Source organism: Amycolatopsis sp. 2-15, from assembly GCF_030285625.1.
Classification (GTDB): domain Bacteria; phylum Actinomycetota; class Actinomycetes; order Mycobacteriales; family Pseudonocardiaceae; genus Amycolatopsis; species Amycolatopsis carbonis.
In genome coordinates this window covers 9,108,367-9,164,613 of sequence record NZ_CP127294.1, presented here as the reverse complement: position 1 = coordinate 9,164,613, position 56,247 = coordinate 9,108,367, and the positions used below count along the sequence as shown (strand labels likewise).

At 71.2% G+C, this 56,247-nt stretch carries 54 protein-coding genes (2 of these 54 cut by a window edge); 32 read left to right on the top strand and 22 right to left on the bottom strand.

Going from position 1 to position 56,247, the window contains the following annotated elements; genetic code table 11:
* The 5 genes from QRX50_RS45220 to QRX50_RS45200 all read left to right on the top strand — a co-directional run.
* Positions 1 to 1,539 carry the 3' portion of a fumarate reductase/succinate dehydrogenase flavoprotein subunit gene (locus tag QRX50_RS45220; protein WP_285969196.1) on the top strand. Its footprint begins 381 nt before the window's first position, so 1,539 of the gene's 1,920 nt are visible here — the last part of the coding sequence; the start codon falls outside the window, past its left edge; the stop codon is at positions 1,537 to 1,539.
* Positions 1,536 to 2,282 (top strand): succinate dehydrogenase/fumarate reductase iron-sulfur subunit, encoded by a 747-nt coding sequence (locus QRX50_RS45215; protein ID WP_285969195.1) that lies wholly within the window; start codon positions 1,536 to 1,538, stop codon positions 2,280 to 2,282. Before QRX50_RS45220 ends, QRX50_RS45215 begins: the two co-directional genes overlap by 4 nt.
* Entirely contained in the window at positions 2,279 to 2,740 is a 462-nt protein-coding gene (locus tag QRX50_RS45210; protein WP_285969194.1) for a hypothetical protein, read from the top strand. Before QRX50_RS45215 ends, QRX50_RS45210 begins: the two co-directional genes overlap by 4 nt.
* A 376-nt stretch (positions 2,741 to 3,116) precedes the next feature.
* Complete coding sequence (locus QRX50_RS45205; RefSeq protein ID WP_285969193.1) at positions 3,117 to 4,229, top strand: amidohydrolase family protein; 1,113 nt, start codon at positions 3,117 to 3,119, stop codon at positions 4,227 to 4,229.
* A 43-nt stretch (positions 4,230 to 4,272) separates the two neighbouring features.
* Positions 4,273 to 4,596, top strand: a complete 324-nt coding sequence (locus QRX50_RS45200; protein ID WP_285969192.1) for a DUF4037 domain-containing protein — start codon at positions 4,273 to 4,275, stop codon at positions 4,594 to 4,596.
* Positions 4,597 to 4,795: 199 nt separating this feature from the next.
* On the opposite strand, the gene QRX50_RS45195 is transcribed toward QRX50_RS45200, so the two are convergent.
* The 5 genes from QRX50_RS45195 to QRX50_RS45175 form a co-directional block, all read right to left on the bottom strand.
* Positions 4,796 to 5,467: a class I SAM-dependent methyltransferase gene (locus QRX50_RS45195; protein WP_285969191.1), complete on the bottom strand. Its 672-nt coding sequence runs from the start codon at positions 5,465 to 5,467 to the stop codon at positions 4,796 to 4,798.
* A 128-nt stretch (positions 5,468 to 5,595) separates the two neighbouring features.
* Entirely contained in the window at positions 5,596 to 6,483 is an 888-nt protein-coding gene (locus QRX50_RS45190; protein ID WP_285969190.1) for an amino acid ABC transporter permease, read from the bottom strand.
* A complete protein-coding gene (locus QRX50_RS45185; protein WP_285969189.1) occupies positions 6,480 to 7,127 on the bottom strand; it encodes an amino acid ABC transporter permease in 648 nt (215 codons plus the stop codon). The genes QRX50_RS45190 and QRX50_RS45185 overlap by 4 nt, the downstream gene beginning before the upstream one ends.
* A gap of 84 nt (positions 7,128 to 7,211) precedes the next feature.
* Positions 7,212 to 8,126 (bottom strand): glutamate ABC transporter substrate-binding protein, encoded by a 915-nt coding sequence (locus QRX50_RS45180; protein ID WP_285969188.1) that lies wholly within the window; start codon positions 8,124 to 8,126, stop codon positions 7,212 to 7,214.
* Positions 8,127 to 8,205: 79 nt separating this feature from the next.
* A complete protein-coding gene (locus QRX50_RS45175) occupies positions 8,206 to 8,934 on the bottom strand; it encodes an amino acid ABC transporter ATP-binding protein (protein ID WP_285974730.1) in 729 nt (242 codons plus the stop codon).
* A gap of 345 nt (positions 8,935 to 9,279) precedes the next feature.
* Between QRX50_RS45175 and QRX50_RS45170 the strand changes: the two genes are divergently transcribed.
* Together QRX50_RS45170 and QRX50_RS45165 are read left to right on the top strand one after the other, a co-directional pair.
* A complete protein-coding gene (locus QRX50_RS45170; protein WP_285969187.1) occupies positions 9,280 to 9,948 on the top strand; it encodes a response regulator transcription factor in 669 nt (222 codons plus the stop codon).
* Positions 9,949 to 9,951: 3 nt separating this feature from the next.
* Positions 9,952 to 11,349: a sensor histidine kinase gene (locus QRX50_RS45165; protein WP_285969186.1), complete on the top strand. Its 1,398-nt coding sequence runs from the start codon at positions 9,952 to 9,954 to the stop codon at positions 11,347 to 11,349.
* On the opposite strand, the gene QRX50_RS45160 is transcribed toward QRX50_RS45165, so the two are convergent.
* Positions 11,346 to 12,275, bottom strand: a complete 930-nt coding sequence (locus tag QRX50_RS45160; RefSeq protein WP_285969185.1) for a TAXI family TRAP transporter solute-binding subunit — start codon at positions 12,273 to 12,275, stop codon at positions 11,346 to 11,348. The genes QRX50_RS45165 and QRX50_RS45160 overlap by 4 nt on opposite strands.
* A 41-nt stretch (positions 12,276 to 12,316) precedes the next feature.
* On the bottom strand, positions 12,317 to 12,418 hold the full coding sequence (locus tag QRX50_RS45155) for a DUF1963 domain-containing protein (protein WP_285969184.1): 102 nt from the start codon (positions 12,416 to 12,418) through the stop codon (positions 12,317 to 12,319).
* Positions 12,419 to 12,646: 228 nt separating this feature from the next.
* Here QRX50_RS45155 and QRX50_RS45150 point away from each other — a divergent pair, with 228 nt between their 5' ends.
* The 3 genes from QRX50_RS45150 (at position 12,647) to QRX50_RS45140 (ending at position 15,060) form a co-directional block, all read left to right on the top strand.
* A complete protein-coding gene (locus QRX50_RS45150; RefSeq protein ID WP_285969183.1) occupies positions 12,647 to 12,958 on the top strand; it encodes a hypothetical protein in 312 nt (103 codons plus the stop codon).
* A gap of 135 nt (positions 12,959 to 13,093) precedes the next feature.
* Positions 13,094 to 14,587, top strand: coding sequence for a tRNA (N6-isopentenyl adenosine(37)-C2)-methylthiotransferase MiaB (gene miaB / locus QRX50_RS45145; RefSeq protein WP_285969182.1), 1,494 nt, complete (start codon positions 13,094 to 13,096; stop codon positions 14,585 to 14,587).
* Positions 14,584 to 15,060, top strand: a complete 477-nt coding sequence (locus tag QRX50_RS45140) for an Rv2732c family membrane protein (protein WP_285969181.1) — start codon at positions 14,584 to 14,586, stop codon at positions 15,058 to 15,060. Before miaB ends, QRX50_RS45140 begins: the two co-directional genes overlap by 4 nt.
* Before the next feature lie 115 nt (positions 15,061 to 15,175).
* On the opposite strand, the gene QRX50_RS45135 is transcribed toward QRX50_RS45140, so the two are convergent.
* The gene (locus tag QRX50_RS45135; protein ID WP_285969180.1) at positions 15,176 to 16,489 is read right to left on the bottom strand and encodes a DUF349 domain-containing protein; all 1,314 of its coding nucleotides are present in this window, start codon (positions 16,487 to 16,489) and stop codon (positions 15,176 to 15,178) included.
* A gap of 218 nt (positions 16,490 to 16,707) precedes the next feature.
* Here QRX50_RS45135 and miaA point away from each other — a divergent pair, with 218 nt between their 5' ends.
* Positions 16,708 to 17,628: a tRNA (adenosine(37)-N6)-dimethylallyltransferase MiaA gene (gene miaA / locus QRX50_RS45130; protein ID WP_285969179.1), complete on the top strand. Its 921-nt coding sequence runs from the start codon at positions 16,708 to 16,710 to the stop codon at positions 17,626 to 17,628.
* A 10-nt stretch (positions 17,629 to 17,638) separates the two neighbouring features.
* Entirely contained in the window at positions 17,639 to 18,466 is an 828-nt protein-coding gene (gene dapF, locus QRX50_RS45125; protein WP_285969178.1) for a diaminopimelate epimerase, read from the top strand.
* Positions 18,467 to 18,554: 88 nt separating this feature from the next.
* On the opposite strand, the gene valS is transcribed toward dapF, so the two are convergent.
* Together valS and QRX50_RS45115 are read right to left on the bottom strand one after the other, a co-directional pair.
* Positions 18,555 to 21,086: a valine--tRNA ligase gene (gene valS, locus QRX50_RS45120; protein ID WP_285969177.1), complete on the bottom strand. Its 2,532-nt coding sequence runs from the start codon at positions 21,084 to 21,086 to the stop codon at positions 18,555 to 18,557.
* Between the two features lie 9 nt (positions 21,087 to 21,095).
* Entirely contained in the window at positions 21,096 to 22,349 is a 1,254-nt protein-coding gene (locus QRX50_RS45115; RefSeq protein ID WP_285969176.1) for an MFS transporter, read from the bottom strand.
* A gap of 63 nt (positions 22,350 to 22,412) precedes the next feature.
* Between QRX50_RS45115 and QRX50_RS45110 the strand changes: the two genes are divergently transcribed.
* From QRX50_RS45110 to QRX50_RS45100, 3 genes are read left to right on the top strand one after another with little or no spacing between them, the layout of a single operon-like run.
* The gene (locus QRX50_RS45110) at positions 22,413 to 22,916 is read left to right on the top strand and encodes an ArsR/SmtB family transcription factor (protein WP_285969175.1); all 504 of its coding nucleotides are present in this window, start codon (positions 22,413 to 22,415) and stop codon (positions 22,914 to 22,916) included.
* A 42-nt stretch (positions 22,917 to 22,958) separates the two neighbouring features.
* Entirely contained in the window at positions 22,959 to 24,392 is a 1,434-nt protein-coding gene (hflX, locus tag QRX50_RS45105; RefSeq protein WP_285969174.1) for a GTPase HflX, read from the top strand.
* 53 nt (positions 24,393 to 24,445) lie between these two features.
* Positions 24,446 to 25,471 carry an SdiA-regulated/phytase-like domain-containing protein gene (locus QRX50_RS45100; protein WP_285969173.1) on the top strand — a complete coding sequence of 342 codons (1,026 nt, stop codon included), beginning with the start codon at positions 24,446 to 24,448 and terminating at the stop codon, positions 25,469 to 25,471.
* 239 nt (positions 25,472 to 25,710) lie between these two features.
* On the opposite strand, the gene lexA is transcribed toward QRX50_RS45100, so the two are convergent.
* The gene (gene lexA / locus QRX50_RS45095) at positions 25,711 to 26,427 is read right to left on the bottom strand and encodes a transcriptional repressor LexA (RefSeq protein ID WP_285969172.1); all 717 of its coding nucleotides are present in this window, start codon (positions 26,425 to 26,427) and stop codon (positions 25,711 to 25,713) included.
* 349 nt (positions 26,428 to 26,776) lie between these two features.
* Between lexA and QRX50_RS45090 the strand changes: the two genes are divergently transcribed.
* The 4 genes from QRX50_RS45090 to QRX50_RS45075 all read left to right on the top strand — a co-directional run bounded on the left by QRX50_RS45090 (position 26,777) and on the right by QRX50_RS45075 (position 31,796).
* Entirely contained in the window at positions 26,777 to 27,292 is a 516-nt protein-coding gene (locus QRX50_RS45090; RefSeq protein ID WP_285969171.1) for a LysM peptidoglycan-binding domain-containing protein, read from the top strand.
* Positions 27,293 to 27,600: 308 nt separating this feature from the next.
* Entirely contained in the window at positions 27,601 to 28,092 is a 492-nt protein-coding gene (gene nrdR, locus QRX50_RS45085) for a transcriptional regulator NrdR (protein ID WP_220238112.1), read from the top strand.
* A 39-nt stretch (positions 28,093 to 28,131) separates the two neighbouring features.
* Positions 28,132 to 30,945, top strand: coding sequence for a vitamin B12-dependent ribonucleotide reductase (locus tag QRX50_RS45080; RefSeq protein ID WP_285969170.1), 2,814 nt, complete (start codon positions 28,132 to 28,134; stop codon positions 30,943 to 30,945).
* A gap of 131 nt (positions 30,946 to 31,076) precedes the next feature.
* Positions 31,077 to 31,796: a ferritin-like domain-containing protein gene (locus QRX50_RS45075; protein ID WP_285969169.1), complete on the top strand. Its 720-nt coding sequence runs from the start codon at positions 31,077 to 31,079 to the stop codon at positions 31,794 to 31,796.
* Here the strand turns inward: QRX50_RS45075 and QRX50_RS45070 are convergent.
* On the bottom strand, positions 31,768 to 32,394 hold the full coding sequence (locus tag QRX50_RS45070) for a TetR/AcrR family transcriptional regulator (protein WP_285969168.1): 627 nt from the start codon (positions 32,392 to 32,394) through the stop codon (positions 31,768 to 31,770). The two genes, QRX50_RS45075 and QRX50_RS45070, sit on opposite strands and share 29 nt — an antisense overlap.
* Positions 32,395 to 32,465: 71 nt before the next feature.
* On the opposite strand from QRX50_RS45070, the gene QRX50_RS45065 reads away from it, so the two are divergent.
* Together QRX50_RS45065 and QRX50_RS45060 are read left to right on the top strand one after the other, a co-directional pair.
* Positions 32,466 to 32,723: a hypothetical protein gene (locus QRX50_RS45065; RefSeq protein ID WP_285969167.1), complete on the top strand. Its 258-nt coding sequence runs from the start codon at positions 32,466 to 32,468 to the stop codon at positions 32,721 to 32,723.
* Positions 32,720 to 32,845 (top strand): hypothetical protein, encoded by a 126-nt coding sequence (locus QRX50_RS45060; protein WP_285969166.1) that lies wholly within the window; start codon positions 32,720 to 32,722, stop codon positions 32,843 to 32,845. Before QRX50_RS45065 ends, QRX50_RS45060 begins: the two co-directional genes overlap by 4 nt.
* Positions 32,846 to 32,876: 31 nt before the next feature.
* Here the strand turns inward: QRX50_RS45060 and QRX50_RS45055 are convergent, their stop codons facing one another.
* A complete protein-coding gene (locus QRX50_RS45055) occupies positions 32,877 to 34,886 on the bottom strand; it encodes a prolyl oligopeptidase family serine peptidase (RefSeq protein WP_285969165.1) in 2,010 nt (669 codons plus the stop codon).
* Positions 34,887 to 35,004: 118 nt separating this feature from the next.
* Between QRX50_RS45055 and QRX50_RS45050 the strand changes: the two genes are divergently transcribed.
* On the top strand, positions 35,005 to 35,997 hold the full coding sequence (locus QRX50_RS45050; RefSeq protein ID WP_285969164.1) for a neutral zinc metallopeptidase: 993 nt from the start codon (positions 35,005 to 35,007) through the stop codon (positions 35,995 to 35,997).
* Here QRX50_RS45050 and QRX50_RS45045 read toward each other — a convergent pair.
* Positions 35,990 to 36,568 carry a TIGR03086 family metal-binding protein gene (locus QRX50_RS45045; RefSeq protein ID WP_285969163.1) on the bottom strand — a complete coding sequence of 193 codons (579 nt, stop codon included), beginning with the start codon at positions 36,566 to 36,568 and terminating at the stop codon, positions 35,990 to 35,992. The genes QRX50_RS45050 and QRX50_RS45045 overlap by 8 nt on opposite strands.
* A gap of 81 nt (positions 36,569 to 36,649) precedes the next feature.
* On the opposite strand from QRX50_RS45045, the gene pdxR reads away from it, so the two are divergent.
* From pdxR to QRX50_RS45030, 3 genes are all read left to right on the top strand, one after another.
* Complete coding sequence (gene pdxR / locus QRX50_RS45040; protein ID WP_285969162.1) at positions 36,650 to 38,074, top strand: MocR-like pyridoxine biosynthesis transcription factor PdxR; 1,425 nt, start codon at positions 36,650 to 36,652, stop codon at positions 38,072 to 38,074.
* A complete protein-coding gene (locus QRX50_RS45035) occupies positions 38,071 to 38,517 on the top strand; it encodes a hypothetical protein (RefSeq protein WP_285969161.1) in 447 nt (148 codons plus the stop codon). Before pdxR ends, QRX50_RS45035 begins: the two co-directional genes overlap by 4 nt.
* A 100-nt stretch (positions 38,518 to 38,617) precedes the next feature.
* Positions 38,618 to 39,049, top strand: coding sequence for a CBS domain-containing protein (locus QRX50_RS45030; RefSeq protein WP_285969160.1), 432 nt, complete (start codon positions 38,618 to 38,620; stop codon positions 39,047 to 39,049).
* A 3-nt stretch (positions 39,050 to 39,052) separates the two neighbouring features.
* On the opposite strand, the gene QRX50_RS45025 is transcribed toward QRX50_RS45030, so the two are convergent.
* Positions 39,053 to 40,591: a DUF4139 domain-containing protein gene (locus QRX50_RS45025; protein WP_285969159.1), complete on the bottom strand. Its 1,539-nt coding sequence runs from the start codon at positions 40,589 to 40,591 to the stop codon at positions 39,053 to 39,055.
* A gap of 85 nt (positions 40,592 to 40,676) precedes the next feature.
* Between QRX50_RS45025 and QRX50_RS45020 the strand changes: the two genes are divergently transcribed.
* Positions 40,677 to 42,461 (top strand): Xaa-Pro dipeptidyl-peptidase, encoded by a 1,785-nt coding sequence (locus QRX50_RS45020; protein ID WP_285969158.1) that lies wholly within the window; start codon positions 40,677 to 40,679, stop codon positions 42,459 to 42,461.
* Here the strand turns inward: QRX50_RS45020 and QRX50_RS45015 are convergent.
* From QRX50_RS45015 to QRX50_RS45005, 3 genes are all read right to left on the bottom strand, one after another.
* A complete protein-coding gene (locus QRX50_RS45015) occupies positions 42,430 to 43,242 on the bottom strand; it encodes an alpha/beta fold hydrolase (RefSeq protein WP_285969157.1) in 813 nt (270 codons plus the stop codon). The genes QRX50_RS45020 and QRX50_RS45015 overlap by 32 nt on opposite strands.
* A 220-nt stretch (positions 43,243 to 43,462) precedes the next feature.
* The gene (locus QRX50_RS45010) at positions 43,463 to 44,104 is read right to left on the bottom strand and encodes a response regulator (protein ID WP_285974729.1); all 642 of its coding nucleotides are present in this window, start codon (positions 44,102 to 44,104) and stop codon (positions 43,463 to 43,465) included.
* Complete coding sequence (locus tag QRX50_RS45005; RefSeq protein WP_285969156.1) at positions 44,101 to 45,231, bottom strand: sensor histidine kinase; 1,131 nt, start codon at positions 45,229 to 45,231, stop codon at positions 44,101 to 44,103. Before QRX50_RS45005 ends, QRX50_RS45010 begins: the two co-directional genes overlap by 4 nt.
* Before the next feature lie 239 nt (positions 45,232 to 45,470).
* Here QRX50_RS45005 and QRX50_RS45000 point away from each other — a divergent pair, with 239 nt between their 5' ends.
* Together QRX50_RS45000 and QRX50_RS44995 are read left to right on the top strand one after the other, a co-directional pair.
* The gene (locus tag QRX50_RS45000) at positions 45,471 to 46,322 is read left to right on the top strand and encodes a M23 family metallopeptidase (RefSeq protein WP_285969155.1); all 852 of its coding nucleotides are present in this window, start codon (positions 45,471 to 45,473) and stop codon (positions 46,320 to 46,322) included.
* 147 nt (positions 46,323 to 46,469) lie between these two features.
* Positions 46,470 to 47,543, top strand: a complete 1,074-nt coding sequence (locus tag QRX50_RS44995) for a DUF4192 domain-containing protein (protein ID WP_285969154.1) — start codon at positions 46,470 to 46,472, stop codon at positions 47,541 to 47,543.
* Positions 47,544 to 47,825: 282 nt separating this feature from the next.
* Here QRX50_RS44995 and galE read toward each other — a convergent pair whose 3' ends face one another.
* From galE to QRX50_RS44980, 3 genes are all read right to left on the bottom strand, one after another.
* Complete coding sequence (galE, locus tag QRX50_RS44990; RefSeq protein WP_285969153.1) at positions 47,826 to 48,806, bottom strand: UDP-glucose 4-epimerase GalE; 981 nt, start codon at positions 48,804 to 48,806, stop codon at positions 47,826 to 47,828.
* 268 nt (positions 48,807 to 49,074) lie between these two features.
* The gene (gene galK / locus QRX50_RS44985; protein ID WP_285969152.1) at positions 49,075 to 50,259 is read right to left on the bottom strand and encodes a galactokinase; all 1,185 of its coding nucleotides are present in this window, start codon (positions 50,257 to 50,259) and stop codon (positions 49,075 to 49,077) included.
* Positions 50,256 to 50,978 carry an iron-dependent transcriptional repressor DtxR gene (locus QRX50_RS44980; protein WP_285969151.1) on the bottom strand — a complete coding sequence of 241 codons (723 nt, stop codon included), beginning with the start codon at positions 50,976 to 50,978 and terminating at the stop codon, positions 50,256 to 50,258. Before QRX50_RS44980 ends, galK begins: the two co-directional genes overlap by 4 nt.
* 110 nt (positions 50,979 to 51,088) lie before the next feature.
* On the opposite strand from QRX50_RS44980, the gene QRX50_RS44975 reads away from it, so the two are divergent.
* From QRX50_RS44975 to QRX50_RS44965, 3 genes are all read left to right on the top strand, one after another.
* Positions 51,089 to 51,928 (top strand): sulfurtransferase, encoded by an 840-nt coding sequence (locus tag QRX50_RS44975; protein ID WP_285969150.1) that lies wholly within the window; start codon positions 51,089 to 51,091, stop codon positions 51,926 to 51,928.
* Between the two features lie 63 nt (positions 51,929 to 51,991).
* Positions 51,992 to 53,164, top strand: coding sequence for an acetoin utilization protein AcuC (locus QRX50_RS44970; RefSeq protein WP_285969149.1), 1,173 nt, complete (start codon positions 51,992 to 51,994; stop codon positions 53,162 to 53,164).
* Positions 53,165 to 53,166: 2 nt separating this feature from the next.
* Positions 53,167 to 55,872, top strand: coding sequence for a bifunctional acetate--CoA ligase family protein/GNAT family N-acetyltransferase (locus QRX50_RS44965; protein WP_285969148.1), 2,706 nt, complete (start codon positions 53,167 to 53,169; stop codon positions 55,870 to 55,872).
* 9 nt (positions 55,873 to 55,881) lie between these two features.
* Here QRX50_RS44965 and QRX50_RS50165 read toward each other — a convergent pair whose 3' ends face one another.
* Positions 55,882 to 56,130 (bottom strand): carboxymuconolactone decarboxylase family protein, encoded by a 249-nt coding sequence (locus QRX50_RS50165; protein ID WP_353074196.1) that lies wholly within the window; start codon positions 56,128 to 56,130, stop codon positions 55,882 to 55,884.
* Between the two features lie 8 nt (positions 56,131 to 56,138).
* Here QRX50_RS50165 and QRX50_RS44960 point away from each other — a divergent pair, with 8 nt between their 5' ends.
* Positions 56,139 to 56,247, top strand: partial view of an SDR family oxidoreductase gene (locus QRX50_RS44960; protein ID WP_285969147.1) — the 5' end (the start) only. Its footprint extends 518 nt past the window's final position; 109 of the gene's 627 nt are visible here — the first part of the coding sequence; its start codon is at positions 56,139 to 56,141; its stop codon lies off the right edge, out of view.

The following is a 56,247-nucleotide window of genomic DNA, read 5'->3' as shown; positions in this document are numbered from 1 at the left end:
CGCCTCGCGCACGTCGGTGACCGCACGGGGCTCGAGCTGATCCGCACGATGCAGCAGAAGATCGTTTCGCTGCAGCAGGAGGATTTCGCGAAGTACGGTGACTACGAGGCGCGGATCAAGGTCTTCGCCGAGTGCACCGTCACGGAGCTGCTCCTGACCGACGGCAAGATCTCGGGCGCGTTCGGCTACTGGCGCGAGAGCGGGCGGTTCATCCTGTTCGACGCCCCCGCCGTGGTGCTCGCGACGGGGGGCATCGGCAAGTCGTTCAAGGTCACGTCGAACTCGTGGGAGTACACCGGTGACGGCCACGCGCTGGCCCTGCGTGCGGGCGCGAAGCTGATCAACATGGAGTTCGTGCAGTTCCACCCCACGGGGATGGTCTGGCCGCCGAGCGTGAAGGGCATCCTCGTCACCGAAGGCGTGCGCGGCGACGGCGGCGTGCTCAAGAACTCCGACGACAAGCGGTTCATGTTCGAGTACGTGCCCGACGTGTTCAAGGGCCAGTACGCGGACAGCGAGGACGAGGCCGACCGCTGGTACGCCGACGCCGACAACAACCGCCGCACCCCCGACCTGCTGCCGCGCGACGAGGTGGCGCGCGCGATCAACTCCGAGGTCAAGGAAGGCCGCGGCTCCCCGCACGGCGGCGTCTACCTCGACATCGCGAGCCGCCTGCCCGCCGAGGAGATCCGGCGCCGGCTGCCGTCGATGTACCACCAGTTCAAGGAGCTGGCCGACGTCGACATCACCAAGGAGGCCATGGAGGTCGGGCCCACCTGCCACTACGTGATGGGTGGCATCGAGGTCGACCCGGACACGGGCGCGGCGAGCGTGCCCGGCCTGTTCGCGGCGGGGGAGTGCTCCGGCGGGATGCACGGCTCCAACCGGCTCGGCGGCAACTCGCTGTCGGACCTGCTGGTGTTCGGCCGCCGGGCGGGCCTCGGCGCCGCGTCCTATGTGGACGGTCTCGGCGACTCGCGTCCGGCCGTGGCGGAGGCAGATGTGGACGCCGCCGCGAAGATGGCGCTGGAGCCGTTCGACCCGCCGGCCAAGGGCGTGGCCGAGAACCCGTACACGCTGCACACCGAGCTGCAGCAGTCGATGAACGACCTGGTCGGCATCATCCGCAAGGCCGGCGAGATCCGTCAGGCGCTGGAGAAGCTCGGCGAGATCCGGCAGCGCATGGCGCAGGTGACCGTGGAGGGCCACCGGCAGTTCAACCCCGGCTGGCACCTCGCTGTGGACCTGCGCAACATGCTGCTGGTGAGCGAGTGCGTCGCTCGCGCCGCGCTGCTGCGCACCGAAAGCCGCGGCGGCCACACGCGCGACGACTACCCCGGCATGGACGCCGATTGGCGGCACAAGCTGCTGGTGTGCTCGGCGAAGGCGGGGGACAATCCCGTGGTACCGGACGTCGACGTCGTGGAGAAGGAGCAGATCCCGCTCCGGGAGGACCTGCTCGAGCTGTTCGAGCTCGATGAGCTCGGGAAGTACTTCACCGACGCCGAGCTGGAGAACCACTCCGGGAGGAACACGTGAGCTACAAGGCCAGTTTCCGGGTGTGGCGCGGCGACGAGACCGGCGGCGAGCTGCAGGACTTCAAGGTGGAGGTGAACGAGGGCGAGGTGGTCCTCGACATCATTCACCGGTTGCAGGCCACGCAGGCCTCCGACCTCGCCGTGCGCTGGAACTGCAAGGCGGGCAAGTGCGGCTCCTGCTCGGCCGAGGTGAACGGCAAACCGCGCCTGATGTGCATGACCCGCATGTCGACGTTCACCGAGGACGAGGTCATCACGGTCACGCCGATGCGCACGTTCCCCGTGATCCGCGACCTCGTGACCGACGTGTCCTTCAACTACACCAAGGCGCGCGAGATCCCGTCGTTCACCCCGCCCCCGGATCTGAAGCCGGGGGAGTACCGGATGCAGCAGGTGGACGTCGAGCGCTCGCAGGAGTTCCGCAAGTGCATCGAGTGCTTCCTGTGCCAGAACACCTGCCACGTGGTGCGCGACCACGAGGAGAACAAGGAGTCGTTCGCCGGGCCGCGGTACCTGATGCGCATCGCCGAGCTGGAAATGCACCCGCTCGACGTGGCCGACCGTCGTGACGCCGCGCAGGAGGAACACGGGCTCGGGTACTGCAACATCACGAAGTGCTGCAGCGAGGTCTGCCCGGAAGGCATCCACATCACGGACAACGCGCTGATCCCGATGAAGGAGCGGGTCGCCGACCGCAAGTACGACCCGATCGTGTGGCTGGGCAACAAGCTCTTCCGCCGGTGACGCGGGCGCAGCTGGCCGACGCCGTCGTCACCGCGCTGGCCGCTGCGTGCCCTTCGTCGGTGGCCCGGCTGCGGGGCTCGCTCGCCGCCGGCACCGCCGACGCCTTCAGTGACATCGATGTGGAGTGGGTCGTGCGCGACGGCCGCTTGGTCTCGTGCGTCGCCGACGTCCGGGCGGTGCTGGAGCGAGTGCACCCGGTCGCCGCCGTGCGCACCTCGCCGGACTTCTTCCACTCGCCGCAACGGCGGCTGCTGTTCGTGCGGTTCTCGGACGTTCCGCTCTTCTGGTGGCTGGACCTGGCTGTGTGGGAAGCGTCGGCGGCAACCGGTCCCGATGACCCTTCCACGCACGCGCGTGACGACGAGTGGTCCCGCCCGGCGAGCGCCCTGGCCAACGCCCTCGGCGCGATCAAAGCCGTCGCCCGCGGCCACCTGGACGACGCGAACGGCTTGCTGTAGCGGGGTTTCGCGCGCATCGACGAACCGGACACCGCCACCGGACGCTGGGTCGACGACATCACCCGGCTCTCCCATACGGCCATTGCTCGCGAATCGGACCTCGGGCCATTGGCTGAAGAGACGATCGCGCTGGTCGCGGCGGAACTCGGCGCCTGAGCACCGAGCCCCACCGGTGCCGTCGGATCGAGTGGGTCACGTTCGCGACGGTCCTGTATCCGAACCTCCACAGTGGACGCTGTGTCGGCCGGCCGCTTGATGGTGCCCGTTCCCATGGTGCCGCGGCTGACGGAGCGCCAGGGGTCCGGGTTGCGGGCCTTGCCCATGGCTTTCACTGTTCCCGCGTTCCTACCCTTGATCCTTCGTTAAGGTCAGTGGTGTGCTCATCAAGAACGTCCGGGTGTTCCACCTCGATTCCGGCACCGCCGAAGCGACGAACGTGCTCGTCGAAGACCAGCGAATCACCGCGGTAGGGTCCGATGTGGATGGTCCCGACGCCTGTGACGGCAACGGTGGTCTCCTCATCCCCGGCCTGATCGACTGTCACGTCCACGTCGCTTTTCCCGGCGCGGAAGGACTTCCCCGAAGCACCAGGGTCCTCGAAGCCGTCGCCACGCTCAGCCGTCTGCGAGCGAGGGGGATCACGACCGTCCGTGACGCCTGGGGTGCCGACGCCGGGTTCAAGCACGCCCTCGGCGAAGGCTGGATCGAAGGCCCGGACCTGCTCGTCAGCCTGCGTCAGCTGTCGCCGACGGGTGGGCTCGGCGACTGGTGGGACGCGGACACCGGACGCCTCGATCGCATCGACGACCCCGCCCTGCCGGATGCCGTGTTCGACGGCCCGGACCAGGCGCGCGCGGCCGTGCGGCGGATGGTGCGCGCGGGCGCCGACTGGGTGAAGCTCGGCGCCGGCGCTGCCATGGCCGCGCTGGCCGAAGGGCGCGACGTCCGCCCCACCGACGAGGAGCTCCACGCCGTCACCGACGAGGCCCGCCGCGCCGGCCGTGACGTGATGGCCCACGCGCACACGGCCGCCGCTGCGACCGCCGCCGCGCGCGCCGGCGTGCGCAGTATCGAACACGGGGTGTTCCTCGACGAACAGGCCGTCGCCGCGATGCGTGAACACGGCTGCTGGTACGTCCCCACCCTCGCGCCGATCCCGGCTGAACACGGCGAAGCCCACCGGCGGTCCCTGGCGTTGGCCATGGAAGCGGGAATCCCGATCGCCGCCGGCTCGGACCTCGCGCCGCGTCCCCATGTCGACTTGCTGACCGAGCTGCGCCTGCTCGCCGCCGCCGGCCTCGGCCCCGCGGGCGCCCTGCGCGCCGCCACCAGCGACGCCGCCCGTCTGCTTCGTCTCGAAGACCGCGGCCGCGTCGCCCCAGGGCTGCGCGCGGACCTCGTGCTGCTCGACGGCCCCGCCCTGGACGTCACCGACCTCGCCGGCCGCATCCGCGCGGTCTGGCAAGCCGGACACCGGGTGCGGGGCTGAAACCGCTCGCGAAGCGGCGGCCGGGCGCGACACGCTCGCCGGCGTGGACACGTGGTTCACCGCCCGGCTCGGCTTCCTGCACGGGGAAAGCGTGTCCCGGGCCGACTGGCTCACCACCCCGACTCAGACCCTCGCCGAGCTCACCGGCGGCGCGGTGTTCCACGACGGCCTCGGTCGCCTCGACGCGCTCCGGGCCGCTCTCGCTTGGGACCCCGACGACGTGTGGCGCGAGGTCCTCGCCGGGCAGTGGCGCCGCATCGCGCAGGAGGAGGCGTTTGTCGGCCGCTGCGGCGAGGTCGGCGACGAACTCGAGTCCGCGGTCGTCGCCGCGCGGCCGTTGCGGCAAAACACAATCGACTCGGGCTGACCGAGCCCAACGACCCACGCACCCGCGGCTTCCACCACCGCCCTTACCGCGTTCTCGGCGGCGACCGCTTCGTCGCCGCGCTCCACCCGGGCGCGATCGGGGCGATCGACCAGTGGGTGGACCGCACCGACGTCCTCGGCCGCCCCGAACGGACCCGCACGGTCGGCCGAGGTCTCACGTGATGCCCGCAAGGAGATCTTCAGGGCCGCCGCGCGGTCAGCACCGCGAACGGCGGGTTCGCGACGAGAGGCCGCCAGGACTCGTCGTCAGCCGGCACCGTCACGGGCTGCTGTTCGATCGAGCGCAAACCCGCGGCAGCGAGGGCCGCCTCGACCGTCGCCGGCGCTCGGACGAACGACTCGAACGACACCGGCGGATCGGCCCCCACGCGGACCGACACCCGCGTGCCACCAGCTTCCTCGAAGTCCGGCGTCACGGCGAAACCCGGCCCGGCGCCGGCGAGCGCGGCCGGCGTCAGGTGCGTGAAGACGAGCAGCCCACCCGGCCGGACGTTCGCCGCCAGCCCCGCGACCAGCACGTCGAGCGGCCCCGCGACACCGAGGGCCGTGACCACGTCGAAGTCGCCGATCACCGGCAACTTCAGCGGCGAGTGCACCTCGTAGGAAATCCCCAGCGGGTCGCGTTCCTCCTGCCGCTGGGCGTACGCGATCAGCGAGCGGTCCGCGTCGACCCCGACCACCCGGGACGCGCCGGCCGTGCGGAACAGCCGAGGGTGAAAGCCCGTGCCACAGCCGACAACCAGCACCCAGCGTCCCGCGAGGGGACCGGCGGCCGCCATCACGGTCGAGGTCTCGGCGATACCGACGGGGCTGCGGTGGACCAGTTCGTGGCGTTCGGGGAGTTCCGGCACGGGCGGGCTCCTGCCTGGCGGCTGTGCCGTCGACGCTAATCCGCGGCACGGTGACCCGACAGGTGCATCCGGAGCAGCGCACGAAAAAGCCCCCGCGGGTGCGGGGGCTTTTTCGTGCACCTCGTTCGTCAGGCGCCGCCGACGAAACCACCGCCCGCGGCGTTGCCGAGCATGGCCTGCTCCGCCTTGTTGTCCGTGGTTTCGATGTGCTTCTTGCTTCGCCGGTTGCGCTTCTCCACCCACGTCGCGAGGGCGGTGAGCAGCAGGCACAGCACGATGTAGATGCCGGCCGCCACGAGGGTCGACGGCACGATCGGCCGCCCGAACACGCCCTGCGAACCGATGTAACGCGCGTAGTAGAGCAGTTCGGGATACGTGACCAGGAACCCGAGCGCGGTGTCCTTGAGCAGCACCACGAGCTGGCTGATGATCGTCGGCAGCATCGCCCGGATCGCCTGAGGCAGCAGCACCGTGAACATGACCTGCGTCTTGCGCATGCCCAGCGCGTACGCCGCTTCCGACTGGCCCTTCGGCAGCGAGTTGATACCGGCGCGGAACACCTCCGCGAGCACGGAACCGTTGTACAGCGTCAAGCCCAGCACCACGGCGAACAACGGCGAGGTGTCGACACCGAGTGTCGGCAGGCCGAAGTAGAAGAGGAACATCAGGATCAGCAGCGGGATCGCGCGGAAGAACTCCACGATGAACGTGGAGATCCGGCGAACCCACTTGTGCTCGGACAGCCGTCCGGCGGCGAAAACCGCGCCGAAGATCAGGGCGAACACCGCGCCGAGCGCGAACGCTTCGAGCGTGGCCACGATGGCGTTGACGAGGTCCGACTGCACCTGCGAGTACTCCAGCCACGCCCACTTCTGGGACGTGAACTGGCCGCTTTGGGCGAAGCTGTAGACCACGAAAGCGATCAGCGCGACGACCACGAGGATGCCGATCACGGCGTAGATCCGGTGGCGCACCCGCGACTTCGGGCCGGGGACGTCGAACAGGACGTTGGTCATCGGGCCACGCTCCAGCGCTTCTCCAGGCTGCGCTGCACGAACGACAGCACGGCGACCAGGATGATGAACCCGAGCGCCACCCACAGGAGGGCGACCAGCTGGTTGTCGCCGCGCTCGGAGATGTACTGGCGGATCGCACCCGCCTCGGCGACGGAGAACCCACCGGCGATCGTGCTGTTCTTCAGCAGCGCGATGAGGGTGCTGATCAGTGGCGGGACGACCGAACGCAGTGCCTGCGGCAGCACCACCTCGCCGAGGATCTGGCCGAAGGTGAGGCCGAGCGCGCGGCCCGCCTCGGCCTGGCCGACCGGCACCGTGTTGATGCCCGAGCGGACGACCTCGCAGATGAACGCCGACGTGTACACCGTCAGCGACACCACGGCGGCCGTGAAGTAGTCGATTTTGACGATTTCCAGCAACGGGTAGGCGAACACGAAAAACGCGAACACCAGGGTCAGCGGCGTGTTGCGGACGACGGTCACGTAGACCGTGCCGACCGCGCGGAACACCGGGACCGGGCTCACGCGCAGCATCGCCAGGATCGTGCCGAACACGAGGCTGCCGACGGCGGCGATGAGGAACAGTTCGATCGTGCGAAGGAAGAACGGACCGAAGAGGTCCAGATTGTCGAGCAGGACGTCCATGGAGCCTTCCCCGCGTCCGTGGGCCGGAAGATTACGTGGAGCGGCCGGTGGACGGAGACTCCGTCCACCGGCCGTGAAACCGAATCAGTAGCGCTGGATGGTCGGCTTGGTCGCGGTCGCACCGGACTGGCCGAGGGTGGCGTCGTAGATCTTCTGCCAGGTGCCGTCGTCGAGGCTGGCCTGCAGCAGGTCGTCGATCTTCGTGCGCAGCACCTTGTCGTCCTTGTTCAGGCCGATGCCGTAGGGCTCCTGCGAGAACGGCTTGCCGACGACCTTCAGGTTGTCCTTGTCCTGCGCCGCGTAGCCCTTGAGGATCGCGTCGTCCGTGGTGAGGGCGTCGACCTCCTTGGTCAGCAGCTTGTCCACGCACTGCGAGTACTTCTGGAACTCGACGATGTTGCTCGGCTCGGTCAGGCCCTGGTCACGCACGCGCTGGATCGGGGTCGACCCCGTCACCGAGCAGACCTTCTTGCCCTTCAACGTTTCCGGGCCGGTGATCGACGTGTCGTCCTTGCGCACCAGCAGGTCCTGGCCGGCCTGGAAGTACGGGCCGGCGAACGAGACCTGGGCCTTGCGCTTGTCGGTGATCGTGTAGGTGCCGACGTAGTAGTCGACCTGGCCGTTGGCGATGGCCTGCTCACGCGCGGCCGAGTCGACCGTGGTGAACTTGATCTTGTCCGGGGCGATGCCGAGACCGGCGGCCACCATCCGGGCGATCTCGATGTCGAAGCCCTCGAACTTGCCCGTCGTCGGGTCCTTCTGGCCGAGACCCGGCTGGTCGTCCTTCACACCGACGGTGACGGTGCCGGCGCCCTTGATCTTCGTGAAGACCGGCGAGCCGGCCAGGTCGACGTTCTGTGCCACGGTGTAGGTCGGCAGGGCGGCGGTGTTCGCGCCACTGGCGTCGCCACCAGGGGCCGCGGGCGTGCCTTCCTTGCCGCAAGCGGTCAGCAGCAGGCCGCCGGCGAGCAGCCCTACCGCGAGGGTGCGGATCCTCATTGCATGTCTCCTGTATCTGTCGTCGGTATGGCCGGTACGGCCACCGAGTACGGCAGGTGCCGGGGAAATCCGGTAATCGTCAGTGGGTGAGGATCTTGCCGAGGAAGTCCTTCGCCCGGTCGCTCTTCGGCTGGGTGAAGAAGTCGTCCGGCTTGGTGTCCTCGACGATCTCGCCGTCGTCCATGAAGATCACCCGATCGGCTGCCCGGCGGGCGAACCCCATTTCGTGGGTGACCACGAGCATGGTCATGCCGTCCTTGGCCAGGCCGGTCATCACGTCGAGCACCTCCTGGACCATCTCCGGGTCCAGTGCCGAGGTCGGCTCGTCGAACAGCATCACCTTGGGGCGCATCGCGAGCGCCCGGGCGATGGCCACGCGCTGCTGCTGGCCGCCCGAGAGCTGGGCCGGGTACTTGTCCGCCTGGTTCGCGATGCCGACCCGCTCCAGCAGTTCCATGGCGGTCTTGCGCGCGTCGGCCGAGGACATCTTGCGGACCTTCACCGGCGCGAGCATCACGTTCTCGAGGATCGTTTTGTGCGCGAACAGGTTGAACGACTGGAAGACCATGCCGACGTCCGCGCGCAGTGCCGCGAGCGCCTTGCCCTCGGCCGGCAGGGCCAGACCGTCGACGGCGATCTCTCCGGCGTTGATCGGTTCCAGCCGGTTGATGGCGCGGCACAGCGTCGACTTGCCCGACCCGGACGGCCCGAGCACGACCACCACTTGGCCGCGAGGCACCTCGAGGTTGATCTCCTTCAGCACGTGCAGGTCGCCGAAGAACTTGTTCACGGCGGTCGCCTTGATCATCGGCGCCGCCACCTCCGCGGTCATCTTGGCCTCCAGAGCTCCTTCACAACCGGCATCTGCGGGACCGGATCCCCCGTCGATGGCGGAAACCTACTCCCGTCGGACCCTTTGTAAAGGCGGCTTGAGCAATACTTAGGGTTTCAAGTACGTATCGACTTCCGATGCCGTCCTGGCAGGTCGACGGGCTTCCGTGCTGCTCAGCGTAGCCGCGACCGTATCCCGGATTCACGGACTGCGGGTCATGAGGGTGACGGAGGGTGATCCTTCGTGCCGTGTCGTGGTCGCGCTCGGGTGCCCCCTAGAGTTCCCCGCTACCGTGGGCTGGATCACCGGGGGAGGCGAGCGGTGCGGGTGCTGCTGGTGGAGGACGACGACCGGGTCGCGGGCGCCCTCGTGCCCGCGCTGACGCGGCGCGGCCTGGAGATGCAACGGCTGGCCTCGGGTGCCGGCGTGCTGGACCGCGTGCACGACGTGGACGTGGTGCTGCTCGACCTCGGGCTGCCCGACGTCGACGGCGTGGTGCTGTGCCGCCGCATCCGCGCGGTCAGCGACGTCGCCGTGATCGTGGTGTCGGCGCGCGGCGAGGTCGACGACCGGGTGCAGGGGCTGCGCGCCGGTGCCGACGACTACCTCGTGAAGCCCTACGACGTGGAGGAGCTGCTCGCGCGCGTCGAAGCCGTGCGACGCCGTCGTGGCGAGCGCACGGACGGGCCCGCGCCGGTGATCGAGGTCGGCGACGTGACCATCGACCTCGCGCGCCACGAGGTGCTCGTGGACGGACAGTCGATTGCCTTGTCCCGCAAGGAGTTCCAGGTCCTCGCGCTCGTCGCGGGCGCGCGCGGGTCGGTGTGCTCGCGTGAGCACGTACTCACGGAGGTGTGGGGGCATCGGGGCGCGGCGGAGAGCCGTTCGCTCGACGTCCACGTGGCCACGCTGCGCACGAAACTGGGACGCCCGGCGCTGATCGAGACCGTCCGCGGCGTCGGGTACCGCCTCGGCGGCGGGCGGGGCTGAGCCGTGCGCGTCCGCCTCCAGGGGATCGTGGTCACGCTCGTCGCGCTGCTGGTGTTCGGCCTCGGCATCCCCCTGGCGCTGACGATGGCGGGCAGCCTGCAGCAGAACCTGTTCCTCGACCGCCTCACCGACACCGCGCGGTTCGCCTCGCTCGCGCAGCGGCCGCTGATCGACAACCGGCCCGCGCTGCTGGAGCCGGAGCTGCGCCGCTACACCGAGGTCTACGGCGTGAAGGTCGTCGTGGTGAACCAGGACAGTGTGCCGGTGCTCAGCTCACTGGGCGGCACCGACGCGGCGCGAATCGACCGCACGGCCATCGCGGCGCCCGTGAACGAGGCGCTAGCCGGCCGCCACCCGGAGCCCGGCCCGCTGCTGATGCCGTGGTCGACGGCGCCGCTGGTGCTGGCCGAGCCGATCCTCATCGACGGTGAGGTGCGCGGCGTCGTCGTCACGGAGTCCTCGACCGACCACGTGCGCACGCGGCTGCTGTGGCAGTGGCTCGTGCTCGCGGCGGGTGCGGTCGTCGCGTTCGGGCTCGCGCTGCTGGTCGCGATCCCGGTGGTGCGCTGGACCCTGCGGCCCGTGCGCCGGCTCGACGAAGCGACGGGCGCGCTGGTGGCGGCCGTGGTGAGCGGGCGCGAGGCGGAGCCGGTGGGGGAGAGCGGCGGGCCGCCTGAGCTGCGGAAACTCGGCCGTTCCTTCGACCGGATGGCGGCGAGCGTGTCGGAGGCGCTGGCCGCGCAACGGGCGTTCGTCGCCGACGCGTCGCACCAGCTGCGCAACCCGCTGACCGCGTTGAAGCTGCGGCTGGGCAACCTCGAAGGCCACGTGGACGACGACGCCGCGGCCGCCGACCTCGACGCCGCCCGCGTGGACGCCGGCCGGCTCAACCAGATCCTCGACGAGCTGCTGTCGATGGCCCGCGCGGAGTCGGCGGGCGGTGAGCTCGTGGCGGAGGATCTCGGCGCCGTGGTAGCCGACCGCGTCGCCGACTGGAGCGTGGTGGGTGCGGCGCGTGACGTCGCGCTGGAAACCGACGCGGCCGTCAACGGCGCGCGCGTGCTGCTGCCGCCGCGCGGGCTCGAGGTCATCCTGGACGCGCTGATCGACAACGCGCTCAAGTTCACCGGCCAGGGCACTTCGGTGCACGTGTCGGCCGTGAACGGCGGTGATCGGGTGACCCTGGCGGTGCGCGACCACGGGCCCGGCCTGCGCGAGGACGAGCTCGAACGCGCCGTGGACCGCTTCTGGCGCAGCAGCGCGCACCAGAATGTGCCCGGCTCGGGCCTGGGGCTCGCGATCGTGCGCGAGATCGTCCGCCACTCCGGCGGCGACCTGCGCCTGTCGCTGCCGGACGGCGGCGGCCTGCGGATCGAGCTGGACCTGCGGGTCGCGCCCTAGACCTTGAGGCTGCGGTAATAGGTGAGCGCGCCCGGGTGCAGGGGGAGCGGCTCCGTCTCGATGCCCGGGTGGACGTCGATCGACAGGGCCGCGCGGTTGGCCTCCGCGAGGGCGGGCCGGGCGTCGTAGAGGCCGCGGGTGAGAGCTTCGGCGACGTCGTCGGCCATTTTCGCGGGGACGACGAGGAAGTTGGGGACCACGAGCGTGGTCACGGGGCCGGCCTGGTTGTAGGTGCTCCCCGGGATGGTGGCGGTGCTGTAGACGGGGCTGTAGGCCTGCATGCCCTCCTGCAGGCTGGCCATGTCGAGCAGCCGCAGGCCGACCTTCTGCGTGTACGTCGTGATCAGCGGCGTCGGCAGGCCGCCGGACCAGAACAGGGCGTCGAGCCGGTGGTTTTCGAGCGCCTTGAGGGAGTCTTCGAGGCCCAGCTGCTGCACGCTCACCGAATCGGTCAGCCCGGCGACCGCGAGCACGCGGTTGGCGATGTACTCGACCCCGGACTCGGGCGAACCGACCGCGATGTGGCGGCCCTTGAGCATCGACACCGACGTGTAAGGCGAGTCGGCCCGCACGACGATGTGCAGGTAGTCGTCGTGGATGCGCGCCAGCGCGGTCAGCCGCCCCGGGTGCTGCGCGGCGGACTCGGCGGCGAGGTCGGCCGCCACGAACGCCACGTCGGCGCTCCCGGAGAGCACGCGGTTGAGGTTGTCGCGCGAGCCCTGCGTCGCCAGGACCTCCGGCCGGGCGATGCCCAGGTCCCTGGCCCACGCGTCGGCGAGCGGCCGCGCGAGGTCGTTGTACACGCCGCCAACCGCGCCGGTCGCGACCCGCAGGCGCAGGCCTTCGAAGCTCGGCCCGCACGCGGCCGTGAGCCCCGCCACGAGCACCGCGACGAGCACCGCCGTGAGCCTCCGCCTCGCACGCATGGGGGCGATCGTGCCAGACGAGCGCGCCCTGCGTTCGCGGCTCAGGTGCACTGCATCGTGAACCGGGCCGCGTCGAACCTCCCCGCGGCGAGGTCGTCGGACCGGATCACCCAGTAGATCGTGCCGACGTCGCCCCACATCATGTCGACGTCGTCGTCGCTGTCACCCCGATCATTCGCGATCCACGCTCGCCTCCGTTGTCGAGCATGGTCGACGAGTGAACACTCTCAGTGGCGAGGGTGTTCGCAAGACCTTCCAGATCCGCGCCCAGGTCTGTGCGGATTTGCGATTTGCTTCGTGGCCCTGCCCACGGTCTGTGTGCTCTGCGAAAGGCTGTGCCCAAGGGCGTGCACATGAGCCACAATCGGCCGGTGAACCACTCAGATCCGCTGGCCGAATCACTGCGCGAGTCGGCTGTGGGAGCCGACCGCGAAATGACCGGCGCGCTCGTAGCAGCGGCGTACGCGGAACACGATCCTGATGCGCAGTTGGCCGGTATCGCCGTCTCGGCAGTCGCTGCTGGTACTGACCCGGAGGACATCCTCCGCGCCTGTGACGCGGCTCGCTTGGAGATCCGGACGAGAGCAGGCAGTGCACAGGGCTACGACGACCAGGCGGAGGACCGCGTGTTGGACGTGATGGACCGGCTCACAGAATGGTGTCATCCCGACTGCCGGATTTAGCTTGAAAGCCCGCCGAGTGGTCTCCCGCCGAATCATCGCTGGCGACATCACGGTTCGGGCACCGTGGTCGAAAGGTCCTGCACGAGCAAGGGCGCCAGGGAGTACCAGGTGGTAGCCGGTCTACCCTGTGTGGTGATGACCGAGAACCAGCAGCCCAAGACGTACAGCATCCGCACCTTCGGCTGCCAGATGAACGTGCACGACTCGGAACGGCTCGCCGGTCAGCTCGAGGAGGTCGGGTACGTCCCCGCGAGCGCGGAGGCGAAGCCGGACCTGGTCGTGTTCAACACCTGCGCCGTGCGGGAGAACGCGGACAACAAGCTGTACGGCACCCTGGGCCACCTGCGCCCGGACAAGGTGGCCAACCCGGACATGCAGATCGCCGTCGGCGGCTGCCTGGCGCAGAAGGACCGCGGGGAGATCGTCAAGCGCGCCCCGTGGGTCGACGTCGTGTTCGGGACGCACAACATCGGCTCGCTGCCGACGCTGCTGGAGCGCGCGCGGCACAACGCCGAGGCCGAGGTGGAGATCCTCGAGTCGCTCGAGACGTTCCCCTCCACGCTGCCCGCGCGCCGCGAGTCGTCGTACGCGAGCTGGGTGTCGGTTTCGGTGGGGTGCAACAACACCTGCACGTTCTGCATCGTGCCGTCGTTGCGGGGCAAGGAACGCGACCGCCGCCCGGGCGAGATCCTCGCCGAGGTCGAGGCGCTCGTGGCCGAGGGCGTGCTCGAAGTGACGTTGCTGGGGCAGAACGTGAACTCCTACGGCGTCGAGTTCGGCGACCGCCTGGCGTTCGGCAAGCTGCTGCGCGCGACCGGTGGGATCAGCGGTCTGGAGCGCGTGCGGTTCACCTCGCCGCACCCCGCGGCGTTCACCTCCGACGTGATCGACGCGATGGCCCAGACACCCAACGTCTGCCACCAGCTGCACATGCCGCTGCAGTCGGGCTCGGACCGGGTGCTGCGCGAGATGCGGCGTTCGTACCGCTCCGCGCGCTACCTGAAGATCCTCGACGAGGTCCGCGCCGCGATGCCCGACGCCGCGATCACCACGGACATCATCGTCGGCTTCCCCGGCGAGACCGAAGAGGACTTCCAGGCGACGCTCGACGTGGTGCGCGAGGCGCGGTTCTCCAGCGCGTTCACGTTCCAGTACTCGAAGCGCCCCGGCACGCCGGCCGCGACGATGGCCGACCAGCTGCCGAAGGAAGTCGTGCAGGAGCGCTACGACCGGCTCGTGGAGCTGCAGAACGAGATCTCCTGGGTGGAGAACAAGAAGCTGGTCGGGACCAAGGTCGAGCTGCTGGTGGCCGCGGGCGAGGGCCGCAAGGACGCCGAGACACACCGCATGAGCGGCCGCGCCCGCGACGGGCGGCTCGTGCACTTCACGCCCGCCGGGTCCGTTGTGGACCGTGCGGTGCGCCCGGGTGACGTCGTCGAGACGGTGATCACCTACGGCGCCCCGCACCACCTGGTCGCCGACGGCGACCTCCTGACACACCGCCGCACACGGGCGGGCGACAACGCCGAAGCGGGTCTTCGGCCCAAGACGAGCGGGGTCACGCTGGGACTGCCGGGCTTCGGAGCCCCGGCCGTCGAGCCGGCCCCGGTGAGTGGGTGTGCGCTGTGAGCGAGCCAGGAACGCCGGCCGAGGTCGACGAGGAGCTGACCGACCAGATCGACCAGGCGGGGGCGCGCGCGTCTCGCACGGTGGAACTCGGCCGTCGCGGCTTCTACATCGCCGTGTTCATCGTCGTGCTGCTCGTGGCGCAGTTCCTGCCGTGGGTCGGCGACCACGCGGGCTACCAGGTCCTCCAAGGCGCCGGCGGCGGCATCCCGCAGCTGTTCGCCGCGACGTCCACGGGCATCGGCGTCCTCGCCGGCGCGGTGGGCGTGGCGACGCGCCGCTGGTGGGTCGCCTGGTGCTGCGCCGCGGGCGGCTGGTTCGCCTCGGTGGACGGCCTGCTGTCGGTGTGGTCCCAGCAGTCGGCCCACGCGAACGGCGCCGTCGGCGGCGGCCCGGGGATCGGGATGATCGTCGCGTGGATCGCCACGATCGTCCTGGCGACGATGTGGATGAGGACGGCTTTCTCGCGGTCTTGAGGGCCACGGGCGGTCAGTGATCACCCATCGCGACCACGATCCACCCGAACGATCGAAAAAGGGCCGCTCCCCGGTACACCCCCGGGAAGCGGCCCTTTTCGGTCAAGCGAGACGATCAGCGATCCGCCACCGCGGCCTCCGCCGCTTCCATCCACTCGCGCCACTGCGCGGCCTGCTCGTCGGCCTTCTTCGCGCGGCGCTCGTCGCCCGCTGCGCGGGCCTTGGCGGCCTGTGACTCGAACTGTTCGACGCGCTCGCGGAACTGGGCGGCGCGGGCCTGGGCCTCGGGGTCGGTGCGGCGCCAGCGGCTGTCCTCGGCGGACTTGACGGCGTCCTGGACGGCCTTGAGGCGGCCGTCGAGCTCGCGGATGCGTTCGCGCGGGACCTTGCCGATCTCGTCCCACTGTTCCTGGATGCGGCGCAGCGCGGACTTGGCGGCCTCGAGGTTGGCGGCGACGTCGATCTTCTCTGCCTCGACCAGCAGTTCTTCCTTGCGGGAGGCGTTGCCGGCGAACTCGGCGTCGCGTTCGGTGAACACGGCCGAGCGGCGGGCGAAGAAGGCGTCCTGGGCCGCGCGGAAGCGCTGCCACAGGGCCTCGTCGCTGTCCTTGGGTGCGCGGCCGGCGGCGCGCCACTCGGCCATGAGCTCCTTGTAGCGGCCGGCGGTGGCGCCCCAGTCGTCGGACTCGGCGAGCGACTCGGCTTCGGTGATGAGCTCTTCCTTGCGGTGCTTGGCGCTCGCGCGCTGCTTGTCCAGCTCCGCGAAGTGCGAGCCGCGCCGGCGGTTGAACGCCTCGCGGGCCTTGGAGAACCGCTTCCACAGCTCGTCGTCGGTCTTGCGGTCGACGCCCTTGACCGTCTTCCACTCGTCCAGGATGGTGCGCAGCCGGTCGCCCGCGACCTTCCACTGGGTCGAGTCGGCGGCGATCTTCTCCGCCTCCTCGGCCAGCTCCTGCTTGCGCGAAACCGCGGCCGCGCGGGCCTCCTCGCGCTCCTGCTTGACCTTGCCCAGCGCCTTCTCGGCGGCGGCGATCACGTACTCGACACGCGCGGCCAGCGCGGCGAGGTCACCGACCACCGCCGACTCGGCCAGCCCGTCGCGGATCTGCGTGGCGTTCGACAGCGCGTGCTTCGGGTCGCCGACGCCCGAGCTCAGCCGGGTCTCCAGCAGCTCCACCTCGGTGCGCACGTCGTCGAAGCGGCGGGCGTAGTGCACCAGCCCCTCGTCGGGCGTGCCCGCCTGCCAGACCCCGACCGCGCGTTCGCCGTCGGCGGTGAAGACGAAGACGGTGCCCTCGGCGTCGACCCGGCCCCAGGTGGACGGGCTGGGCTCGGCGGCCGGCACCGGGGGTGCGGTCTGGGCGCTGCCGGGCGCGTGGGGCACGGGGTGCGGTGCCGGGGTGCCGCTGGACGTGTTCTCCTGGGCCATCGCAGGCTCCTTATCGCCTGTACGCCCGCTGGTGCGGGCGCCCCGCGTGCTGCGGGGCCGGGTTACGCGGTGTTGCTTCCGGGGGCATGGGGCCCCAGCGGCATTCAAGCAGCTCAGCGCCTGCTGTGGTACTGGATGAGCCACCTGAAGCCAGTGATCCTACTTCTCCTTGACGCTCCGTGTCGGCGGTCCTCCCCGTCCAGGTACCCTCGGCCAGCGTGATCAGCCCTGCTCAGCCGCCTCGTCCGGTGGCCGTCGTCGGTCCCACGGCCACCGGGAAGACGGCGCTGGCCGTGGAGCTCGCCCTCGCCCTCGGCGGTGAGGTCGTGAACGCCGACGCGCTCCAGCTCTACCGCGGCATGGACCTCGGCACGGCCAAGGCCACCGAAACCGAGCGGCGCGGCGTGCCCCACCACCTGCTCGACGTCCTCGACGTCACCGAGACCGCGTCCGTCGCCGCCTACCAGCGCGACGCCCGCCGGGTGATCGAAGACCTCCTCGCCGCCGGCCGCGTACCCGTGCTGACCGGCGGCTCCGGTCTTTACGTGCAGGCCGTGCTCGACGACCTGAAATTCCCCGGCACCGACGCGGGCGTCCGCGCCCGGCTCGACAACGAGGCCACCGAACGCGGCACGGCGACCCTCTACGCCCGCCTGGCCGAAAAAGACCCGGCCGCGGCCGCCGCCATCCTGCCCACGAACACCCGCCGCATCGTGCGTGCGCTGGAGGTCATGGAGCTGACCGGAGAGCCCTTCTCCGCGAACCTCCCCAAGCCGGGCCCGGCCCGCTACGGCACGGTGCTGATCGGCGTCGACCGCGAGGCCGCCGAGCTCGACGAGCGGGTCGACCTTCGCGTCGAGCGGATGTTCGAGGCCGGCCTCGTCGACGAAGTCCGGGAGCTCGCAGCCCGCGGCCTGCGCGAAGGAAAAACGGCGTCCCGGGCGCTGGGCTACCAGCAGGTGCTCGCCGAGCTCGACGGCGAAGGCGACTTCGCGGCCGCCGCCGCGGCGACCGCACAGGCCACCCGCCGCTTCGTCCGGCGGCAACGCTCCTGGTTCCGCCGTGACAAGCGGATCCAGTGGTTCGACGGCGCTTCCCCCGACCTGGCCGCGCGCGTGCTCGACGCCCTGGCCCAGTAATCTTGTCCTTATGGGCGGCATCGAGTTTCTCAAGGGCCACGGCACGCAAAACGACTTCGTGCTGCTGCCCGACGCGTCCGGCCGCCTGGACCTCACGGCGGAGCGCGTGGCGGCGCTGTGCGACCGCCGACGCGGCCTGGGCGCCGACGGCGTGTTGCGCGTGGTGCGCGCCAAGGCGGTGGGTGAGGCGTCCGAGGGCGAGTGGTTCATGGACTACCGCAACGCCGACGGCTCGATCGCCGAGATGTGCGGCAACGGCGTGCGCGTGTTCGCCCGTTACCTCATCGAAGCCGGTCTGGCGGACGACGGCCGCTTCACCATCGGCACCCGCGCGGGCGACCGGCCGGTAGTGGTCCACCCCGACCGTTCCGTGACCGTGGACATGGGCCCGGCCACGATCACCGGCACCTCCGTCACCGCGGTGGCCGGCAGCCCGTTCTCCGGCGTGGCCGTGGACGTCGGCAACCCGCACCTGGTGTCGGTGCTCGACGACGACGTCGCCGACCTCGACCTGCGCGACCAGCCCGACTTCGACCACGACGTGTTCCCGACCGGCGTGAACCTCGAGTTCGTGAACCTGCTCGGCGAGGGCGCGCTGCGCATGCGCGTCCACGAGCGCGGCGTGGGGGAGACCCGCTCGTGCGGCACCGGCACGGTGGCCGCCGTCGCCGCCGCGCTGCACCTGGCCGGCACCGACACGGGCGAGTCCACTGTGGACATCCCCGGTGGCCGTGTGGTCGTGACCGTCGAACGCGGTGCCGCCACACTCACCGGCCCGGCGGAGATCGTCGCGCGCGGCGAACTCGACGAAGCCTGGTGGGCCGCCGCCGGAGCATGAACCACCCCAATGTGGCGTTGGGTGCACCCAACGCACCGAACGCCGCATTGGGTGCACCCAACGCAACCAACGCCGCATTGGGGTGCGCTCAGCCCACCGTCACCTCCACGGCCAGCTCGCCGTCACCCGGCCGGGTGGCCACGGCGGAGATCACCCCGGCCGCGCGCACGTCGTCCGACACCGCGGCGAACCCGGTGAGCACGGCGTCGGACGCGCTCACCGTCAGGGTTTCGACGGCCGAGCGCATCGACACCTTCGCGTCCGTCTTGGCCCGCCGCACGGCCGCGATCACCGAGCCGGCCAGCGGCAGCAGAGCGACGTCCCCGTCGACCCCCGGCGCCTCCGGCCACGGCGCGCGGTGCACCGAACCCTCCTGCCACCACGACCAGACCTCCTCGGCCGTGTAGGGCAGCACCGGCGCGAACAGCCGCACCAGCACCGAAAGCGCGGTCGTCAGCGCCGCGCGGGCCGAGTCGGCGGCCGCCTCGCCACGATCGCCGTACGCGCGCGCCTTGACCAGCTCGACGTAGTCGTCGCAGAAGGTCCAGAAGAACGTCTCCGTGATCTGCAGCGCCCGCGCTTGGTCCAGGCCTTCGAACGCCGCCGTCGCCTCGGTGACCACGCGCGCGAGCGCGGCGAGCACCGACCGGTCGAGCGGTTCCGTCACCGACGCGCCGGGCGTGGGCAGGCCGAGGCCGAGCACGAACCGGCTCACGTTGAGCAGCTTCGTCGCCAGGCGCCGTCCGACCTTCATCTGGCCCTGGTCCTCGGCCGTGTCGACGCCGGGGCGCGCGCTCGCCGCCCAGTAGCGCACGGCGTCGGGCCCGAACTGGTCCAGCAGCGCGGCGGGCGTGACGACGTTGCCCGTGGACTTCGACATCTTCTTGCGGTCCGGGTCGAGCACCCAGCCCGAGATCACGGCGTCGCGCCACGGCAGCACGTGCTCTTCCAGCTCGGCGCGCACAGTCGTGGAGAACAGCCAGGTGCGGATGATCTCGTGTGCCTGCGGCCGCAGCGAATACGGGAACACGCGGCGGAACAGGTCGTCGTCGAGGCTCCAGCGCCCGGCGATCTGCGGCGTGAGCGACGACGTGGCCCAGGTGTCCATCACGTCCACCTCGCCCGCGAACCCGCCCGGCTTCCCGCGCTGGTCCTCGGTGTAGCCCGGCGGCACGTCGGTGCTCGGGTCCACGGGCAGGGCCGAGTCCGAAGGCACCAGCACGGCTTCGTGGTCGGGCTCGCCGTGCTCGTCGAGCGGGTACCAGACGGGGATCGGCACGCCGAAGAACCGCTGGCGGCTCACGAGCCAGTCGCTCGTGAGGCCTTCGGTCCAGGCGCGGTAGCGGACCTCCATGTGCGGCGGCACCCAGTTGAGCTCGCCGCCGCGCTCGATCAGCTTCGCGCGCAGCTTCTCGTCGCGCCCGCCGTTCGTGAGGTACCACTGGCGGCTCGTGACGATCTCGAGCGGCCGGTCGCCCTTCTCGTAGAACTTCACCGCGTGCGTGATGGCCCGCGGCTCACCGCGCAGCGACCCGTCCGCCCGCAGCGCCTCGACGAGGAGCTGGCGTCCCGTGTGGACGGTCTTGCCCGCCAGCGGCGCGTACGCCTCGGCGGGCACGCCGCGCGGCGGTTCGGGCAGGAACCGCCCGTCGCGCCCGAGCACCGGGCGGGTCTCCAGCCGCAGCGCGCGCCACCACGTGACGTCGGTGGTGTCGCCGAAGGTGCAGACCATCGCGATGCCGGTGCCCTTCTCGGGGTCGGCGAGGTGATGCGCGTGCACCGGCACCTCGACGCCGAACACGGGCGTGCACACGGTTTTCCCGACCAGGTCGCGGTAGCGCTCGTCGTCCGGGTGCGCCACGAGCGCGACGCACGCGGGCAGCAGCTCCGGCCGTGTGGTGGAGATCAGCACCTCGGCGCCTTCGCCCGTGCGGAACACGAGGTCGTGGTACGCGCCGGGCCGGTCGCGGTCCTCCAGCTCGGCCTGCGCGACGGCGGTGCGGAACGTGGTGTCCCACAACGTCGGCGCCTCGGACTGGTAGGCCTCACCGCGCGCGAGGTTGCGCAGGAAGGCGCGCTGGGAGATCTCCGTGGTGGCCGGGTCGATGGTCTGGTACGCCAGCGTCCAGTCCACCGACAGGCCGACGCGCCGCCAGACGTCCTCGAAGACCTTCTCGTCCTGTTCGGACAGCGTGCGGCACAGCTCCACGAAGTTGCGCCGTGACACCGGGATCACGTCCTTGCCCGGCTTCTCCGGCGGCGTGAACGACGGGTCGTAGGGCAGCGCCGGTTCGCAGCGCACGCCGTAGTGGTTCTGCACGCGGCGCTCGGTGGGCAGGCCGTTGTCGTCCCAGCCGATCGGGTAGAAGACCTCACGCCCGCGCATTCGCTGGTAGCGAGCGAGGACGTCGGTGTGCGTGTAGGAGAACACGTGCCCGATGTGCAGCGAACCGCTCGCCGTGAGCGGCGGGGTGTCGATCGAGTAGACGGCTTCGCGCGGCTTCGTGCGGTCGAAGCGGTGGACGCCGTCCCGCTCCCATACCGCTACCCACTTGGCCTCCAGACCGTCGACACCGACCTTGTCCGGGACACGAGGGCTGGGCTGCGGGGTGACGTTCATGAACCAACTCTAGGCGGGGACCACCACCGCTTTCTCGCCCACCGGCAGGTCACGCATGTGCCTCAGCGGCGAGCAGACCACCCACAGCGCCGCGGCGAGCTGGCCGATCACCGCCGTCCACAGGGCACCGGTCAGCCCGAGCCCCTCGCCGAGCGCGCCGCCCAGCAGCCCGCCGAGCGGCATCGTGCCCCACACGACGAACCGCACGCTCGCGTTCATCCGGCCCAGCAGCCGGTCGGGCGTGATCGCCTGGCGGTAGGAGACCTGCGCGACGTTGTAGAGGATCACGCCGAACCCGGCCAGTGCCAGGCCGAACCCGGCGAGCGGTACGCGCCAGCCGGGCCCCGCGAGCGGCACGAGCAGGTTGCCCGGCCACACGAGCATCGGCAGGAGCCAGATCGACCGCGCCTGCCCGACGCGCCGGATGATCGCTCCGGCGAACAGGGCGCCGAGGATGCCGCCGATGCCGCCGACGGCGAGCAGCCCGCCGACCGCCGCGGGCGGGAGCCCGGCTGTGCGCGTCAGGAAGAGCACCTGCACGGCCTGCGCGGCGGCGCCGAACAGGTTGGCGGTGGCGGTGCACGCGACGATGGCGCGCAGCGGCTTGTCGGTGAACACGAACTTCAGACCTTCGAGCATCTGCGGCACCAGGCGTTCGTGGCCGGTCTTCTCGGGCAGCTGCTCGACCGTGCGGATCCGCCAGAGGCACAACGCGGAGGCGAGGTAACCGAGCCCGGTGACCAGCACCGTGCTCGCCGCGCCGACGAACTGCACCAGCACGCCCGCCGCGCTCGGCCCGGCGATCTGGGCCGAGGACTGCACGCCCTGCAGCTTCGCGTTGCCCTCCAGCAGCCGGTCGCGGCCCACGAGCGCGGGCAGGTAGGCCTGGTAGGAGACGTCGAAGAACACCGTGCCGATGCCCACGAACAGCACGACCACGATGAGCTGGACCATCGTCAGCCCGCCCGCCCACCACGTCAGCGGGATGCTCAGGATCAGCGCCGCGCGGGCCAGGTCGGCGGCCAGCATCACCGGCCGCTTGCGCAACCGGTCCACCCACACGCCCGCGGGCAGGCCGATGAGCAGGAAGCCCAGCGTCTCGGCCGTGGTCAGCAGGCCCATCTCGAACGGCGTCGCCGCGAGCGTCACCGCCGCCAGCAGCGGGATCGCCGTGACACCGACGAACGTGCCGAGCTGGCTCGCCGTGTCGCCGGCGAAGAGCCGGCGGAAGTCGGCGTGGAAGAGGAGGGAGTCCCGGTTCACCCGAGTGAGTGTCGGTGAGTGATTGGAAAGTGTCAATCACTTTGTCGTGCCTAGGCTGTGCGGGTGCCGACCCCACGACGCCCTTCGACGGAGGCCGAGGCCGCCGCGCTCGCGTCCGGAATACGCCTGCGCATCATCCGGTTGACGTCCTTCGAGGCGATGACCAACAAAGAGCTGGCCGAGCGGCTCGGCCGCGACCCGGCCACCACGCTGCACCACGTGCGGCGGCTGGTCGAAACGGGTTTTCTCACGCCACTGGAAGAACGCCGCGGCGCCCGCGGCGCCAAGGAGATCCCGTACCGGTCCACCGGCCTGTCCTGGCAGCTCGACAACGGCGTGGCGGTCGCGTCCGTCGGCCAGGCCATGCTCGAGGCCTACCTCGCCGAGATGGGGGAGGTCGACGCCGCCGACGTCGACTCCAGCCGGCTCGTCTTCCAGGTCGCGCCGGCCGAGGTCGCCGAGTTCAAGGACCGGCTCACGCGGCTGCTCGAGGAGTTCCGCGAACGGCCTGCCGAGGCCGGCGCCGAACGCACCGCCATCTACGTATCGATCTATCCCAGCAGGTAATCACTCGGCTCCCGCGCCGAATCGTGGGAGCATGGAGGCACGATGACAGAACTGACACACGAAGACCTGTACGACGACGACCCGTCGACCGGTGAAATGGAGCTCGAGGATCGCGCCTCGCTCCGCCGCGTCGCAGGCCTGTCGACCGAACTCACGGACGTCACCGAGGTCGAATACCGCCAGCTTCGGCTGGAGCGCGTCGTGCTGGTCGGCGTGTGGACCGAAGGCACCGCCGAGCAGTCGGAAGCCTCCCTCGCCGAGCTGGCGAGGCTGGCCGAGACAGCCGGTTCCGAGGTGCTCGAGGGCCTCGTCCAGCGGCGTGCCAAACCCGACACGGCCACCTACATCGGCTCCGGCAAGGTGCGGGAGCTGCGCGACGTGGTCGTGGCGACCGGCGCCGACACGGTGATCTGCGACGGCGAGCTTTCGCCCGGCCAGCTGCGCCAGCTCGAGGAGAAGGTCAAGGTCAAGGTGATCGACCGGACCGCCCTGATCCTCGACATCTTCGCGCAGCACGCCCGCTCCAAGGAGGGCAAGGCCCAGGTCGAGCTGGCCCAGCTGCAGTACCTCATCCCGCGCCTTCGCGGTTGGGGTGCGTCGCTGTCCCGGCAGGCCGGTGGCCGCGCCGGTGGCGCCAACGGCGGTGTGGGCCTGCGCGGTCCCGGTGAGACGAAGCTCGAAACCGACCGCCGGCGGATCAACAAGCGCGTGTCCAAGCTGCGCCGCGAGATCGCCGCGATGGATACAATCCGCGAGACCAAGCGCGGCCGGCGCGTGGCCAACGAGGTGCCCAGCGTGGCCATCGTCGGCTACACCAACGCCGGCAAGTCGAGCCTGCTCAACGCGCTGACCGGCGCGGGCGTGCTGGTGGAGGACGCGCTGTTCGCCACCCTGGACCCGACCACACGCCGGGCCCAGACGGCCGACGGGCGCACGTTCACCCTCACCGACACCGTCGGGTTCGTGCGGCACCTGCCGCACCAGCTGGTGGACGCGTTCCGCTCGACGCTGGAGGAGGCGGCCGACGCCGACCTGCTGCTGCACGTCGTCGACGGCGCCGACCCGGCGCCCGAGGAGCAGGTGAACGCCGTGCGCGAGGTGCTCGGCGAGATCACCCGCACCCGCAAGGAGCCGTTGCCGCCCGAGCTGCTCGTGATCAACAAGGCCGACGCGGCCGACCAGGTCACGCTCGCCCGGCTGCGCCATCAGCTGGCGGGTTCCGTGCTGGTGTCCGCCCGGACCGGCGCCGGCATCCCGGAGCTGGCCGAGGTGCTCGCCGACCGGATGCCGCGGCCGCAGGTCGTGGTCGAGGCGCTGGTCCCGTACGCGCGCGGCGAGCTCGTGGCCCGCGCCCACGCGGGCGGCGAGGTGCTCGAGGAGGAGCACGTCGCCGACGGCACGAGGCTCCTCGTGCGGGTCCACCCGGACCTCGCGGCGGCTTTGCGCCGGTACGAAACCAACGCCTCGGCGCTCTGAACGTCTTCCGTAGTGTGCGGCCGGACCGGGCCGCACACTACGGAGGTGAGCTGGTGCGGGTCGTCCTCGCGGTGACGGCGGTTTTGCTGGTGCTGGGCGCTGTGCCCGCTGCCGCGGCGGCGCCGCCACCCGCGCCCGAACCGCTGTGCAAGGTCACCGACTCGCGGCTGGGTGAGCTCTCCGGCCTCGTCTCCGACGGCGAGCACTGGTACGCGATCAACGACGGCGGCACGAAGGTGCAGGTCTTCGTCCTCGACCACTCGTGCAAGGTGCAGAAGGTGCTCTCCGCGAGCACCGACCCGTACGACGTCGAGGACCTCGCGCGCGCGGCCGACGGCACCCTGTGGCTCTCGGACACCGGCGACAACAGCCACAAGCGCACGACCGTGGCGCTCATGGAAATGAAACCTTCGGGCGGCAGCGTGACGCTGCACCGCCTGACCTACCCCGACGGGCCGCACGACACCGAGGCCCTGCTGCTCGACCGCTCGGGCACGCCGTACCTGATCACCAAGGAAGTGCTCGGCGACGCGGCGGTCTACCGGCCGACCGGTCCGCTGGCCACGCCGGGGCCGACTGCGCTGGAGAAGGTCGGTTCGCTGACCCTCCATGACACCGACACGGTGGGCGGGCCGGTGGGCGCGTTCGGATCCGTGCTGGTCACGGGCGGTGCGACCAGCGCCGACGGCAGCGTCGTGGCCCTGCGCACCTACACCGACGCGTACCTGTACCCGGCCCCGGACGGCGACGTGCTCGAGGCGCTCAAACGCAACCCCATGCGGATCCCGCTGCCGAACGAGAAGCAGGGCGAAGCCCTCGCCTTCGAACCCGACGGCATGCTGCTGTCGGGCGGAGAGGGCGTCGGCCAGCCCATCCGCGCGGTGAAAAACGCGACGGCCCTGGTGGCGGGCGCCGCCGCACCACAGCGTCAGGCGGCCAAACCCGCCGCGTCGGGCGCGACCGGCGGCTCGGACGACTCGTCCGGTCTGCCGCTGTTGCCGGTGGTGGGCATCGCGGTGGTCGTGGTGCTGATCGGCTGGTTCCTGCTCAGCCGGCTGCGTCGCCGCCCGCGCCGCTGAGTCCTGACCGCTGAGTCCTGACCGCTGAGGTCCGCCCCGGGGAGGCAACCGGGGGCGTGGCGCGCACAGCGGGAAGACCACACCGCAAGGACCACCCAACGCAAGGACCACACAGCACACCAACGGACCCACGGCACCGTCCACACCGGACACCGGGAAGCTCCCGCCCGCGGCGCGGGGACGATCGAGGCCGGGCATCCTCGTCGCCGGCCCGCGGCCGCGTGGGTGGGTTCCCGGGTCTAGAGGCGCCGGAGGACCGCGACGACCTTGCCGAGGATGGTGGCGTCGTCGCCGGGGATCGGCTCGTACGCCTCGTTGTGCGGCATCAGCCAGACGTGGCCGTCCTTGCGCTTGAACGTCTTTACCGTCGCCTCGACGTCGATCATGGCGGCCACGATGTCGCCGTTCTCCGCGGCGGGCTGCTGGCGGACCACGACCCAGTCGCCGTCGGTGATTGCGGCGTCGACCATCGAGTCGCCGGTGACGCTGAGCAGGAAGAGCTCACCCTCGCCGACGATCTCGCGCGGCAGCGGGAACACGTCCTCGATCGCCTGCTCGGCCAGCACCGGGCCACCGGCGGCGATCCGGCCGACCAGCGGCACGTATGCCGCCTTCGGCATGGACGGCTGCTGGTCGATGTCGATGCCCATGGGGTTGTCGTCCGTGGTCGAGAGCACGCCCACGGCCCGCGGCCGGTTCGCGTCGCGGCGCAGGTATCCCTTGCGCTGCAACGCCCGCAGCTGGTGGGACACCGACGAGGTCGACGTGAGGCCCACGGCCTCGCCGATCTCGCGGACGCTCGGCGGGTAGCCGAACCGGGCCACCCAGCTGCGGATCACGTCCAGCACCTGCTGCTGTCGCACGGTCAGCGTCTCGTCCACGTCGTAGACCTCGGGCAGGGCTGTCACCTTGCCCGAGCCACCGGGCGTGGTGCCCGCCTTGCTCTCCTTCGCCACTGTGTGTCCTCTCCCCACTGGGCGTCGCCTCCCAGATGTTTCACGGTCGCCTCGCCGGCATCCCGCGTGGTGCGCGTGCGCCGGCCGGCTCCCGCGGACGCGGGTGCCCTCGCCGGCGACATCTGCCCGGCAGATGTCCTGGTCACCGACGTTAGCCCACCGAGCGTGACGATTTCAAACATCTGTTCGATCGACACGCCGTGTCCTCTCGATTTTGTCGGTGCGGGGTGGTAGACCTTCGCACGGACGTTCGATAGAACGCCTGTTCGACCTGAACCGCATTGTCGCCGGTGAGAGCACCGGACCGGGCTCGGATCGAACCGATCAGCAGGTCAGAAGGAGGTTCGCCATGTCGATTCTGGCAGACCGCGGGATCGTCCGCCCGCTCCGGCCCGTCCGGCAGGCCGCCGCCCCGGCTCGGGTTCCCTCGGGTCCCCCGATCGGTCCTACGGCACCCGTTCGCGGCACGCGCGAGCGCCGTGGCGAGCCGCTGCGGCCGCCGACGCGCGCCCGGGTGATCGCGGGGCGCCGCATCGCACCGGCCACGTGCGCCGAGCCACGCCGGCCCGCGGTGCGGTGGCCGTGGCTCGCCGCGATCGCCGTCGCCGCCTGCCTGGTGGTCACCGTTCTGGGTGTTTTCGGATCCGGCGCGCCGGCTGGCGCGGTGCCCGAGCGCACGGCGTCGGTGTCCGTGCAGCAGGGCGACACGCTGACCGAGATCGCCGCCCGGTTCGCGCCCGACTCGGACCAGTCCGCCGTGGTCGAGCGCATCAAACAGCTCAACCACCTCGACGACGCCGTCCTCGTGCCCGGTCTGCCGCTCACCGTGCCGGTCGCGTCGGAGGTGGCCGGGTTCGGTTCGTGACCCTCGGGATGCGCTCGATCGCACCACGGATCGGTGCCTTCTTCACCCGCTTGTGTCGCTTGCGTGGGCCGTCCGGGCAATCTATGGTCAACCCCTACATCTGGTAGTTACACTGCTGTAGTTGGTCCACAGGTAGGGGTACACTGGAGACCAGTTGTCCACAGCTGGGCGGTGTTCACCCACCGGTTGTCCACAAATCGATCACCAGGCGCGGGTCCGTGCGGGGTGATCGTGGTCCAGGCCGTAGCGTGGCGGCAGGGGCCGGCGTGGATGGACTCGGCCGGCGCGGAGGGGAAGGTGATCGGCGGATGAGGTGCCCGTTCTGCCGGCATGCGGACTCTCGGGTCGTCGACTCCCGAGAGGTGGATGAAGGTCAGGCGATCCGGCGGCGGCGCTCGTGCGCACAGTGCGGCCGGCGCTTCACCACGTCGGAGACGATGGTGCTCGCCGTCGTCAAGCGGTCCGGCGTCACCGAGCAGTTCAGCCGGGACAAGGTCGTCAACGGCGTGCGGCGGGCCTGTCAGGGCCGGCCGGTCGACGACGACGCGCTGCAGAAGCTCGCGCAGCGCGTCGAGGAGTCGATCCGCTCCGCCGGTCTGGCGGAGATCCCGAGCCACGAGGTCGGCCTGGCCATCCTCGGTCCCTTGCGGGAGCTCGACGGGGTCGCCTACCTCCGGTTCGCCAGCGTCTACCGCTCGTTCTCCTCGGTCGAGGACTTCGAGAAGGAGATCGCCGACCTGCGGGAAGCCATGGCGGGTACTGCCGCGGAAGAAGGAAGCGAGCGCGCCGGAGACGACTGAGTGTCGCCTGCGCCGCGCGGGAGCGAGGGACGAGACCCGATGACCGAAACCGTGGGAACCGGCGCGGCGGCCGCCGGCCGGAGCAAGAAGAAGGCCAGCAGCGGGCTGGCCGTCAAGCGGGTCTTCACGACCGAAGGCGTGCACCCGTACGACGAGGTCGCGTGGGAGCAGCGCGATGTCGTGATGACCAACTGGCGTGACGGCAGCGTGAACTTCGAGCAGCGGGGCGTCGAGTTCCCCGGGTTCTGGTCGGTGAACGCCACCAACATCGTCACCAGCAAGTACTTCCGCGGCGCCGTCGGCTCCCCGCAGCGCGAGAGCAGCCTCAAGCAGCTCATCGACCGCGTGGTGAAGACGTACGTGAAGGCCGCCGCGGACCACGGTTACTTCGCCGGCGCGGGCGACCTGGAGATCTTCGAGCACGAGCTCACCTGGATGCTGCTGCACCAGGTCTTCAGCTTCAACTCCCCGGTCTGGTTCAACGTCGGCACGTCCTCGAAGCAGCAGGTCTCGGCGTGCTTCATCCTGTCGGTCGACGACACGATGGAGTCGATCCTGAACTGGTACCGCGAGGAGGGCCTGATCTTCAAGGGCGGCTCCGGCGCGGGCCTCAACCTCTCCCGCATCCGCTCCTCGAAGGAGCTGCTCAGCTCCGGCGGCACGGCGTCCGGCCCGGTCTCGTTCATGCGGGGCGCCGACGCGTCCGCGGGCACCATCAAGTCCGGCGGCGCCACGCGGCGCGCGGCGAAGATGGTCGTGCTCGACGTCGACCACCCCGACATCGAGGAGTTCATCCAGACCAAGGCGCGCGAAGAGGAGAAGATCAAGGTCCTGCGCGACGCCGGGTTCGACATGGACCTCTCCGGCGCGGACATCGCCTCGGTGCAGTACCAGAACGCCAACAACTCCGTGCGCGTGTCCGACGAGTTCATGCAGGCCGTGGAGAACGGCACGGAGTTCGGCCTGCGCGCCCGCCTCACCGGCGAGGTCATCGAGCGCACCGACGCGAAGAAGCTGTTCCGCACCATGGCGCAGGCCGCGTGGGAGTGCGCCGACCCGGGCGTGCAGTACGACGGCACGATCAACGACTGGCACACCTGCCCGGAGTCCGGTCGCATCAGCGCGTCGAACCCGTGCAGCGAGTACATGCACCTCGACAACTCCAGCTGCAACCTCGCGTCGCTGAACCTGCTGAAGTTCGTGGCCGACGACGGCACGTTCGACGCGCCGTTGTTCGCGAAGGCCGTGGAGTTCGTGATCACGGCGATGGACATCTCCATCTGCTTCGCCGATTTCCCGACCGAGCCGATCGCCGACACCACGCGCAAGTTCCGCCAGCTGGGCATCGGCTACGCCAACCTGGGCGCGCTGCTGATGGCGCTGGGGCACGCGTACGACTCGGAAGGCGGCCGCGCGCTCGCCGGCGCGATCACGTCGCTGATGACCGGCGTGTCGTACCGGCGTTCGGCGGAGATGGCGAAGGTCGTCGGCGCGTACGAGGGCTACGCGCGCAACGCCGAGGCGCACCAGCGCGTGATGCGCAAGCACGCCGCGGCCAACGAGCTGGTCCGCACGTACCACTCCAACGACGCGGCCGTCCGCGCGCTGGCCACCGAGGAGTGGCAGCGCGGCATCGAGCTCGGCACGCGCCACGGCTGGCGCAACGCGCAGGCCTCGGTGCTCGCGCCGACCGGCACCATCGGCTTCATGATGGACTGCGACACCACGGGCATCGAGCCGGACTTCTCGCTGGTGAAGTTCAAGAAGCTCGTCGGCGGCGGGTCGATGCAGATCGTGAACCAGACCGTGCCGCGCGCACTGCAGGTGCTGGGTTACCAGGACGAGCAGGTGGAGGCGATCGTCGAGTACGTGGCGCAGCACGGCCACGTCGTCGACGCGCCGGGCCTGCGTCCGGAGCACTACGACGTGTTCGACTGCGCGGTGGGCGAGCGCTCCATCGCGCCGATGGGCCACGTGCGGATGATGGCCGCGGTGCAGCCGTTCCTGTCGGGCGCGATCTCGAAGACGGTGAACATGCCGGAGACGGCGACCGTCGAAGAGGTCGAGGAGATCTACTTCCAGGGCTGGAAGCTGGGCCTCAAGGCGCTGGCGATCTACCGCGACAACTGCAAGGTCGGCCAGCCGCTGTCCACGGCGAAGAAGAAGGAAGCCGAGCCGGAGCCGGAGAAGGTCGTGGAGTACCGCCCGGTGCGCCGCCGCCTGCCGAAGAAGCGCCCGAGCCAGACGGTGTCCTTCACCGTCGGCGGCGCCGAGGGCTACCTCCACGCGGGCTCCTACCCGGACGACGGCCTCGGCGAGATCTTCGTCAAGCTCGGCAAGCAGGGCTCGACGCTGGCGGGCGTGATGGACGCCTTCTCGATGTCCATCTCCGTCGGCCTGCAGCACGGCATCCCGCTCGAGTTCTACGTCTCGAAGTTCTCCAACCTGCGCTTCGAGCCGGCCGGCATGACGGACGACCCGGACATTCGCATCGCCACCAGCGTGATGGACTACCTGTTCCGCCGCCTGGCCCTCGACTACCTGCCGTACGAGAAGCGCTCGCAACTCGGCATCTTCACCGCCGACGAACGCTCCGCTGAAGTGGAAGCCAACTACGGCGGCATGGACCTCGAGGCCCTGCGCACCAGCGTGGACTCCTCCCCGGCGTCGGCTCCTTCGGCCCCCACGCCGGAACCGTCCACCCCGGACGCCCACTCCACGGCCGAACTGATGGAACTCCACCTCGGCAAAGCGGCCGACGCACCTCTGTGCATGACGTGCGGCACGAAGATGCGGCCTGCGGGGTCGTGTTACGCGTGTGAAGGGTGTGGGGCTACGTCGGGTTGTAGCTGACCGTTCTGAAGTGGTGAAGCGGGGAGCCGGGTTTCCGGCTCCCCGCTTTGCTTTGCGGGTGCCGGATTTCCGCACAAGATCTCCACACGTCCTCCTGCTGGGGACCACATCGGTGCGAAAGCATCGGGCGCGTGGAGTGGCTCACGGAGTTCAGGCAGGAAGCACGACGGCGCGCTGTGCGCCCCGAGCCCGAATGGGCAAGGGGTGCACGGCTGGATCCCGCCGTGATCAGGAGCGTGCAGCGGTTCCAAGTGGGGGAGTCCGGCGACGGGGCCAACCTGATCGACAAGGCGGACCCTCGGTTTCGTGAAGCGGTGGAGTTGTTCGTCGCCGAGGAGCAGAACCACGCGCGGTTGCTGGCGGAGCTCCTCAAAGCCGCTGGGAGCGCGACGATCACCAAGCACTGGTCGGACAGTGTGTTCGTGTGGTTGAGGCGGGCGTTGGGGCTGAGGCTGGAATTGATGGTGCTGCTGATCGCCGAGGTTGTGGCGCTGAGTTATTACAAGGCGCTGCGCGACGGCACCGGCGACCCGCTCACGAGGGAAGTCGCGGCGAGGATTCTGGCGGATGAGGAGCGGCATGTGCCGTTCCACTGTGCTCAGCTGAAAGACGCTTTTCCTGGTGTGAAGGGAAAACTCGCCGCCGGTGGGTGGCGGGTGGTGATGGCGGGGGCGTTGGCGGCGGTGCTGTTCGATCACGGGCGGGCGTTGCGCACCCTGGGAGTCACGCGCCTGAGGTTCGCGGCCGAGGTGCTGGGCAGGTTCGAAGAAGTGGTCGTTGATGTCCACGGTGGACGGACGTCTCCGGTCGCGACGAGGCCGTTCACGCGCCGGCCGCGGGCCTTGCACTGATCCCCAGCGAGGCGAGGTGCGCCCGCAGGACGTCGCGGCAGACCTGGGGTGTGGTGGCCTCCGGCTGGAGAGCCGAGCGGAACGTGAGCCCGTCCAGCAGAGCGGCCAGGCGTTCGGCTTCCAGGTCGGCCCCGGCGGCCGGCAAAGACAGCGCCGAGACGATGCGGCGGGCCAAAGCCAGCGTGCCGTGCAGGGCTTCGTGGGCCAGGGCGGTCAAATCGGTGTCCACGCGGGCCGCGACGAGGAATTCGACCAGCACCGTGGCTTCGGCGCGGCGGGGGGCGTCGAGGGGGAGCAGCTCGGCGAGGAAGTCCGTCAGTTGTGCGGCCGCCTCGTCGGGCGTCAGCTCCGAAAGCGGCCGCAGCGAGCCGCGGCGGCGCTCCAGGCGGGCGGTGACACGGTCGATCGTTGAGCGCATGGCGAAGCGCATGAGGTCGCGCTGGCCGTCGAAGTAGTGGCGGACGGAGCCGATGTTCAGGCCGGACTCCGCGGCCACCGAGCGCAGCGACACGGCGGGCAGGCCGTCGCGCGCGGCGAGGCGCAGGACGGCGTCCGCGATGTCCGCGCGGCGTTGTTCTCCGTCGATGACCTTGGGCACTGGACCTTTCTATCACACCTGTGATACCAATGTTTATGTCACAGTCGTGATAGAAAACGAGGTGGGAGACGATGGAGACGGTGCTCGACCTGCTGCTGATCCGGTTCGGCCTGATCGCGGCCGGGCTGGTGGTGCTCGGCCTGGTGTTGTTCGCGGTGGTGGTATCGCTGCGGCGCCGCGGAAAGGGCCACCACGTCACGACGGCCGCGCGGTTCGCCACGCGCGTGCTGGACGAGCGAGACACCAGGCGAGGAACCAGGCGGGGGACCCGGCCCGGCCTCGGGAGCCGCGTGGCCCGGGAAGCGCTCGACCGGTTCGAAGACCGGTGAACGGCGACGAGCTGCTGCACCACCTGCTGCTGGACCTGCTGGTCAAGGGCCTGATCGGCCTCGGCGCGGTGGTGGCGCTGGTGATCGGCGCCGTCGTGATCTGGCGCAAGGCGGGGAGGTGAAGGGGGCGCCGGTCAAGGCGCCCCCACCACGTCAGGACAGCCGCGACCACAGGAACTCGAACACCAGCGCCCACTTGAACGCCAGCTGCGCGTTGTCCGCCGCGCCGCCGTGACCGCCCTCGATGTTCTCGTAGTAGCGCACGTCGTGGCCCTGTTCGAGCATCCGCGCCATCATCTTGCGGGCGTGGCCCGGGTGCACGCGGTCGTCCCGGGTGGACGTGGCGAACAGGGTCGGCGGATATGTCCGTCCCTTGTGGACGTTGTGGTACGGCGAGTACTTCGCGATGTACTCCCACTCCTCGGGCACGTCCGGGTCGCCCCACTCGGCCATCCACGACGCGCCCGCCAGCAGCAGGTGGTAGCGCTTCATGTCGAGCAGCGGCACCTGGCTCACGACGGCGCCGAACAGCTCCGGGCACCGCGTGAGCATCACGCCCATCAGCAGCCCGCCGTTGCTGCCGCCGAGGATGCCGAGCCGCGCGGCCGTGGTGATGCTGCGGGTGACGAGGTCGCGAGCGACAGCGGAGAAGTCCTCGTACACCTTGTACCGGTTTTCCTTCACGGCCTGCGCGTGCCACTCCGGCCCGTACTCGCCGCCGCCGCGGATGTTCGCGACCACGTACGTGCCGCCGCGCGCGACCCAGCCGCGGCCGATCACGCCGCTGTACGCGGGCGTCAGCGACACCTCGAAGCCGCCGTAGCCGTTGAGCAGCGTCGGGCCGTCCTGCGCGCCGGGCGGGCGCACCACGAAGTACGGGATCTTGGTGCCGTCCTCCGAAGTCGCGAAGTACTGCGCGACCTCGATCCCGGCCGCGTCGAAGAACCCCGGCGCCTGCTTGAGCACCTCGACCTCGGCGCCCACCTCGCCCCGGCTCAGGGTCGAGGGCTGCAGGTAGCTCGACGAGTCCACGAGGTACTCGTCGCTCTCGTCCGGGTCGGTGCCCACGATGTCCGCGCTGCCGAACTCCGGCGCGCCGCCCAGCGGTGCCTCCGTCCAGCCGGCGGGGCCGGGCGTGAGCGCGACCAGCTCCGTCTTCACGTCACGCAGCTTCGCGAGCAGCATGTGGTTGCGGGTGAACGTGTAGTACTCCAGCGAGGTGTGCGCGTCCGGCGTGAACAGCGCGGTGAACTCCCGCTCACCCGCCAGGAACGCGTCGAACCCGATCACGAGCAACGCACCGGCCGGGTGTTCGGTGCCGCCGACGGTCCACGGGGTGCGCGGCTGCACGTAGAGCCACTCGCGCTCCACCGACAGCTCCACGTCGTCGGGCAGGTCGAGCTTCTCCATTCCGGCCGGCGTCCGCAGGAACACCTCGGTGCGGTAGAAGTCGATCGAGCGGTGCACGAAGTCGCGCTCGAACCCTTCGGTCGGGTCGTGGAACGCGACCACGGCGACGTCGTCGGGCTTGCCTTCGAACACCTGCTCCGCCGATTCGAGCGGTGTGCCGCGGCGCCATTCCTTCGTCAGCCGCGGGTAGCCGGAGGTGGTGAGCGTGTCCGGCCCGAAATCGGTGCCGACGTACACGCGGTCGTCGTCGATCCAGCCGACGCGGTTCTTCGCCTCGGGCAGGTTGTAACCGCCGTCGACGAACTCGTGCGCGTCCAGGTCGAACTCGCGCACCACCGTCGCGTCGGCGCCGCCGCGCGAGAGCTGCACGAGCCCCAGCCGGTGGCCGGGCCGCAGCACCGCGGCGCCCTTCCACACCCAGTTCTCGTCCTCGGCCTCGGCCAGCGCGTCGACGTCGAGCAGCACCTCCCAGTCGGGCTCGGCTTTGCGGTACTCCTCGAGGGTGGTGCGCCGCCACAGCCCACGCGGGTGTTCGGCGTCCTGCCAGAAGTTGTAGAGCTTCGGCCCCCGGCGCGTCACATAGGGGATGCGCCCGCCGGCATCGAGCACTTCGCGGATCTCGTCCCGCAGCGCGGCGAAGCGTTCGCCGGACGTGAGCACGTCCAGCGTCTCGGCGTTGCGCGTGCGGACCCAGTCCAGTGCCTCGTCGCCGGTCACGTCTTCCAGCCACAGGTACGGATCTTCGACACTCATGGCCCCAGTCTCGCCGCCGGGCGGGGGTTCCGGCCACCCGTCCGGCGTTCCCGTTTCGTGATCCCGCCCGGCCGGGTGCTCCGTATGCTGGAGCGCGCTGGTGACAGGGGGAGCGCACTTGAGCGAAAACGCGGGCGGGGTGCCGCCGAGGGAGCCGGCCGGGCCGCCGCCACCGCCGCCGATGGCGGCCCGGCCACCCGCCGTGAATCCGTGGGCACCGGTTTCGTACGGTCCGCCGCCGCGCCGCCGTAACGGCGGGGTCGTCGGCGGAGTCATCGCGCTCGTGGTCCTGGTCGCGACGGCCGGGGTCATGGCCGTGGTCCCGCACGAGCTGTCCGGTCACGCGATCGCCGTGCCGAACTCCGTGCACCGCTCCGACGCGTCGCCGGGCGACGGAGCCAGTTCCAGCCCCCACGCGGTGCCCGCGCTGGAGACCAACCCCATCCTGGCGAACGGCGTCAAGCTCGGCGCGGTGTCGTGCGAGCTGCCGCAGCTGGGGGACACCGGGCCCGAGCTGTCGGCGTTCTACGAGGCGCTCACCGACTGCCTGGAGCAGGCGTGGCACCCGGCGCTCGACCGCGCGGACGAGCCGAGCGTGAAGGTCGCCGTGTCCGTGACGCTGCCGAAGGTGAGCGCGTGTGGCGCGGCGCCGTCGAAGGACCAGGCCGTGGCCTACTACTGCGGCGGCGACACCACGATCTACGCCCCCACCGACTGGATGCTCTCGGACGCCGGGCAGAACCGCTCGCGCCACCTCGCGACCATCGCCCACGAGTACGGCCACCACGTGCAGAGCGAGAGCGGCATCCTGACCGCGGCGGCCGACCGCATGAGCTCGCCGGACCAGGACAGCCCCGCCGACCTGGCGCTGGTGCGGCGCATCGAGCTGCAGGCCAACTGTTTCGGCGCGCTGTTCATCGCCGCCGCGGAGGGACGCGGCTCGATCAGCCGCGCCACGGCCAACGCGGCTGTGGCCGACTACGGCCGCGCCGACGACAGCGACGACCACGGCAGCCGCGCCCACCAGCTGTCCTGGGCGAAAGCCGGCTTCACGGGCCAGAACACGGCCTCGTGCAACACGTGGTCGGCGCCGGCCGACGAGGTCAGCTGAGCTGCCAGCCCGGGTCGCGGCCCAGCAGCGCGATCAGCCGGTCGAGCTCGGCGGCGCCCTCGGGCACCTCGACCAAAGCGCCGAACGCGCCGCTCACCGCGCGTTCGGCCGGGTCGGTGGGCACCATGGCGGCGAAGCCGAGCGCGGCCGTCACCGCTTCCGGCACGGGCTCGTAGGCCACGCCGAAGGTCTTCGCGAGGTCCCAGCCGTGCACGACGGTGTCGACGAGGTGCATGGCCGCGGCGATCTCGGCGGCGAACGGGCCGATCTCGTGGATCTTCACCTGGCGGCGCAGGGCGCCCTCTTCGCCGTATGCGGTGAGGAAGTCGTCGACCGAAGCGGCGTAGGAGGCGTACGCGTCCTCGCCGAGGCGGCCGGCGTCCCAATCGGCCGCTTCGCCGCGGCGCAGGGCTTCGGCGAAGGCGTGGTTTTCACTGACCTGGTGGCGCAGCAGGTCGGCCAGCGTCCAGCCGGCGCAGGGGGTGGGCCGGGAAAGGTCCTGGTCAGTGGTCCCGGCCACGATTTTGTCGAGGCCGAGCAGAGACTGGCGGTCGAGTTCGAACGTGGTCATACCCGGACGCTAACCGCCTCAGCGGACCAGCTGAAGGTCCAAAACCAGCCGAACTCCGGTGGACCAATCTAGGCTGGTGACGTGGACCTGCACATCGACCTGACCGGCCGTCGAGGCCACCGCGACGAGATCTACCGCCAGATCCGCGAGGCCGTGCTCGACGGCCGGATCCGCGACGGTGACGCCCTGCCGCCCACGCGCGAGCTGGCCCAGCGGCTCACCGTCTCGCGCACCACCGTCAGCGCGGCCTACGAACGCCTCGCTGCCGAGGGGTTCCTCAACGCCCGCCCCGGCGCGGGCACGTTCGTCCGGTCGGGTGCCGCGCCGTGGCCCGCCGAGCCGGCGGCCGAGCCGTCCGAGGACGCGGTGCGCCCGCGTCCGGAGTGGACGGCGGTGCCGGCCCCGCCGCGCTCCTTCGGGCCCGTGGCGGAGTACGACTTCCGCAGCGGGGTGCCCGACGTGCGGCTGTTCCCGTTCGACACCTGGCGCCGCCTGATGACGCAGCGGCTGCGCGCGTCGCAGGCCGATCTGCTCATGTACGGCGCGCCGCAGGGCGATCCGCGGCTGCGCGAGGGGCTCGCGCGCCACCTCGGGGTCTCGCGCAACGTCCGCGTGCGGCCGGAGGACATCGTTGTCACGACGGGAGTCCAGCAGACCGTGGACCTCGTCGCGCGGGTCCTGCTGCGGGCAGGTGACCTCGTGGCCGTGGAGGATCCCGGGTATCCGCCGCCGCGGCTGCTGCTCAGCACCCTGGGCATGCGCGTCGCGGGCGTGCCGGTGGACGACGAGGGGATCGTCGTCGAGGCGATCCCGGCCGGCACGCGGGTTGTGTACGTGACGCCTTCACACCAGTGTCCGCTCGGCGTCGCGATGTCGCTGGCGCGGCGGCAGGAACTGCTCGACTGGGCCGAGCGCACGGGCGCGGTGATCATCGAGGACGACTACGACAGCGAGTTCCGCTACACCGGGCGGCCGCTGGAACCGTTGCACAGCCTGGATTCCCGCGGCCGCGTGGTGTACGTGGGGTCGATGTCGAAGGTGCTCTCGCCGGCGTTGCGGGTGGGGTTCCTCGCCGCGCCGCCGTCGCTCGTGGGCGCGCTCGCGAAGGCGAAGTACCTCGCCGACTGGCACACGCCCGCGCTCGAACAGGCCGTGCTGGCCGACTTCATCGACGAAGGCGGCTTCGCGCGCCACATCCGGCGGATGCGCAAGATCTACCGCGAACGCCACGACCTGCTCGTCGACGGTCTGCGCAGCGAGTTCGGCGATGTGCTCGACCCCGTCCCCGCGGCCGCCGGGCTGCACCTGGGCGCTTCGGCCGACCGCGATCTGCGCCTGGTGGCTCGCACCGCGCGCGACGCCGGCGTCCGCCTGTTGTCCCTTGGCGACTTCTCGATGACCCGGACCTGCCACGGATTGCTGTTCGGCTACGGTGCGATCGCGGCCGAGGCCATCGAACCGGGACTGGCCCGGCTGCGCCGCGTGTTCGACGAGGGAGTGCGATGACCGACGACGTGATGGTGGCGATCGACGCGGGCCTGCGCAAGCACATCGCGGGCGACCGCGCGGGGGCGCGCGATACGTTCCTCGCGCTGTGGCAGGAGATCGGCGAGGACGGCGACCCGCTGCACCGCTGCGCGCTGGCCCACCACCTCGCCGACGTCTGCGACGAGCCGGCCGAGGAGCTCGAGTGGGACCTTCGGGCGCTGGCTGCCGCGGATTCCCTCACCGACGAACGCGCGCAGCAGTACCACTCGACGCTCGCCGTGCGCGGCTTCTACCCGTCGCTGCACCTCAACCTCGGTGAGGACTACCGCAAGCTCGGCGACCTCGACGCCGCGCGCCGGCATCTCGCGTCGGCCCGGGAAAAGCTCGACGCGCTGGGCGAGGACGACTACGCCGCCGGCATCCGTGCCGCGCTGGAAGGCCTGGCCGAACGGCTGGGGTGAGCGCTCCATACCACGGGTGAACGCGGCTCGCCGGACTTTCGCACTCGGCACCCGGGCCCTAACCTGGTGTGACCCAACTCGACGAGGAGAGGGGAACACCATGCGGATCGCGGATCTGCTCCGGACCAAAGGCGCTGCGGTCGCCACAGTGGCTCCGGGGACCACGGTGACCGAACTGCTCGCCGGGCTCGCCCGCCACAACGTCGGTGCCATGGTGGTGGTGACACCCGAAGGCGCCATCGCGGGGATCGTTTCCGAACGCGACGTCGTGCGCCGGCTCAACGATCACGGCCCCACGGTCCTCGACGGTCCCGTCGCGGACATCATGACGAAGATGGTGGCCAGCGCCGGGCCCGACGACTCGGTCGACGAGCTGAGCGTGCTGATGACCGAACGCCGGATCCGGCACGTGCCTGTGCTCGAAGACGGCCGCCTCGTCGGCATCATCAGCATCGGCGACGTGGTGAAGTCCCGGATCGAGCAGCTCGAACAGAGCCAGGAGCAACTCGAGGCCTATATCGCGCAGGGCTGAGCGTCATTCCCGCCAGCCGCTGAGTTCCACCCCCTTGGCGACGTCCACGCGGTAGGCGAGCGTGACCGTCCCGGTCGCGCCGGGCGCGAGTGTGAGCCGCCACGTGAACTCGCCGAGGTCGGTGGTTTCCACCGGGTCCGGCGTCGCGCGCACGTCTCGCACCGTAATGGCTTCGTCGCGGGAGACGGGCGCCTGGTCGAGCACCGTGACCACGGCTTCGCGCGGGCTGTGGTTGGTCACCGTGGTGCGGTACTCCGCTTCCCGGCGGCGCTGGCCGGACAGCGTGGCCTTGCTCGCCGTGCGCCGCACGAGATCACGTTCCACGCGGATGCGGTCGTCCACTCCGAGGGCCAGCTCGAGCTCTTCGCCCGGGGCCCACAGGTCGAGCCGGGTGGTGCCGACGAACTCGGTGTCGTGGAAGACGGACGCGCGTCCGGCGCGCAGCGTGTGCTCGCCGCTGTTCACCACGGTCGCGCGCAGGTAGGCCTCCGTCGCTTGCACGGGCGCGGTCACGTAGCCGAGCTCGGCCGTCAGATCGAGCTGCGCCAGCGTGGTCCGGTGGCCCTGCGAGCCCGACGGGATCGCGACCGGGCGCGACGGCCGGTAGGTGACCGCGGTGGTGCTCTGCTCGGCCTCGGCGAACACCGGGGCCATGCGGCGCAGCGAAACGGCCTTCTCCCGCACGGCGCCGCCGGGCGCGGCCGCGGCGAACGCGGCCATCGGCCGGGCCGGCGGGGCGGGCTGCACGCGGTCGAGAAACCACGGGTCGAGCTCCGGCACGACCACGGTGCTCGCCGGCCGGGCCGTGGACAGGGCGAGCTCGCACTCCGGCCAGTCTTCGCCGGTGTGCTGGCTGACCAGGCCGAAGGAGGTCACGGTGACGTCCGTGTCGCGCACGCGCACGTCGTAACCCGGCTCCCAGCTGGCGCCGGGGACCACATAGGACAGTTCGACTTCGATCTCTCCCGCGTCTTCCTGCGGTTCGAGGCCGACGGTGACGCTGGCACTGTCCTGTTCGGACTGCGCGCTGTGGTTCGCGATCCGGCGCTCCAGAGCCGCGAGGTCTTCGCGCATCCGCTCGAGGCGTTCGGTGAGCGCCCGGCGGGTGCGCAATGCGGCGGCGAGCTGGCCGCCGAGCGCCTCGGTGACCTCCTCGACGCGAGTCGGGCCCGCCACGCCTGACGCCAGCGCCTTGGCGAAGCTCGCCCCGCTGCGCTTCGCCACGCCCGTGAGCAACTCGACCTTCGCTGCTTCGGCTGCTTCGTCGTCCGCGACGGCGTCGATCGCGGCCTGGTGGTTGCGGCGCTGCTCGACGAGCGCGTTGAGCGCGGGGTCGGCGGGGCCCGCGTGCTGCTCGTAACCGACGTCGACGCCGGTGATCAGCGCGGCGCCGGTTCCCGTGACGCGCACCGATTCCGCGTCGAGCGCCAGCGGCAGGCCGGTGATCCGCACGCGGGTGCCCGCGGCCAGGTTCGCCCGGCCGCGTCGGGTGATCCGCGCGTGCTGCGGGTAGACGGTCACGGCGACGATCGGAGCATCCATGACCCCGACGTTAGTCGGTTGACGGCGGCCGCGGTTGCCGGAAGTGTCGGGGTGATCGCCCGCTTCGTCCGGCTTGGGGGTTCTGGTGGGAGCTGCTCGGATCGCGTCCGTGCTCGCTGTTGTGCTCGTGCTTCCGCTCGGAACGGGGGTGGCGCAGGCGGATCCGCCCCCCGCGCCGGTGTTCTCCGACGGGCAGGCGCAGCCGGTGTTCGACCCGGCCGACGTGGTGCGCGAGGACGTCTGGGTCACCGCACCGGTGGACAGCGACCACGACGGGCGCGACGACCTCGTCCACGCGCAGGTGGTGCGGCCGCGCGCGACGGACGCCGGGATGAAAGTGCCGGTGGTGTACGAGGCGAGCCCGTATTTCGCGGGTGGCAACGACGTCGCGAACCACAACGTGGACGTGGAGCTGTCGGTGCCGGATTCGGGGCGGACCGCCGCCGTCGGCGTCGGCCCGCACGCGGCGCCGCCGATCCGCTGGAGCTACCAGGACTACTTCACCGCGCGCGGGTTCGCCGTGGTGTACGGGGAATCCCTGGGCACGGGCCTGTCCACGGGCTGCCCGACCACCGGCGATGTGAACGAGACCGTCGGCGCGCGGTCGGTGGTCGACTGGCTGAATGGTCGCGCCCCGGCGCGCGACGAGGCCGGCGCACCCGTGAGCGCGAGCTGGAGCACCGGGCACACGGGCATGATGGGCGTGTCCTACAACGGAACCCTGCCCAACGCCGTCGCGAGCACCGGCGTCAAGGGCCTCGAGACGATCGTGCCGATCGCCGCGATCTCGAACTGGTACGAGTACTACCGCAACGACGGCGCGGTCGTCGCCGCCGGCGGCTTCCAGGGCGAGGACACCGACGTGTTGGCTGAGTACGTCTACACGCGCGCCGACCGCCAGATCTGCCGTCCGGTGATCGATGGGCTCACCGCCGACCAGGACCGGGTGACCGGCGACTACGGCCCGTTCTGGGACGTGCGCAACTATCGCAATGACGTCGGCAAGGTGCACGCGTCCGTGCTCGCCGTGCACGGGCTGAACGACTGGAACGTGAAGACCGACCAGGTCGCTTCGTGGTACGAAGCCCTGAAGGCGCACGGGGTGGAGCACAAGATCTGGCTGCACCAGTCGGGCCACGCGGACCCGATCTCGCTGCGCCGTGACGTGTGGCTGACGACCTTGAACAAGTGGCTGTCGCACTACCTCTACGGCATCGACAACGGCATCGAGCGCGAACCGAAGGCGACGATCCAGCGCGAGGACAGTTCCTGGGTCGACGAAGCCGACTGGCCCGCGCCCGGCACTCGTGACGTGCAGGTCCACCCGTGGCCGGGCGGCCGCGCGAAGGGCACCCTCTCCGCTGTCGCCGTGCCTGGCCGCCCCACGGTGGAGGTCCTGGCCGACGACGCCTCGAAGACCGTGCAGCAACTCGCCGACGCCGCTTCGTCGGGCAACCGCCTGCTGTACGGGACTCCCGCGGTGAAGTCGCCGCTGCGCCTCTCGGGCACCGCGCGGGCCGACCTGCAGCTGTCGTTCGACCGGCCCGCCGCCAACGTCACGGTGGCCCTGCTGGACCGCGCCCCGGACGGTAAGTCGTTCGTGATCACGCGCGGCTGGACCGATCCGCAGAACCGGCTTTCGCCTGCGGTCACTTCGCCGATCGTGCCCGGGACCTCGTACCGCATCGGGGTTTCCCTGATGCCCAAGGACTACGTGCTGGCGGCCGGGCACCGCCTGGAGTTCCTCGTGGCCTCCAGCGACCATGACTATACGCTGCGGCCGCGTCCGGGAGCCGGGCTGTCGCTGGACCTCACGCGCACGTCGCTGACCCTGCCGGTCACCGGTGGGAAGCCGGCGCTGGGCTTCTGAGGAACTCCGCGACGACGGGGGCGAGGACCTTCATCGAGACGTTGTGGTTCTGGCCGTCCAGCGTGCGATGCCGGGCCTGGGGGAGTGCGTCGGCGAGGTCTTTCGCCGCGTGCTGCAGGCTTTTCGCGCTCTTGCCGCCGCTGAGGACGAGGGTGGGCCGGCCGACGGTGGTGAAGTCTGTCAACGCTTCGCCGTTCAGGTGACCTTCGAGGAGGGCGGCGTCGTACGGGAGCGTGTGGGCCACTGAGGTGAGGCGCTTCCAGACGCCGGGCATGATCCGCATCATCGGGATGACGAAGCCGGGGGCGCCCATGCCCTTCGTCATGAAGTACTTGACGGCTTCGCCGCGTTTCCCTTGGGCGATCAGCGTTTCCAGGTGTTCGGCGAAGTCGTGCGGCGGGTAGCCGGCCGAGGTGGTCACGAACGGCGGCTCGTAGAGCGCGAGCCTGGCCAGGGGCACGCCGGCCTTGGCCGCGCGCAGCGCCAGGACCGCGCCGGAGGACAGGCCCCACGCCGCCGCCTCACCGCCGGCGGCCCGCACGACGGCCGCCAGGTCTTCGACCTCGCGCTGCACGTCGTACGGCTGGGTGTCACCGCTGTCCCCGCGACCGCGGCGGTCGTAGTTGTAGACCGTGAAGCGCTCGGCCAGCAGGGCGGAAAGCTCGATCAGGCCGGGAAAGCGCCGGTAGCTGAACGCACCGGCCACGAGCACGACCGCGGGCCCTCGGCCCTGCTTGTCGTAGGCGATGCGGGTGCCGTCGGCTGAGGTGACGTGGTCCATGAGGTGGGGTCCTCTCTCTCGCTGGTGGGTTCATCCTGCTGGCCGATCATTGTAGTTGTCAAGACAAAAAAAGTCGTCGGTTGGAGGGTATGAACCTGACAACCGACGAGAAAGGCGCGGCGGCACGCTGGTCGCGGTGGTGCCGGCCCGCGTTCGCCGAACGGTGGAACGGCCACGGTGGTCCCCGACGCTGCCTCCGGCGAGTCGAGGCTGTCCGGCGTTAGTCCGCGATCCCAGCCCGGTACGCGAACGCCACGGCCTGCGCACGGTCCCGCAGGCCCGCCTTCGAGAACAGGTGATTCACGTGCGTCTTGACCGTGGCCTCGCTGACCACCAGCTCCCGCGCGATCTCCGTGTTCGACAGGCCGGCCGCGATGAGGCGCAGCACCTCGATCTCGCGCGCGGTCAAGCCCTCGACCTCGGCCGCACGCACGGGGGCCCGGCGCGTGGCGGCGTTGACGAGGCGGCGCTGCAGCTCGCCGTCCACTGTGGACTGGCCGGCCGCGGCGGAACGCAGCGCGCGGGCGATGGCCTCGGCGTCGGCGTCCTTCGTGAGGAAGCCGCGGGCGCCGGCGCGCAGGGCGCCGAGCAGGGACTCGTCGTCGGTGTAGGTGGTGAGGACCACGACCTCCGTGGCAGGGTAGCGCTCGCGGACGGCCTCGGTCGTGGAGACGCCGTCGCGGCGGGGCATGCGCAGGTCGACGAGCAGCACGTCCGGGTGGTGCTCGGCGACGAGCTCCAGTGCGGCGTCGCCGTCGGCGGCCGCGCCGACCACCTCGACGCCGGGCAGCAACCCCAGCAACGTCACGAGACCCTCACGCACCACGGCCTGGTCGTCGGCCAGCACCACGCGCAGGTTCACGCCGGCACCGTCAGGTGAATCCGCCATCCGTCCTCTCCTGGCCCGCTGTCCAGCTTTCCTTCGAGCAGCGCGACCCGCTCGGCCATGCCGCGCAAACCGTATCCCGCGGTGGGCGCGTCCGGCGGGCGGCGGCCCTGGCGGTCGAGCACCGTCAGCTCGACGTGTGACTCCGCGAAGGCGAGCGTGACGTCCACGTCGACTCCCGGCGCGTGCTTGCGCGTGTTCGACAGCGCCTCCTGCACGGCGCGGACGAGCGCGGTCGTCACGCCGGCGTCGAGGTCGCGCGGCTCACCCGCCACGACCAGGTCGGCGCGCGCGCCCGTGTCCAGGCGGTAGCCCGCGAGCAGGTCCGCCACGGCGCGCTGTGCGGGCACCGCGTCCTCCCGCAGCGCGGCGACGGCCTTGCGGGCCTCGGACAGCCCGTCCGAGGCCAGCTTCTGCGCCCGTTCGATCTGGGCGACGGCTTCGGGGCTGGCGCCGTCGCGCACGAGCATCAGCCGCGCGCCCTGCAGGTTGAGCGCGAGGCCGGCCAGGGAATGGGCGAGGACGTCGTGGACCTCACGCGCGATGCGCGCGCGTTCGGCCAGCGCCGCGGCGCGCGCGTGCTCCTCGGTGGCGGTCTGCGCGCGGGCCAGCGCGAGCTCCGTCTGCTCCAGCCGCGCCGCACGGTCGCGCCGGCTCGCGGCAAGCAGGACCATCACGATCAGGATGGCGAACAGCGCCAGCGCGTTCAGCCAGTCGAGCCGGTGCACCACGGCCCACGCGACGATCGCGACGGCACTCGACACCAGCACCACCGCGGTCAGCGCCCGCCCGAATGTCCGCAGCGTGTAGAACGTCGTGCTGAACATCGCCACCGACATCCAGCTGTTCGGGTCCAGCACCCACAGCGCGCCCGCCGCCGCGACCACCACCGGCATCGCCGCCGGCAACACCCACGCCGGCCTCGACCCCGGCGCCGCGGGCAGCAACGGCGCCGACGCCACCAGCGTCACGCCGAACAGGGCCCACGCCCACCACCCCGTGAGGTACGGGATCGAGATGATCAACGGGAACGCCACGAACCCCCACCGCACCCAGTCGGGCGCGCCGAGTCGCCAGCGATTCCCGGTGGTCGTGGTGGTCATGTCCCTCCCCGGTGCTTGTAGGGAGAATGTACGGGAGGTGCCCCTCGTGCGGCGGGGTGTGAAGGCGTTTCACGGAATGGTTTTCCGCTGCCGGGGCCGCTGCCGAAACAGTGTCGGGCGAGGCTGTTCGCCGTCGGGACACCCGGTGCTACCAGGTGGTTTGCCCGGCATGTACGCAAAATGTACTTCGCGCCGCTTTCCTGGTCCCCGTCATCCACGCCAAACAGGAGGTACGCACCATGTCCAGGTTGCGACGGCTCGCCGTGTTCGCCGCTGCCGCGGTGTTGCCCGCGCTCGGTCTCACGTTCGCCGCCCAGGCGCCCGCGTCCGCCGCGCCGAACTTCCAGGTGCCGTTCAAGTGCGGGGTCACCGTGACGGCCGCGACGTTCAGCGGGCACAACCCCGCCAACTCCGTCGACTTCCAGAAGTCCGGCATCACCGGGATGCCCGTGGTCGCGTCCGTGGCCGGCACCGTCACGCGCGTCGAGAACGAGGGCAGCACCAGCTACGGCCGCTGGATCGAGCTCGACCACGGTGGCGGCTGGCGGACCCGCTACGCGCACCTGTCCGCGCAGGAGGTGTCCGTGGGCCAGAAGGTGAGCGGTGGCGCCGAAATCGGCAAGGCGGGCGCGACGGGCGGTGTGACGGGACCCCACCTGCACTTCGAGGAGAACCTCAACGGAGTGACGCAGAAGGCCGTGCTCAACGGTGTCGCGGCCGTCTACTACGGCAAGAAGGACTTCACGAGCAAGAACAACTGCGGCGGCAACCCCTACTCGGCCACGGAGGTGTGCGGCTCCGGGTTCTCGGTGATCGACCAGCAGGGGCTGGGCTCGTCCGGCACCGCGTACCTGCTGTACAACGCGTCGACGAAGGCCAACTGCGTGACGACGCTGAAGTCGGTTTCGCTGGGTACCGCGAGCCCGACGTCGGCATTCCTGGAAGTGCAGGGCCAGGCGCGCACGACCGACTCCGGCAACTTCACCTACTACGCGGGGCCGGTGAAGAAGACCGCGGGCGCCACCTGCGTGAAGTGGGGCGGTTCGGTGGGCTCGGACACCTACACGAGCGCGTTCGAGCACTGCGGCTGAGCGGCCTAGCACACGGCACCGACACGAACCCGGTCCAGCCCGCGCGGCTGGGCCGGGTTTTCCACAACCGCGCCCTACTGCCCGCAGCTGTCCACAGATTTCCGCGACGGCCTTCCCCCGCTCGTTTCCCGCCGCACAGTGGAGTGCGTGACCACCTCGACCCCACCCGGCACGGCCCGGGCCCTGCTCACCGACCCGGCGCAGCTCATCGCGGCGCTGCCGTACCTGCTCGGCTTCAAACCCGCCGGCTCCGTCGTGCTGCTCGGGCACCGCCCGCCCGGCACGCGGATCGGCCTGATCCTGCGCGCGGACCTTCCGCCGCGTGATCTCCTTGCGGAGCAAGCGGATGCGCTCGCGCCGCGGTTCCGCGTGGACGACCACACGGGCGTCACCGTGGTGATCGTCGGCGGCCGGGCCGGCCCCGGCGGCGAGCTGCCCCACGCCGAGTTCGCCGCGGAACTGAGCCGCGCGCTCAAGGAGTACGAGCTGCCCGTGATGCATCCACTGTGGACACCGGAGATCTCGGCCGGGGCACCGTGGGCGTGCTACCGCGAACCCACCTGTGGCGGACTGCTGCCGGATCCCCGGGACACCGTGGTGGCCGCCACGATCACCAACGCCGGCTTCGTCTCCTTCCGCCGCGAGGACGTGCTGGCCTTGATGGAGCCGCGTTCTCCCGCGGCTCTGGTGCAGCGGCGCGCCCTGCTCTCCAGCGGGGCCCCACCGTGGGATCCCGACGACGTGCTCGCGGCGGCCGCCGAGGTACGCGCGGCGTTCTTCCGCCACCGCCGGGCCGAAGGTCCGCCGTCGGACGATCAGGCGGTGCGCCTTGCCCACGCCCTGCGCGTCCCGAAGGTCCGCGACGCTTGCCTGGCGACCGCGGTCCCGCCGGAGTCGCCCGTCGCCGTGGCCGCGATGAGCCTGTGGCTGGAGCTCGTGCGCGAACTGCCCGCGCCCCACCGCGCGGACGCCGCCGCCCTCGTCGCCTACGCGGCCCTCATGCGCAGTGAGGGCGCTCTCGCGGGCATGGCACTGACCAACGCCCTGGACGCCTGCCCCGACCACGTCCTGGCGCAGCTGCTCCACGCGGTTTGGAACCTCGGCACGGACCCGGCGAGGCTTGCTGGGCTGGCTTCGCTGCCGGATGCCGTGGACCTGGGTCTGTCGTTGCCGGAACTGAGTGTGGACGATCCGCCGCCTGACGTCGGGCCCGGACGGTGAGGCAGGCCGCGGCTGCCACGGATTCGGCGCCGCGTCGGATGTCGCCGCGGCCTGCCTCCCGCAGCCCGATGAGCCGCAACCGGACGACTGGCGGGTCGACGAGCGTCGCTCACGGCCGGGCGAGCCGCGGGTGGCGGTCGCTGCGGTCGGGGGCTGAAGTTCGTGGACCTGGGTCTGTCGTTGCCGGAGCCCGGCCGCCGAACGTGGTGATACACAGCACGGAAAACGCGTCCGGCGGGCCCAGGCTCACCAGGAGCCCGGACCCGCCGGAAGCGAGAGCGGTCAGGAGCGGCGCGACTGCGTGAACGCCCAGGCGTCGGAGACGATGCCGTCGAGGTCGGTGCGCTCGGGTTTCCAGCCGAGTTCGCGGCCGGCCTTTTCGCTGGAGGCCACGAGGACCGACGGGTCGCCCGCGCGGCGCGGGGCGACCTGCGCCGGGATGGGGTGGCCGGTCACGCGGCGGCAGGACTCGACGACCTCCAGCACGGAGAAGCCGGTGCCGCTGCCGAGGTTGTAGATGCGGTGCTCGCCGGGCGTCGCGTGGCGCAGCGCGAGCTGGTGGGCGTCGGCGAGGTCGACGACGTGGATGTAGTCGCGCACGGCCGTGTGGTCGGGCGTCGGGTAGTCGTCGCCGTAGATGGAGATGTGGGCGCGGTCGCCGGTGGCGACCTGGAGCACGAGGGGGATGAGGTGCGTTTCGGTGGTGTGGCGCTCGCCGAAGGCGTGGTAGGCGCCGGCGACGTTGAAGTAACGCAGGCTCACCGCGGCGATGCCGTGGGCGCGGGCGAAGCTCGTGATGGCGTGGTCGATCGCGAGCTTGGACGCGCCGTAGGTGTTGGTGGGCTGCGTCGGCGCGGTCTCCGGGATCGGCGACGACTCGGGCTCGCCGTAGGTGGCCGCGGTGGAGGAGAACACCAGGCGCGGCGTGCCGTGGGCCTTCATGGCCTCCAGCAGGCGCAGGGAGGTGACGACGTTGCCTTCCCAGTACTTCGCCGGGTCCGTCATCGACTCGCCGACGAGCGACTTCGCGGCGAAGTGCAGCACGCCGTCGAAGCCCTCGCCGAGGACGTCGGCGGCTACGGCGGCGGCGTCGCCCTCGATGAAGCGCGCGTCCGGGTGCACGGCGTCGGCGTGCCCGGTGGACAGGTCGTCCACGACCGTGACCTGGTGACCGGCCTCGATGAGCCGCGCGGCGCACACGCTGCCCACGTAGCCGGCGCCACCCGTGACGATCAGTTTCAGGGGGCAATGCGGGTCCGTCACGGTGTGGCCTTTCTGGTGTGGGCGGTGACTGTGCGCCACAGTCTCCCCTCACCGCGCCGCGCCCGGCCGCCCGGGGGTTGCCGCGGCCGATCCGGCTCGCCGGCGAATGCGTGGGCCCCGGACGCGCCGCTGCCCTCAGGCACGACGCTGCCCCCGGAGATGACGCTGCCCCCGAGACCGGAGTCCCGAGGGCAGTGCCGCAACCAAAAGTGCCCCAGCCGAAAGCGCCGCGACCAAAAGTGCCGAAAGTGCCGCGGCCGATACCGCGTCAGACGGTGTCGCGCCCCGCGCCGCGGGAAGGCACCGCGGTGAAGGTGCGCGGGCGGCGGAGCCCGGCGGCCTCGAAGGCCCGCTCGACGGCCGCGCGGACGGGTTCCAGGTCGGCCTCGCGGACCAGCGCGATGGCCGAGCCGCCGAAGCCGCCGCCGGTCATGCGGGCACCGAGGGCGCCGGCGGAGCGCGCGGAGTCTACGGCGAGGTCGAGTTCGGAGGTGGAGATGCGGTAGTCGTCGCGCATGCTGGCGTGGGAGGCGTCCAGGTGCGGGCCGATGTCGGTGAGGCGGCCCTCGCGGAGCAGGGCCACGACGTCGAGTACACGCTGGTTCTCGGTGACGACGTGGCGCACGAGCGGCGCGAGGTCGTCGGGCAGCTGGGCCAGGGCGGCGTCGAGACCCTCGAGGGTGACGTCGCGCAGGGCCTTCACGCCCAGCAGCTCGGCGGCGCGCTCGGTGCCGCGGCGGCGTTCGCCGTAGCCGCCTTCGGCGTGGGAGTGCTTGGTGCGGGTGTCGATGATCAGCACGCGGACGCCGGCCTCGGCGAGCGGGAAGGGCACCTGCTCCATCTCGCCCGAGCGGACGTCGAGGAACAGCACGCAGGAGTCCTGGCAGCACAACGACGCCGTCTGGTCGAGCAGGCCGGTGGGGGCGCCGACGAAGTCGTTCTCGGAGCGCTGCACCCAGCGGGCGATCTCAGGGCGCGTCGGGGTGCCGGGCAGCTCGGCGTCGAGTTCGACGCCGGCGAGGCCGAGCAGCGCGAGGGAGACGGCGCATTCGAGGGCGTGGGACGAGGACAGGCCGGCGCCGGAGGGGACGTCACCGGCGATGACCAGGTCGGCGCCCGCGGCGTGGCCGTGGTCGCGCAGCACCCAGGCGACGCCCGCGGGGTAGGCGGCCCAGCCTTCGACCGAACCCGGTTCGAGGGAAGCGATGTCGAGGAGGTCGGAGTACTGGAGCCGGCCGTCGTCGCCGAGGGTGGCGACGTTGAGCTTGCCGTCGGCACGCGGCGTGGCCGCCACGGCGAGGCGGTGGGGGAGGGCGAAGGGCAGCACGAAGCCGTCGTTGTAGTCGGTGTGCTCACCGATCAGGTTCACCCGGCCGGGAGCGGACCAGATCCCGGCCGGGGCGCGGTCGTGGATCCGGTGGAACGCGTCGGCGGCGTCTTGGGCGGGGCTCACCTGGCCTGCGCCAGCACGGCGTGCAACGCCGAGGTGGAGACCTGCGCCGAGGAGTCGCTGCCGGTGATCTCGATGGTCACGGTGCCGCCGTTGGCCTTGCCGACCGTGACGCGGCCGCCGGGCACGATGCCGACGGACTTGAGCTCGGTGAGCAGCGACTCGTCGAGCTGCACGTGCTCGGCGATGCGGCGCACCACGACGTCGCCGCCGCCGGTTCGCGCGAACTCGTCGAGGCGCACGAGGTCGGACTCGGCGGGCGGGGCGGGGTCGCCGTCGCCCAGCTTGTCGAGGCCCGGGATCGGGTTGCCGTAGGGCGAGGTGGTCGGGTGGTCGAGCAGCTTGACCAGCTTGCGCTCGACGGCCTCGCTCATCACGTGCTCCCAGCGGCACGCCTCGGTGTGCACGTGCTCCCACTCGAGCCCGATGACGTCGACGAGGAGACGCTCGGCGAGACGGTGCTTGCGCATGACGGCGATGGCCAGCTCACGACCGTGGTCGGTCAGCTGCAGGTGCCGGTCGTCGGCCACGACCACCAATCCGTCGCGTTCCATCCTGGCCACGGTCTGGCTCACGGTCGGCCCGCTCTGCTGCAGGCGTTCCGCGATCCTTGCCCGCAGCGGGACGACACCCTCTTCTTCGAGCTCGTAGATGGTACGCAAGTACATCTCGGTGGTGTCGATGAGATCGTTCACGCTGTCCCCTTCGTCCGCGTAGCTCATCGTAGTCGTTGGCCCCGGCACCGACGGCACGCGCCGACATAACAAGCCGGGCGGGCTGAAAAGTCCGGCCCGGGTGCGCGCCCGGCGCCTGGACCTGCAGGATGGAGCGCATGGGACCGTTGATCACCCCCGCCGAGCTCGCCGCCCTGCCCGAGGCGCGGCGCCCCGTGGTGCTGGACGTCCGCTGGCGCCTGGCCGGGCCGCCCGCCGCCGAGTCCTACCGCGAGGGCCACGTGCCCGGGGCGGTGTTCGTCGACCTCGACACCGCGCTGGCCGCGCCGCCCGGCGACGGCGGCCGTCACCCCCTGCCCGACCCCGCCGACCTGCAGCGTGAGCTGCGCGAAGCCGGCGTGAGCGCCGGGCGGCCGGTGATCGTGTACGACGATGCCGACGGCTCCGTCGCCGCCCGCGCCTGGTGGCTGCTGCGCTGGGCCGGGCACACCGACGTGGCGGTGCTTGACGGCGGTTACGCAGCGTGGCTCGCCGAAGGCCGCGAGACGGCCACCGACGCCCCCGCCCCCGAACCCGGCGACTTCGAGGTGCGCCCGGGCGGCATGCCGGTGCTCACGGCCGACGAAGCCGCCGCCCGCGCCCGTGCCGGTGTGCTGTTCGACGCCCGCGCCCACACGCGCTACACGGGAGAGACCGAGCCGGTCGACCCGCGCGCCGGCCACATCCCCGGGGCGATCAGCGCGCCGTCGGCCGAGCACGTCGGGGAAGACGGCCGCTGGCGCACGCCCGCCGACCTCGCCGCGCGCTTCGCCGACCTGGGACTGACAGCAGGCACCCCCGTCGGCGCGTACTGCGGCTCCGGCGTCACGGCGTCGTCGGTCGTGCTCGCGCTGGAGGTCGCGGGCCACCCCGAGCCGGCTGCGCTGTACACCGGCTCCTGGTCGCACTGGTCACGCGACCCCGAACGCCCTGCCGCCACCGGTCCCGAACGCGGCTGACCGGCCGCGCCGGCCCGAAGCCGAACCCGGCTCGGGCGCGCCGAGGCCAGTACAGTGCGGTACATGTCCTCGCCTGCTGTCGTCTGGGATGCCGCGCTGCTGGGATACGACCTGGGCGGGGAGCATCCGTTCAACCCCGTCCGCCTGGAGCTCACGATCCGGCTGGCCACGGAGCTCGGCGTGCTGAACGACGTCGAGCTGCTCGTGCCCACCGCGGCCGGCGACGAGGAGCTGCTGCGCATCCACGCGCCCGAGTACCTCGCGGCCGTGCGGGAGGCACCGCTCGTCGGCTGGGACGTCGGTCACGGGCTGGGCACGTCGGACAACCCGGTGTTCAGCGGGATGCACGACGCGTCGGCACTGGTGGTCGGCTCGACGCTGCTCGCGGCGCGCAAGATCGCCGACGGTGAGGTGAAGCGCGCGGTCAACATCGCCGGCGGGCTGCACCACGCGATGCGCGACCACGCGTCGGGCTTCTGCGTCTACAACGACTGCGCCATCGCCATCTCCTGGCTGCTCGACCACGGTTTCGACCGCGTCGCCTACCTCGACACCGACGTGCACCACGGCGACGGGGTCCAGACCGCCTTCTACGACGACCCGCGTGTGCTCACCGTTTCGCTGCACCAGCACCCGTTCACGCTCTGGCCCGGCACCGGCTACGCCGCCGAGATCGGCAACGGCAAGGCCGCCGGCACCTCGGTGAACATCCCGCTGCCGCCGCACACGAAGGATCCGGGCTGGCTGCGGGCGTTCAACGCGGTCGTCCCCTCGCTGCTGGCCGAGTTCGAGCCGCAGATCCTCGTGACGCAGTGCGGCGTCGACTCGCACGAGGAAGACCCGCTGGCCGACCTGTCGCTCTCGGTCGACGGGCACCGCACCATCTACTCGACGATGCGCGACCTCGCCGAGACCTACAGCGGCGGGCGCTGGCTCGCCGTCGGCGGGGGCGGTTACCAGCTGATCCGCGTGGTCCCGCGCTCGTGGACGCACCTGATCGCCACGGTGCTCGACCGCGACGTCGCGCCCGACACGGCGCTGCCGCCCGGCTGGGTCTCCTCGATCACCAAAGCCGCGCCCACCGCCGAGATCCCGCCCGCGATGACCGACGACAAGGACACGGCGTTCAAGCCGTGGGGCGACGCCGCCGACGACCCGGTCGACATCGCGATCCGCGACACCCGCCGCGCGGTGTTCCCGCTGCACGGTCTCGACCCGGACGATCCCAGGGACTGACGATGTCCGAAGAGTCGGCGCCCCGAAACGGCCTGCGCGACCCGTACGACTACCCCCGCGACTGGGAGGCCGACGTCGTCCTGTCCGACGGCGGCACCGTGCACCTGCGGCCCGTCGTGCCCACGGACGCCGACGGCCTCGTCGCCTTCCACAGCAGGCTTTCCGAGCGCACGCGTTACCTGCGTTACTTCGGGGCCTACCCCCGGATCCCGCCGCGCGACCTGCAGCGGTTCTCCACTGTGGACCACCACGACCGGGTCGCGTTCGTCGCGCTGCTCGGCGACGACATCGTGGCCGTCGGGCGCTACGAGCGGCTCGACGGCGGCCCCTCGGCCGAGGTCGCGTTCGTCGTCGACGACAAGCACCAGGGCCGCGGCCTCGGCTCGATCCTGCTGGAGCACCTGGCCGCCGCCGCGTCGGAGAGCGGGCTGCGCCGGTTCGTCGCCGAGGTCCTCGCCGAGAACGCGCCCATGGTCCGCGTGTTCCGCGACGCCGGCTACCAGGTCAGCCGCGCCATCGAGGAAGGCGTGCTGCACCTGGAGTTCAGCATCGACCCGACGGAGGAGTCGCTGGCCGTCGCGCGCTCGCGCGAGCAGGCAGCCGAGGCGCGCAGCGTGCACAACCTGCTGCACCCGCGGTCGGTGGCGGTGATCGGCGCTTCGGCCGACCACACGAAGGTCGGCCACGTCGCCTTCCGCAACCTGCTCGCCGCCGATTTCACCGGCACCGTCTTCCCGGTCAACCCCGAGCACCGCTCGGTGCGTGGCGTGCGCGCGTACGCGTCGGTACTCGACATCCCGGACCCGGTCGACCTCGCGCTGGTCGCGGTGCCGGCCGAGCTCGTCGAGTCCGTGCTGGACGCGTGTCTCGCCAAAGGCGTGAAGACGCTGGTCATCGTCTCCGGCGGCTTCGCCGAGTCCGGCCCGCTCGGCCTGCACGCCGAGCTGCGGCTCGTCGGCGAGGCCCGCGCCCACGGCATGCGCGTGGTCGGCCCGAACGCGCTCGGCGTGCTCAACACCGCGCCCGGTGTGCGGCTCAACGCCACCCTCGCCCCGCAGCTGCCGCGCCGCGGGCACACCGGCTTTTTCTGCCAGTCCGGCGCGCTCGGCACGGCGATCCTGGCCGACGCCGGTTCGCGTGGCCTGGGCCTGTCCACGTTCGTCTCCGCCGGCAACCGCGCCGACGTCTCGGGCAACGATCTGCTGCAGTACTGGGAAACCGACCCCGAGACCGACCTCGTGCTGCTCTACCTGGAGTCCTTCGGCAACCCGCGCAAGTTCGCGCGGCTGGCGCGGCGGCTCGCGCGGAACAAGCCGATCGTCGCGGTGAAGTCGGGCCGCCACGCCGTGCGCCCGCAGCTGGCCGCAACGTCGGCGGAGGTCGACGAGGCGAGCGTGCAGGCGCTGTTCGAGCAGGCCGGGGTGGTGCGCGTGGAGTCGCTCGCGCAGCTCTTCGACACCGCGCTCGTGTTCGCGCACCAGCCGCTGCCCGCCGGGCCGCGGATCGCGATCGTCGGCAACTCGAGCGCCATCGGGCTGCTGGCCGCGGACACCGCGCGGGCGCAGGGGCTGCACCTCGCCTTCGACCCCGTGGACATCGGCCCGCAGGCCGGGCCCGAGGCGTTCGCCGCCGCGGTGCGCGAGGCCCTCGACTCGCCGGAGACCGACGCGCTCATCGCCGTGTTCGCCCCGCCGATCACCATCCCCGGCACCGCGTACGCGCGGGCGCTGAAGGAAGCCGTGCTGGAGCACGAGCGGACGAAACCGGTCGTCTCCACGTTCCTCGCAGTCGAGGGTGTGCCCGACGAACTGGCCGTGCTGAGCGAAGACGGTGTGCCCACGCGGGGTTCGATCCCGTCGTACCCGAGCCCGGAGCGCGCGGTGACCGCGTTGTCCCGCGTGGTGCGGTATTCGGCGTGGCGGCAGCGTCCACAGGGGACACTGGTGCGCCCGGGTGGGCTGCACGTCGAGCAGGCGCAGTCGATCGTGCGCGAGCTGCTCGCCGAGGCCGACGGGCACTCCACGATGCTGTCCGACGACGATGTGGTGCGGCTGCTCGGCTGCTACGGCGTCGACGTGGTCCCGTTCCGCGTGGTGTCCGATGTGGACGCCGCCGTGGCGGCCGCGGCCGAGCTGGGCTACCCGGTCACGCTCAAGGCCGTGGACGAGCGCCTGCGCGGCCGGCCCGACCTCGCGGGCGTGCGGCTGGACCTCACGTCGGAGGACTCCGTGCGCGTGGCCTACCGCGACCTGTGCGAGGTCTCCGGCGACAACGAGCTCTACGTGCAACGCATGGCCGCCAAGGGCATCTCGTGCGTGATCGGCCTGCAGGACGATCCATCGTTCGGCACGCTCGTGTCCTTCGGGCTCTCGGGCCTGGTCAGCACACTGCTCGGCGACCGGGCCTACCGCGCGGTGCCGGTCACCGACGTCGACGCCGCCACGCTCATCCGCGAGCCCCGCACGTCACCCCTGCTCACCGGCTACCGCGGCGACGAGCCCGCGGACCTGGCGGCGTTGCAGGACATGGTGCTGCGCGTGGCCGCGCTGGCCGAGGACAACCCGGAAGTCCGGTCGCTGGCGCTCGACCCGATCCTCGCCTCGCCCGACGGCGCCTTCGTGGCCAACGCGCGCATGGTGCTGGGCCCGCCGCCGACCCGGCCGGACACCGGGCCGCGGCGGTTGCGCCACATCACGCCGTCGGAGTGACGCGCGGGTTCACCAGATCTTGCCGGCCTGCTCCCCGCGCACGCGGTTGATGCGGTTGAAGAAGTTCGTCATCGCGATCTCCAGCGTGAGCGCGGACAGCTGCTCCTCGGTGAAGTGGGCCGCCGCGGCTTCGCGGATCTCTGGCGTGACGCCCGCGGCGCCGGCCTGCAGCCGGGTCGCGGCCTCCGTCAGCGCGAGCGCCGCGCGTTCCGCTTCGGTGAAGAAAGGCGTGTCGCGCCAGGCGGCGACGTTGTGCAGCCGCTCGTTTGTCTCGCCGTGCTTCTTCGCCGCTTCGGCCCCGGCGTACGCGCAGGGGCTGCGACGAAGACGGCTGGACGGCCGCGGTCGAGCGGACCGTCGCCGAGTTCGGGCCGC

What these genes read in the sequence shown, in the direction of transcription:
- QRX50_RS45190 (WP_285969190.1), bottom strand. Translation starts at nt 6,483, where the DNA reads ATGACCAACGTCCTGTTCGACGTCCCCGGCCCGAAGTCGCGGGTGCGC.
- QRX50_RS45185 (WP_285969189.1), bottom strand. Translation starts at nt 7,127, where the DNA reads ATGGACGTCCTGCTCGACAATCTGGACCTCTTCGGTCCGTTCTTCCTT.
- QRX50_RS45180 (WP_285969188.1), bottom strand. Translation starts at nt 8,126, where the DNA reads ATGAGGATCCGCACCCTCGCGGTAGGGCTGCTCGCCGGCGGCCTGCTG.
- QRX50_RS45175 (WP_285974730.1), bottom strand. Translation starts at nt 8,934, where the DNA reads ATGATCAAGGCGACCGCCGTGAACAAGTTCTTCGGCGACCTGCACGTG.
- QRX50_RS45160 (WP_285969185.1), bottom strand. Translation starts at nt 12,275, where the DNA reads ATGCGTGCGAGGCGGAGGCTCACGGCGGTGCTCGTCGCGGTGCTCGTG.
- QRX50_RS45155 (WP_285969184.1), bottom strand. Translation starts at nt 12,418, where the DNA reads ATGATGTGGGGCGACGTCGGCACGATCTACTGGGTGATCCGGTCCGAC.
- miaB (WP_285969182.1), top strand. Translation starts at nt 13,094, where the DNA reads ATGACCGAGAACCAGCAGCCCAAGACGTACAGCATCCGCACCTTCGGC.
- QRX50_RS45135 (WP_285969180.1), bottom strand. Translation starts at nt 16,489, where the DNA reads ATGGCCCAGGAGAACACGTCCAGCGGCACCCCGGCACCGCACCCCGTG.
- dapF (WP_285969178.1), top strand. Translation starts at nt 17,639, where the DNA reads ATGGGCGGCATCGAGTTTCTCAAGGGCCACGGCACGCAAAACGACTTC.
- valS (WP_285969177.1), bottom strand. Translation starts at nt 21,086, where the DNA reads ATGAACGTCACCCCGCAGCCCAGCCCTCGTGTCCCGGACAAGGTCGGT.
- hflX (WP_285969174.1), top strand. Translation starts at nt 22,959, where the DNA reads ATGACAGAACTGACACACGAAGACCTGTACGACGACGACCCGTCGACC.
- QRX50_RS45090 (WP_285969171.1), top strand. Translation starts at nt 26,777, where the DNA reads ATGTCGATTCTGGCAGACCGCGGGATCGTCCGCCCGCTCCGGCCCGTC.
- nrdR (WP_220238112.1), top strand. Translation starts at nt 27,601, where the DNA reads ATGAGGTGCCCGTTCTGCCGGCATGCGGACTCTCGGGTCGTCGACTCC.
- QRX50_RS45080 (WP_285969170.1), top strand. Translation starts at nt 28,132, where the DNA reads ATGACCGAAACCGTGGGAACCGGCGCGGCGGCCGCCGGCCGGAGCAAG.
- QRX50_RS45065 (WP_285969167.1), top strand. Translation starts at nt 32,466, where the DNA reads ATGGAGACGGTGCTCGACCTGCTGCTGATCCGGTTCGGCCTGATCGCG.
- QRX50_RS45055 (WP_285969165.1), bottom strand. Translation starts at nt 34,886, where the DNA reads ATGAGTGTCGAAGATCCGTACCTGTGGCTGGAAGACGTGACCGGCGAC.
- QRX50_RS45045 (WP_285969163.1), bottom strand. Translation starts at nt 36,568, where the DNA reads ATGACCACGTTCGAACTCGACCGCCAGTCTCTGCTCGGCCTCGACAAA.
- QRX50_RS45035 (WP_285969161.1), top strand. Translation starts at nt 38,071, where the DNA reads ATGACCGACGACGTGATGGTGGCGATCGACGCGGGCCTGCGCAAGCAC.
- QRX50_RS45030 (WP_285969160.1), top strand. Translation starts at nt 38,618, where the DNA reads ATGCGGATCGCGGATCTGCTCCGGACCAAAGGCGCTGCGGTCGCCACA.
- QRX50_RS45025 (WP_285969159.1), bottom strand. Translation starts at nt 40,591, where the DNA reads ATGGATGCTCCGATCGTCGCCGTGACCGTCTACCCGCAGCACGCGCGG.
- QRX50_RS45015 (WP_285969157.1), bottom strand. Translation starts at nt 43,242, where the DNA reads ATGGACCACGTCACCTCAGCCGACGGCACCCGCATCGCCTACGACAAG.
- QRX50_RS45005 (WP_285969156.1), bottom strand. Translation starts at nt 45,231, where the DNA reads ATGACCACCACGACCACCGGGAATCGCTGGCGACTCGGCGCGCCCGAC.
- QRX50_RS45000 (WP_285969155.1), top strand. Translation starts at nt 45,471, where the DNA reads ATGTCCAGGTTGCGACGGCTCGCCGTGTTCGCCGCTGCCGCGGTGTTG.
- QRX50_RS44980 (WP_285969151.1), bottom strand. Translation starts at nt 50,978, where the DNA reads ATGAGCTACGCGGACGAAGGGGACAGCGTGAACGATCTCATCGACACC.
- QRX50_RS44975 (WP_285969150.1), top strand. Translation starts at nt 51,089, where the DNA reads ATGGGACCGTTGATCACCCCCGCCGAGCTCGCCGCCCTGCCCGAGGCG.
- QRX50_RS44970 (WP_285969149.1), top strand. Translation starts at nt 51,992, where the DNA reads ATGTCCTCGCCTGCTGTCGTCTGGGATGCCGCGCTGCTGGGATACGAC.
- QRX50_RS44965 (WP_285969148.1), top strand. Translation starts at nt 53,167, where the DNA reads ATGTCCGAAGAGTCGGCGCCCCGAAACGGCCTGCGCGACCCGTACGAC.